Here is a 56,673-nt window from a genome sequence, read left to right as displayed (position 1 = left end):
AGGCCCTGGCCGGCGCCGATGAGCACCATCGGCAGTGCCACACCTGTCAGGTAGGGCGTGTGCAGACCGAGACGGCTCAGCCACACCATGCCGGCCGCGGTCAGGACGACTCCGCACAGGAGCACCAGCGGCAGTGCGACCCGGTCCAGAAGCCGGGGCACCTGCACGGCGAAGACGAAATTGACCAGCGTCATCGGCAGGAACGCGAGACCGGCCTGCAGCGGCGTCCAGTGATAGACGCTCTGCACGAACTGGGCGGTGAAGAAGAACCCGATCATCGCGCCCATGTAGAGCATCCGGGTGACATACGCGCCGGAGCGCTCCCGGCTGGCGAACAGCCGTAGAGGCACGATCGGCTGTGCGGCCCGCCGCTCCACCGGCACGAACAGCGCCAGCATCACCACGCCCGCTGCCAGCGGTACCAGGGTGGCCGGAGCGGTCCAGCCGAAGTCGGCGGCGTCGACGATGCCGAGCACGAGGGCGGTAGAACCGAGCGTCGCGAGCAGCGCCCCGGGCACATCGAAACGGCCGCCCCGGCGGTCGGTCTCGGGCAGGAACCGCAGGGCCATCACCATCATCAGGACGCCGACCGGCACGTTGAGAAAGAAGCCGGCCCGCCACGAGAGCAGGTCCGCGGCCAGCCCTCCGACGACCAGGCCGAGCGCGGCGCCGAGGCCGGCGACGGCGCTGTAGGCGGCCATCGCCCGGGTGCGGGCACGGCCCTCGGCGAAACTGCGCGTGAGCAGGGACAACGCGGAGGGCGCCAGGACGGCGGCGCCGACGCCCTGGAGCGCACGGGCACCGATCAGCCACCACTGGGTCTGCGCGGCGCCCACCAGGAGCGAAGTCAGGGAGAAGACGACCAGGGAGAACAGGAACACCCTGCGGTGGCCGAACATGTCACCTGCCCGGGCCCCCAGCAGGAGCAGCCCGCCGAAGACCAGGACGTAGGCGTTGGTGATCCAGGACAGGCCGGTCTCGGAGAATCCCATGTCGGAGCGGATCTGCGGCAGCCCGGTGAACACGATCGAATTGTCGAGGATGACCATGAAATAGCTGACGCAGATGATCGTGAGGATCAGCGCCGGGCGGGCCGGAGCCCCAGCCGGCCCGCGTGGGTTAGGACGCGTCAGCGGGGATGACGTGGTGCCCTCAGCGGCTCTCGGCGCATTGAGGATCCCGGAACGGTTCGGGCCGGTGGCGTCGCTCCCGCGGGTGGCTGCTGCGTGCACGGTGTTCCTTCGATTCGGCTGCGGGTTCGGGCCCGGTCCCGGGCCGCCAGTCTCTGGCCCTTCCCAGGTAACTGCACGTCGGGGCAGGTGTGGGAATCACTGCTCTTCCGCGTACTGGCACTACCTCGCAGGTCCGCTCGGACGGACCTACCGTGGAGAAGCCGCAGGACATGCGGGCTGATCAGAAGGAGGCCGTCGTGCCGCAGTACCCGATGCCGACGCCAGCTCGGGGGCCGAGGTACCCGGCTCATCCGGAACCGGCGTCCCGTCCCGGGCACGCCGTGCTCACCGGCGCGCGAGTGCGGCCCGCGACGAGCCCGCTCCGTACCGGTCCCCGCACAGTGCTGTCCGCCGCAGGCGCTGCCGACGACAACACCAGGATCTGAGCATGGCCGACAACATCAAGAAGGACGTGGCCGCCGAGGTGCGCGAGTTCCTCAGCACCCGCCGCGCACGGCTCTCCCCGCAGCAGGCCGGGCTCCAGGTCTACGGGGGGCAGCGGCGCGTCGCGGGGCTGCGCCGGGAGGAAGTCGCCATGCTGGCGGGCGTGAGCGTGGACTACTATGTCCGGCTGGAGCGCGGAAACCTTGGCGGAGCCTCGGACTCGGTGCTCGAAGCCCTCGCACATGCCCTGCAGCTTGACGAGGCCGAGCGAACTCACCTCTACGACCTCGCCCGCGCGGCCTCACCGTCCGGACGGCGGCCCGCGGCGACCTCGTCGCGGGTCCGGCCGACGATCATGCGTCTGCTCGACTCCATGACCGACGTGCCGGCCTACGTCCGCAACGCCCGCTTCGACATCCTGGCCGCCAACACACTGGGCCGGGCACTGTACGCGCCGGTCTACGACTCACCGCTGTTCGCGCAGCGCGGGCCGGTCAACAGTGCCCGCTTCATGTTCCTGGACCCCGTAAGCAAGGACTTCTGGACCGACTGGGACAAGGGAGCCAACGACGCCGTCGCCTTCCTGCGCACCGAGACCGGTCGCTCGCCGCACGACAAGGCGCTGACCGACCTGATCGGCGAGCTGACCACGCGCAGCGACGACTTCGCACGCCGCTGGGCCCGGCACGACGTGAAATTCCACCGCTCCGGTGTGAAGAACCTCCATCACCCCCTCGTCGGCGACCTCGCGCTCCCCTACGAGGCGATGGAACTGCCCTCCGACCCCGGCCTGCGCCTGAACTTCTACACCCCCGAACCGGACTCCCGGGAGCGGGAAGCCCTCGGCCTCCTGGCCAGCTGGGCCGACACCGGCACCGCCGTCCCCACGGCGAACGACTGAACCACCACACGAGCGAGGAGCCGTTCCCCCCGCGCCCCGACGCGGGCGTCAACATCGTCGACACCGCCGACGTCCGGGGAGGAGATCGTCGGCACATCCCGGCTCACACCGCACCCCCAGCAGTAACGAAAGGCAAGATCCTCATGCGTGCCACCTTCATGTACGGCCCCGGTGACGTCCGGGTCGAGAACGTCCCGGACCCGCAGATCGTCGATCCCACGGACGCGATCGTCCGGATCACCCTGGCCTGTGTCTGCGGCTCCGACCTGCACCCGTACCACTCGATGGAGAAGGCCGACGAGGGCGTGCCGATGGGGCACGAGTTCCTCGGCGTCGTCGAGGAGACCGGCTCCGAGGTCCGCGGCCTCAAGCGTGGTGACTTCGTCGTTTCCCCGTTCGCGTTCGCCGACAACACCTGTCCGATCTGCCGCGACGGCTTCCACACCGCCTGCCCGCACGGCGGCTGGTACGGCGCCGGCGGCGTCGGCGGGGCGCAGGCCGAGGCCATCCGCGTGCCCCAGGCTGACGGCACTTTGGTCAAGATCCCCACGGACGTCGACACCGCGCTGCTGCCCTCGCTGCTGGCGCTGAGCGACGTGTACCTCACCGGCTACCACGCCGCCCACATGGGCCGGGTCGAACCCGGCAAGACCGTGACCGTGATCGGCGACGGTTCCGTCGGCCTGTCCGCCGTGCTGGCCTCCCGCCGCATGGGTGCCGAAAAGATCATCCTCATGGGCAGGCACACCTCCCGCACCGACCTCGGCAAGGAGTGGGGTGCCACCGACGTCGTGGCCGAGCGCGGCGAGGAGGGCATCGCCAAGGTGATGGACCTGACGGGCGGTGCAGGCTCCCACGTCGTGTTGGAGGCGGTCGGGCTGATGCCCGCGTACGAGCAGGCATACGGCGTCGTGCGCCCCGGCGGGATCATCTCCCGCGTCGGCGTCCCGCAGTACGAGGAGGCCCCGGTCGGCTTCGGCTCACTCTTCGGGAAGAACGCCCAGCTGGCCGGCGGGCCCGCCCCGGTGCGCGCCTACCTGGAGCCCGCGATCGCCGACGTGCTCGCTGGCCGGATCAACCCGGGCCGGGTCTTCGACGCCGAGGTCTCCCTGGACCAGGTCGCCGACGCGTACCAGGCCATGGATGACCGGACCAACCTCAAGGTCGTGGTGCGCCCGTGACCGCCCGCAAGCCCAACGCCGCGGCCAGCGCCGCGCACGAGCGGCTCTTCCCCGGCCATGTGTCCACCCTCGCGGTCACTGATCCCGAGCTGATCGAGTACTTCGACAACTTCGCCTTCGACGAGGCCCTGCAGCACGCTCACGAGCTGCCGGAGCGAACCCGGCTGATGACGCAGCTCGCCGCGATGATCGCCGTCGGCGCCCTTGCCGAGTACCGCGTCATGCTCGGCGCCGCCCTCACCATCGGTGTCACCCCGGTGGAGGCCAAGGAGATCGTCTATCAGGCCGTGCCGTACGCCGGCATGGCCCGGGTCTTCGACTTCCTGCACGCCACCAACGACGTCCTCACCGGCCGCGGTGTCGAATTGCCCCTGGAGGGCCAGTCCACCACCGGCCCGGACACCCGGATGGAGCAGGGCCTGGCGGTGCAGAAACGGATCGTCGGGGAGAAGGCCGTGGACTCCATGTACGCGAATGCCCCGGCCGACGAGCAGCACATCCAGCGATTCCTGAGCGGCAACTGCTTCGGCGACCACTACACCCGCACCGGCATCGACGTACCCACGCGGGAACTGCTGACGTTCGCGATGCTCACCGCGCTCGGCGGCGCCGACGCCCAGGTGAAGGGACACGTCGCGGCCAACCTCAACGTCGGCAACACCCGCGCCACCCTCCTCGCCGTCCTGACCGGACTGCTGCCGTTCATCGGCTATCCCCGCACCCTCAACGCCCTGGCCGCCGTCGACGCCGTCTCCCCGGCCGGCGACGCCCCGAACGCGAAGGAAGACCGCGCATGACCACTCGTACCTGGCTCATCACCGGCGTCAGCAGCGGCTTCGGCCACGCCCTGACCACCCAGCTCCTGGAGCGCGGCGACACTGTCATCGGCACCGTCCGCTCCCTGGACAAGGTCGCCGACCTGAGCGAGCAGTACCCCGACACCTTCCGTCCGGAGATCCTCGACGTCACCGACACCCCGGCCGTCCGCAAGACGGTGGACGAGGCGTTCGCCGCCGGCCGCGTCGACGTGATCGTCTCCAACGCCGGCTACGGCCTGTTCGGTGCCGCCGAGGAGATCAGCGACGCCGAGGTCGACCACATCCTCGCCACCAACCTCACCGGCTCCATCACCCTGATCCGCGCGGCCCTGCCGCACCTGCGCGCGCAGGGCGGCGGACGCATCGTGCAGATGTCCACCTACGGCGGACAGGTCGCCTTCCCCGGCAACTCCATGTACCACGCCGCGAAGTGGGGCATCGAGGGGTTCGCCGAGTCGGTCGCCCAGGAAGTCGCCCCGTTCGGCATCGGCGTGACGATCGTCGAGCCCGGCGGCGCGCGTACCGAGTTCCGCTACGGCAGCGCCCGGGTCGCCGACCCGATCGATGCGTACGAGGGCAATCCCGCCCACGCCTTCAAGGCCATGCTCGACCCGGCCAACGGTCTCGCCCCCGGTAACCCGCAGCGCATGGCGGCCCGCATCATCGAGTCCGTCGACACCGAGCCGGCACCGCTGCGGATGATGCTCGGCTCCCAGGCACTGGACTCCACCCTTGGGGTGCTGCGCAAACGGATCGAGGACTTCGAGGCCCAGCGCGACCTGGCCGCGTCCACGGACTTCCCTGCCGGGGAATAGCCCTCCGCGCTCCGCTCAGGCGCTCGGTCGCGCCAATCACCCGCGTTCAACCTGTCAGGAGAGGAACGGCTATGAAGCACGTCAAGCTGGGTGAACTGGAGGTTTCCCGGATCGGTCTGGGGGCGATGGGCATGTCCCACGGCCTGACCGGTGCCAGAAGCGACGACGCCGAATCCATTCGCACCATCCACCGGGCCATCGACCTCGGCGTCACCCTCATCGACACCGCCGAGATCTACGGCCCCTACATCAACGAAGACCTCGTCGGACAAGCACTCAAGGGCCACCGCGACCAGGTCGTGCTGGCCACCAAGTTCGGCATGATCGACCACGGCGGCGCCGGTGCCTGGAACCTGAACTCCAGCCCCGCCAACATTCGTACCTCCGTGGAGGGGTCGCTGAAGCGGCTGGGCACCGACCACATCGACCTGTACTACCAGCACCGCGTCGACCCGAAGACGCCCATCGAGGAGACCGCGGGCGCCGTCGCCGAGCTGATCGCCGAGGGCAAGGTGCGGCACTTCGGGCTGTCCGAGGCCGGCCCGGACACCATCCGCCGCGCCCACGCCGTGCACCCCGTCACCGCCGTGCAGTCCGAGTAATCATTGTGGACCCGCGGCATCGAGAACCGCGTCCTGCCGGTCCTGCGCGAGCTGGGGATCGGCCTGGTTCCGTTCTCCCCGCTCGGCCATGGCTTCCTCACCGGCACCGTCCGCAACGAGAACGACTTCGAAGAGGGCGACTTCCGGCGCGGCAACCCGCGGTTCACCGGCGAGAACTTCCAGCGCAATCTGGCCCTCGCCGACGAAGTCCAGGTTATCGCCGCCGAGGTCGGCGCCACACCCGCGCAGGTCGCCATCGCCTGGCTCCTCGCCCAAGGCGACGACATCGCCCCCATCCCGGGAACCAAGCGCGTCACCCGCGTCGAGGAGAACACCGCCGCCGACAGCCTCCAGCTCAACCCCGAGGTGCTGGCCAAGCTCTCCAACCTCCCCCCGGCCGCTGGCGACACCCACACCGAATCCGGCCGCGCCATGCTGGAACGCTGACCGACCCAACTTCCCCCTCACCCCTGTCCACACGAAAGCAAGGAGCGTCCCGTGGAGTTCGTCAAGCCGCAGCCCACCGGCAAGGGCCCGGAGAGCTGGTTCAACGGAGATGTCTGGTTCGACGTCATCCACGCCGGACAGGAACCCTCCCGCCTGCGCGCCAACATGGTGCGCTTCGCTCCCAGCGCCCGCACCGCCTGGCACCACCACGCGGTGGGGCAGACCCTCCACGTCGTCGCCGGCACCGCCCTGATCGGTACCCGCGACGGCACCGTCTTCGAGGCCCACCCCGGTCAGACGGTGACCTGCCCGCCCGGCGAGGAACACTGGCACGGCGCCACCGAGGAGAACTTCATGCAGCACCTCGCCCTGTGGGACGGCACCACCCCCGACGACGACCGGCCCGAGACGACCTGGCTGGAGCACATCACCGACGAGGAGTACAACGGCCCCCGCACCCGCGCCCACTGACCCTCGCGAACGAAGGGAGACCAGCTCATAGCCGACACGATGACCGCCCTGTTCAGCGGTGTCGGACCCGAGTGGACCACCCGCGAGGTCCCTGTACCCGAACCTGGTCACGGGCAGATCGTGGTGCGTGCCCACGCGGTCGCCCTCAACAACGCCGACGCCTCCATGCTCGCCGCCGCCGATCCCACCTCCGGCGGCACCGGCAAGCAGTATCAGGCCGGCTACCAGTTCGCCGGCGAGGTCACCGCCGTCGGTGACGGCGTGACCACCCCCGTAATCGGGGACCGGGTGATGGGCACAGCCCCCGGCAGCTTCGCCCCAGTACGTCCTCGCCGACCACCGCCACGTCCTGCCCGTCCCTGACGAACTCGGTTACGACATCGCGTGCGCACTACCGACCGGCCTGCTCACCGAACACGGCGCCCTGATGACCGGCGGCTTCCGGTCCGCACAGTCGGTACTGATCACCGGAGTCACCTCCAGCATCGGCCTGATCGGCGTGCAGATCGCCAAGGCCTCGGCGCCGGACAGGTCATCGCCACCACCCGCTCGGCAGCCAAACACGACCTGCTGAAGCGGGCCGGGGCCGACACCGTTGTGGTCACCGGCGAGCGGGACCTCATCCGGGCGGTCATCGACGCCACCGGAGCCGACGGCGTGGACGTGGTGTTCGATTACGTCGGCCGCCCCGCCTTCGCCGCCTGTCTTCCCGCCACTCGCGTCGACGGCGGCGTGGTCAACATCGGCCGACTCGACACGGCCGAATCCACTGTTGACCTCGATGCCCTGTCCTACCGCTACCTGCGCGTAGCGGGAGCCCCCTTCGGCTTCGCCCTGCCCGCCGAACTCGGCGCCGTCATCGCCACCGCCGGCGAACAGCTACTGTCGGCCGTCACCGACGGCCGCGCCTCGTGGGACGGCCGCGCACCGGGCAGTGCCGTGACGCTACCGGCCACCGGGCCGCTGCACCCCCGCGACCTGCCGCAGCACCGCCCGCACCACCCACCACCTCACGCGGGCACGGCGTACCGGCGGCGGGCGGGTCAGTCGGCCAGGTCGGCGGCGGGCTGCTGGGCCGCGGCCCAGGAGGCGAGGATCCGCAGCCCGTCGTGGGTGGGAGAGCCGACCTCGGCCGTCCACACCACCAGTTGCTGATCCGGGTCCGTACTGGCGCTCAGGGTGTCCCAGTCCAGCGACAGTTCCCCGGCCACGGGATGGTGCAGGACCTTCGTACCCACGCTGAGCGTGGCCACGTGGTGGGCGGCCCACCACGTGCGGAAATCGGCGTCCTGCACGGACAGCTCCCCGACCAGCGCGGTCAAGCGCGGATCGTCCGGATACTTCGCCGCCTCCATCCGCAATTGCGCAACCGCCGTACGAGCGACGCTTTTCCAGTCCGCATACAGGCGGCGCATCATCGGGTCGGTGAAAAGAATCCGCACATAATTGCGGTGCTTCTCCGGTACCGTCCCGAAATCAGTGATCAGAGCCGCCGCCAGGGGATTCCACGCGATGACGTCCATACGGCGGCCCATCACGATCGCCGGCGTGGAGGTCAGGTCGTCCAGAACCCTGCGCAGCTGCGGCTGGACCTTCTGCACCGTGCGGCGGCGCGGCCGGGCGGTCTCCTTCCCGGCCAGGCCGAACAGGTAACGGCACTGGTCCTCATCGAGGTGCAGCACCTCGGCCAGCGTCTCCAGCACCGGCGCCGAGGCGGGCAGGCGGCCCTGCTCCAGGCGCGTGTAGTAGTCGGTGGAAAACGCCGCCAGCTGCGCGACCTCCTCCCTGCGCAGCCCGGCCACCCGGCGGGGGCCGGCGCTGTCGGGCAGGCCGACGGCACGCGGGGTCAGCTCGGCGCGGCGCGCCTTCAGGAAATCTCCCAGCTCGTTGCGGTTGCTGCTCATAAGCCCACTGTCTCACCCACAACCCCGCCGGTGGGAGGGAAGGTTTCTTCCCAGGATGGTCCCCTCCCCGGAAGAAATTCTCCTCTGGGCGGACCGCTCAGCTCCTGCAAACCTCTCTCCTGGGAGTACGCACCACGAACCGGCGCACCGAATTCCATCGCACCGACGAGCAGAGGAGACATGGCCGTGCAGGAATGTACCGCAGACAATTCCCCCACTTTGTGCGGTCCGCGCGCCGGAAACACAACGGCGGCGGTATCCGACGCCGGCAAGTCTCTCTTTGCCTTCGACGCGATCGGCACCCGGTGGGAGATCGAAACGCCCGCACCTCTGCCCGCAGAGGTGCGCGAGAGGATCCTTGACCGTGTCGACCGCTTCGATGCCGTGTACTCGCGGTTCCGCCCCGACTCGCTCGTCTCGCAGATCGCCGCAGCGCCCGGCGGCGGCCGGTTCGTCTTCCCCGACGACGCCATCGACCTCTTCGACCTCTACGACCAGCTCGCCCACCTCACGGGCGGGGCGATGGACCCGCTGGTCGGCCGCGACCTGGAACTCCTCGGCTACGACCCCGCCTACTCCCTCACCCCCGTACCCCACACCGACCGCGCGGCCCACGCCGACGCGCGCCCCGCGTGGCACCGGGACGTCGAGCGGCACGGGGCGATGCTGCGCACCCGCCGGCCGCTGGTGATCGACGTCGGGGCGGCGGGCAAGGGCTACCTCGTCGACCTCGTCAGCGCCCTGCTCCAGGACGCGGGAGTCACCCGCTTCGTGGTCGACGCCAGCGGCGACCTCCGCCACGGCGGCGAGCACCCGATCCGGATCGGCCTGGAACACCCCACCGAGCCCGGCCGGGTCATCGGCGTGGCGAACGTGGCGGATGCGGCACTGTGCGCCTCGGCGATCACCCGCCGCGCCTGGGGGCCCCGACTGCACCACGTCCTCGACGCCCGCACCGGTGCCCCCGTGCACGACACCGTGGCCACCTGGGTCGTCGCCGAGCGTACGGACGTCGCGGACGCGCTGGCCACAGCCCTGTTCCTCACCCCGGCACACCGGCTCGCGGACAGCTTCTCGTTCGCCTGCGTCCGCATGCTCGCCGACGGCCGCACCGACACCTTCGGCGGCTTCGACGGCACCCTCTTCGCCGCCGACCCCACCTGACCGGCCCCACCCGACACGTGCGGCATACGGCCGCACGCCCCCGGACACCCAAGCGACCCTGCGGAAAGGGACACCCAGCATGAGCGCGCTGAGCAGGAAACTCACCGTGGCCACGATGATGGGCGCCTGCGCCCTCACGGCCGCGACCGGCTGCTCGTCCACCGACACCGAGAGCTCCCCGCCCCCGGAGCGCAGCAGCACGGTCCCGGCACGGGAGCCGGGCAAGGACGCGCAGTACGCGGACGGCCGGTACGAGGCGACCGGCGAGTACGGGAGCCAGGGCTCCTCCATCGGCGTCACCCTCACCCTCAACGACGACGTGATCGCCCAGGTCGAGGTCGAACCCCACGCCACCGACCCCACCTCACTGGACCTGCAAGAACGCTTCGCCGACGCGATCCCCGACCGGGTCGTCGGACGCGACATCGACGAGGTGCACATCGACCGCCTCGCCGGATCCAGCCACACCCCCGAGGGATTCAATGACGCCCTCGGAAAAATCAAGGAAGACGCCGGGCGAGAACACCTGCCGTACCGCAACGAAATCCCAAGCCCGGCCGGCAGCATTCCGATAACCCCTCGGTAACACCCCTCACTCCCGGAACCTTTTTTGAGAGGACAGCGTGAAAAGCAGAGCATTGTGCGTGGCAGGGGTCATGTCGCTCACCCTGGCCGTCGCCGCGTGCGGCAACGACACCGCGCAGGACAACGCTTCCCCCTCGGGGACGAAGCCTTCCGCAACACCACAGGCGCCGAACCCTGCAAGCACCGAGAGGGTGAACGGGATGAAGGTCGCCCTCCGCGTCGGGGACACGACCACGCAAGCGACGCTGACCGACAACGCCACCGCGCGGGCCTTCGCCACCACGCTCCCGGTCACGGTGGAGATGAGCGACATGCTGGAGCGGGAACTGTACGGGGCGCTGCCCGAACCGCTCCCCGTGGCCGAGAAGAACCGGCAGACCGACTACCAGGCAGGTCAGCTCGTGTACTGGCCGCCCGGCCCCGGCCTGGCCGTCTACTACAAGCACGCCGGCCCACCGGTCCCGGCACCCGGCATGGTGGTGCTCGGCACGATCGACGGGGGCCTGGACGCCTTCACCGGACACGACGGCACCGCCAAGGTCACTATCGACCGCACCGGCTGACCCGCCAGGACACGCATGGCACGGCCGGCATGCCCGAAGGGGGGAAGGATCCTTCCCCGGAAGAATCTCTCCTCTTTTCGGGCGCGCGAGGCGGTGCCAAGGTGGATGACGTGGTGATGAGGAGCCCCCGGAAAACCGGAAATGAATTCCGGAAGTACGGGTACGCGAGCTGGGCATCGGCTTCGTCCCGTACTCCCCGCTCGGCCACGGCTTCCTCACCGGCACCGTCCGCTCCATCGCCCACCTGGACGAGGGTGACTTCCGCGTCGGCAACCCCCGCTTCGAGGGCGAGAACTTCCAGCGCAACCTGGCCATCGCCGACGAGGTCCAGGCCGTCGCCGTCGAGGCGGAGGCGACACCGGCCCAGGTGGCGCTGGCCTGGCTGCTGGCCAAGGGTGAAGACATCGCTCCGATCCCCGGCACCAAGCGGGTATCCCGCGTCGAGGAGAACACCGCCGCCGACACCCTCGTCCTGACCGCCGACCAGCTCACCCGGCTCGACAACCTCCCGCCCGCCGTCGGGGACCGCTTCCAGGAGGAGTACGGGCAGCTCATCGAGAAGTGACCGCAACCCTCTCACCTCCTGCCGGCCCCGGCAGAGATCAAGGAGACACGCCATGTCTCAGGAACCCTCCGCGGCGCAGCAGGCCATCGGTGACATCACCCTCAAGCTCGCCGACCTGACCGACCAAGTCCTCTTCGGCGACGTCTGGGAACGGCCGGACCTCTCGCCCCGGGACCGCAGCCTGGTCACCGTCACCGCCCTGATCGCCCTCTACCGCAGCGATCAGCTCGGCTTCCACCTCAAGCTCGCGATGGAAAACGGGCTGGCCAAGGAAGAGCTGAGCGAGGCCATCACCCACCTGGCCTTCTACGCCGGATGGCCCAACGCGATGGGCGCCGCCGGCCAGCTCAAAGCGATCCTCGCCGACGCCGGATAACCGCGGTGGTGCAGAACAGCCGTTCTTGAGCCAGGGCCCCTGCGGCACCGGCACCGGACACGGCACGGGCACCGCGAGTAGCAGGCACAGGGGGCACCGGAGCTGCGCACCACCATCACCCCCCCCCCCGCAAATGATCAAGGAGACATTCGACATGACCGACCAGGGATTCGAGCAGATCTTCCCGCTCGGTGACACCAACGACGCCTACGCCGAGAACTTCATCGGGCAGAGCTATGTGGCTCCGCTCACGGGCGGGAGCGTCCCGGTCAGCAACGTGCCCTTCGAGCCGGGCTGCCGCAACAACTGGCACATCCACCACGGCACTGGTGGCGGCGGCGACCAGATCCTGCTGTGCACGGCCGGCAGCGGCTGGTACCAGGCCGAAGGCCAGGACCCGATCAGTATGACCCCCGGCACCGTGATCCGCGTCCCGGCGGGAACGAAGCACTGGCACGGCGCGAAGGCCGACGCGTGGTTCTCCCACGTCGCCTTCATCACGCCGGGAGACGACGTCAGCAACGAGTGGCTGGAGCCGGTCACCGACGAGGTGTACGGCCGACTGCCCAAGAGCGGAGAGAACGCATGAACATCCTGAACGAGACCTACACCCTTTCCAACGGCGTCGAGATCCCCAAGCTCGGCCTGGGCACGTGGTTCATCGACGACGACAAGGCAGCCGACGCCGTACGCGCGGCGATCGAGATCGGCTACCGCAACATCGACACCGCGCAGGCGTACGGCAACGAGCGCGGCGTCGGCGAAGGCGTCCGTACCTCCGGTGTGGCGCGCGAGGACCTGTTCGTGTCGACGAAGCTGGCCGCAGAGATCAAGGACTACGACGCTGCGGCTGCGGCGATCGAGGAGTCTCTGGCGAAGCTGGACATCGGCTACATCGACCTGATGCTGATCCACGCCCCGCAGCCGTGGTACGACTTCCGCGGCGGCGACTACGCCGAGGGCAACCGCCAGGCATGGCGCGCACTGGAGGACGCCCACAAGGCGGGCAAGATCCGCGCCATCGGTGTGTCGAACTTCCTCCAGCCCGACCTGGAGAACGTCCTCGCCTCCGGCACGGTGGCGCCGCACGTGGACCAGGTGCTTCTGCACGCCGGGAACACCCCGGAGGAACTGCTCGCCTTCTGCGGGGAGCGGAACATCCTTGTGCAGGCGTACTCGCCGATCGCCCACGGCACGCTCCTCGACAGCCGCGAGATCAAGGCGATCGCCGAGAAGTACCAGGTGAGCGTCCCCCAGTTGTGCATCCGCTACACCCTGCAACTGGACACCCAGCCGCTCCCGAAGACCGCGAACCCCGCGCACATGCGCTCCAACGCCGCCCTCGACTTCGAGATCTCCGAAGCGGACATGACCGCGCTCCGCACCCTCGACGAGCGGGACTACGGCGAGCACGCCGCCTTCCCCGTCTACAGCGGCAAGTAAGACCGCACCCGGGCCGGCCGCCCCACTCCGGTCCGCGGCCGGCCGGCCCGCCGCCACGCCGCGTCACCGCCGCCAGGGCGGCGGCCTGGCCACACCAAGGGAGCACCGATATGACGGACATGATGAAGGCACTGCTGCTCGGCCGCGGACCGGAGTGGTTCTGGACGACGTGCCGGCCCCCGAGCCTGGCCCCGGCGAAGTCCTCATCCGCAACCGCGCCTCGGCGACCAACAACGCCGACCTGCCCATGCTCGCCGAAGCCGACCCCACCCACGGCGGCACCGGCAAGGAGTCCATCGCCGGGTTCGAGTACGCGGGCGAGATCGCCGCCGTCGGCTCGGATGCTGGTGACTGGAAGGTCGGGGATCCGGTCATGGGCACCTTCCCCGCCGCGTTCGCCCAGTACCTGGTGGCCGATCACCGGTTCGTACTGCCCCGCCCCAAGGCCCTGGCGCCGGAAGTGGCGTGCGCGCTGCCGACCGCACTGCTGACCGAGTTCGGCGCGCTCACCATCGCGGGCTTCCAGTCGGGACAGAGTGTCCTGAGCACGGGAGCGTCGACGGGTATCGGCATGATCGGCGTCCAGATCGCCAAGACCCTGGGCGCATCGAAGATCATCGCTACGACGCGCAGCACCGACAAGAAGGACCTGCTCACCCGCCTGGGCGCGGACACCGTGATCGTCACCGGCAAGGACGACCACCTGACCCGCGCGGTACTCGCCGCCACCGACGACGAAGGCGTGAACGTCGTCCTCGATCACGTCGCGGGTGACACCTTCGCCGCCTGCCTCCCGGCGACCGCCCATGACGGACACGTCGTGAACATCGGCCGCCTCGCCGGACCCGCCACAACCATCGACCTGGACGACCTGTCCTACCGGCACCTCACCGTCCACGGCGTCTCCTTCGGATTCTCCCGCGACTGGGAAACCGTCCCGATCCTTGAAGGGCTCCACGCCCAGGTCCTGCCGGCTGTCGGCCGCGGTGACATCACGCCCGTCATCGACACCACCCTCAACATCGAGCAATACCGAGAAGCCGCCGACCGGCTCCGCAACGGCAACACCGTCGGCAAGATCGTCTTCACCTTCGCATAAGACCTGTACCGATCCAACCGGCATCGCGCTGAGTAGGTTAGTTCGGCGCCGACGGACGGGATTTCTATGGTGCTGTAGCACAGGCAGGAACGGGGTGACGTGGCCTTGGACCACGTCGGCGCAGAAAACCTCGCCGCCCGCGTCACAGCCACCAACGTCGACGGCGGCCGTGCTCAACACCGACCGTCCCGACACGGCCGCCTCCACCACCATCCTCGACACGTCGTCTCATGGCGCCTGCACATCGCCAGAGAGCCCTTCGGCTGCACCCGGCCGTCCAAACTCGGCGCCGTCGTCACCACTGCCGGACAACCGCTCCTCGACAGACGAACGTCTACGACCTCTGATCAACGTCACCGTGGCCCATGGCATCCCCGCACAGGCAGCTGAACGACTCCAGACGACCCGTCCCGCTCCAACCCCGCACCGTCGGTGATCGCCTAGAACGCGTACTGCAGTTGTGAGACGCTGACAAGCGCGTCGGACGGAGGGGCGATGTCGGTTTGGGTCGTCTCACGCGCGCAACGGAATGGTTACTGGAAGCCGCCCGGAGAGGCGCTCCGGTGGACAGACGCCTTTGGACGAGCCAGTACGAGGCCGCACGGGGAAGACTGGCGCACATGGTCTGATCTGGGAAAACGTCATCAGGAAGCATGGTGCGGCACCACCCGGCACGATCGCTCTCGGTCTCGTAATGAGTAGGTCCCGGGTTCGAAATCCGAAGGCGGTTCAGAGAATCCCCAAGTCTCAAACAGCATTTGACCTGGGAATCTGCGCTTTCCAAGATAATGCATGGTGGCGGGACGCCCCTTACGAGGCACCATGATCGCCTCCGGTGGACACCGGTGGACAGATGGACGACGAGCGTGCAGAGCGGTGGACGAGTGGGCGACTTGAGAGCGTCCGACAACAGGACAACATCAGAGACCTATCCGCGGTTCAAGGACCGAAAAGTCCTCCGTGAGGGTGCTGGGGAGCCCTACAAGATGGAGGCTGAAGTGCGAGCGATGGATCCGTATGCGTCGGCAGAGGAATCAACCATGCAGGTGCTGCTCATGCCGGCAGAGTCGCTTCACTGGAACCACGGTGAGCACGAGACGGCCATCGGGCCGGCCGGTTCAGGCAAGAGAGCGTTCGGCGTCGGAGGGTGCGGTATAGGGAGAGACGGTCGAGCGTGCGGCCTCACTGGCCGATGGAGAACAGCATGTCGATCCGGCGGCGACTTGCGCCATAGCGCCGTGCATGCACTCCCCGGGGCCAGTGCCAGGCTCGTGTTCGTCGACGAGCTGAGCGCGGTTGAAGCGCCGAGTAACTCCGAGACGATGTTCTCGAGGGGCCGTTCGTCCTGCGCGCCGGTGTTCGCCTGTAGCCCTAGGCCCAGCGCTTGCCCTTTTGGCCAATGGCGCGTGCACGACTTCGTTTGGGTCGACGGTGGCGGTGTAACGCCTGGAGGAGCGGCGTGAGGCCGGTTCAGGGATAATCGTGAGACCTTCGGCGGCTGCTGATGAAGGAGCGCCGGGCAGGAACGTCGCTACGGCGGATCTTGTAGATCATCCCGTTGATCACCTGTCGGCCATCCACCCTCGGCTGGCCTGTCGCGGACGAGGGCACAAGCGAATCGAGTAGATCCCACTCCTGATCGGTGAGTTCATGTCTCTGCATCCGACCATGATCCACCGGTAGGTGACCTTTGCTGACAGGGCCGTTGGGACCCTGCACAATCGCAGAATGAACATCGTCGACGCATCCTGGCACAAGATCCTGACCACTTTCGGTGAACCTTCCCGGCCGGATGAATCACCGCTTCTGAAGCCGTTTGCCGAGCTGGTCCGGGTAGCGCATGCCGAACCGCTGCTTCGCCAGCTCTCCCCGTGGACCGGTATGTGGGAGCTGCATTTCAGCAGGTGCACGGAGATGGACTACACCTGGGACATCCCGTACATCGGCACGCTGAGGGACGGCCGGTACTACGTCGAAGGACCAAGCCGAAGCAGCCCGCGGATCGCTGAGACAGACAGCGCACGGGCCGCAGTGGCGATGGTCATCGATCGCATGCCGCCAGGCTGCGGCCCGGCCTTCACCGGCAACGCAGGCGAACTGGCCGCTTACGAGAAGACACGAGACAGCAGGTAGGGCCGGCCCGCCGCTTAGCGGAATCAGAGACCAGGACCCTTGCGGCTTTGAAGACGGGCCCTAGTTCCTCCTCACTTCGGCACAATTCCACGCCGTCAACAAGATCCGTGACGGAGATCTGCGGATGGAGTTCCATACCCGCCGAAAACTCAAAGCTTCATCAATCGCCTTAGAATCCCCAGCCTGAAACGGCTCCTCCCGTCATATCGCTCACTCTCCCTGTGGCTCCCGGAGAAGGGAAAGCAGGTGACGACCAAGGCGCGAGAGGGCGTAGGGCTTGTATCGATCGCCAGCCGTAATTCCGTTGGACGAACTTTCCACTAGCCCCAGTGACAAGAGTTTTTGAAGAATCGCCGAAGCTCCTTCCGTTAGACCTGGATCCTTCTTGGACGCCTGGCCGACGGACATGCCATATCTCTGTCCCGGAATTGGCCTTTCGGGAAATTCCGGTAGAGGGTCGGCGCTTGAAATGACATACATGAAACGAATATGTGGGGCGTCGATCGAGGATAGAGCGGAATGAATAAGCTCCATGACATCTAGCCTCGCCGGTGATGGGTCGTCTACCGCAGCAGCAAGAGCGAGGGCCAAAGCCCTTCGCTTCACCCCCAGTGAAATATCTTGAGCGGAAAGAATGACCCTTCCAGTCAGCTCCAGAAGACGTTCATCCTCAAGCAGGAGTCCAGTCAACTGCTCCTCATTCACTCCCAATGCGTCGGCCGCCGCAAGAAGAACCTCGGAGCTTCGATCCTGGCGGTTTCGTGCGACCTTATCTGAAAGCATCTTCAGCCCTGTCGATAGTGCGGGCACTGCCATAGCTCCAGCAAGCGCACCCGCCGGCCCTCCTAGGGCGGCCCCGGCACCCGTCGCAATACCAGCTATGGCCGCTTGCGCGGCGCCGTCTGACGCTTGACGCTTAGCTCTGTTGTTAGTCACGCCGAAACTGTACCGCCGAAGGCTGTCGCGCTCCATGATTGCTTCAATCTCGAAGCGATGACGCAGGTAAACATGCTGACGCAAGACGTTTCCCATGCCATCATGGGATTGAAGCCGAGGAGGCATGTTATGGAAGGTTCAGTTCCGGCCGGACTACGACACGACTACCAGGGGCGGTGTTGGTGGTGCGGAGATCTGGCAGATTCCAGAGAACACCGCTACAAGAAGTCTGATGTCGTTAGAAATTTCGAGAAGGACGCCTGGAGGGCAGGCGTGGTGCGCGTGAAAGGAAATTCCAAGCGGCAAGAGTATATCCAGGGCGCAAGTTCAGCGAAGCTGAAGTTTGCCAAAGTTCTGTGCGCTCGCTGCAACAATGAACAAAGTCAGGCGTTCGATAGGTCGTATGATCTGTTTGCTGAGTACCTGCACGCCGAGGAGGGGGCGATCGTCGTTGCTGGAGGGGTTCGGATGGGTGCGATCTTCGGCAGTAATTGGCGCGAAAAAACGTCAGACTTGCTGAAGTATTTTGTTAAGCATGTCTGCTGCCGTTTGGCCGAGGATGGTGTACGTATCCCGGATTCCGTCCTAGATTATCTAAACGGTGTGCGGTCAGACTTGCCGCACATTTCCATGAGGATGGCTATTAATCTTTCCGTGCGCGATCTAACTGTGCACCTGCGGGATTTCCACGGGGTCCACGGTGGTAGTCTTTGGTCCGGCCCTCACCAGGTCTGGCTAAATTCAACGAAAACATCCATCGAATCCACCAATAGTCATTTCGGAATCAATTGTTACTTTCTGAGCTATTCGTGTGACATGCGATCGGCTTGCGGAGGGTTGACGCTAGATGGAGATTGGCTCGACATGCCCAGCTATAGGCCCGAGCCCCAGTGTGGAGATCCGCGACGTCTGCCAGGACTGTAACCCGTGACATGGAAGCCGAATCCGAGCGCCCTCATGAGAACTCTTGACGTAGTGAAAGGGGTTCGTTGGGGTCGCTATCACTCGCTGTTGTCAATTCAGCTGAGGAGCGGGGCCGCCATCTACTCCGACTCTGAGAAGATCTTTGCGACTGGCAGGTGGCAATGTCCCGTCTCGCTGGCGTGGCGCTTCTTTCGGCTCATCAATTCGTCTAGGCGGATGCGCTGGTCGAGCACGGCCATGAAATCGCCGCCGTCCATCGTGATGAACGGCGTGCTGAAGCTGTAGACCGCCAGGGCGTCGCCAGTGAAGCCGTTGACACTGACGTAGAGACCCAGGGTGTTCTTGCCCTTGCGCTCAATGTTGGCCTTGAAGACATCCAGTTCCCGGCGGCCGATGCGGTCCGCCCACCACTTAGCCTCCAGGACGTAGTGGTCCGTATCGAAGGAGAAGGCGCCATCAATCTGCTCATATTCCATGACGTATGACGCCCGGGGCTCCAAGTCATAGAGGGCAAACAGCTCGTTGATGAAGCCCTCGAAGTCTCGGCCGCGCTGGTGCTTGTCGGTGGCGCTGTGCATTACGAAGAAGCGCTGCTTCAGGTCTTCGTGGGCCTCCGCGAATGCTCGGAATGCCTGAGCCTGCTTGGCGCTCTCGGCGATGGCCACAGCGTGGGCCTCATGCTCTTTGATGAGCTCTTGCTGCTTACCAGTCCAGCGCCGCAGCTCCGCCACGGCGGCCTCGGCCAGTACCACCTTCTCGGTGCCATCGATCTGTCGTTCAAGGTTGGGGAACCGGTCCATGCCCGCTATATCGAGCATGAGTGCCAATGTTGCATCGAGGTAGCGGGTCTCATTGGTCCTAAGAAGGTCTACCAACTGCCCGGACGTCTCGCGCTTGGTCCTGCCGAAGTCGAGGCGAGCCAGAAGCTCAGTATGGTCCTGCAACATGCCGCGCACATAGCGTTCAAAGTCGCCTTTGTTCCAAATGACCCTCCAGAGTGCGTAGGCCAAGGCGTTGTATGCACTCGGGTTGATCGTCTTCTTACGGGCACCATCCTGTTGCACCGGTCCCCTCCTCCGCACGCGCTGTCACCGACACATCACGGTACCGCCAGGCGGCCGATGATCAGCCCGTATGCCTGGTCTTGATCCAGGGCCCCGGGGAGAGTCCTGTTCGCCCGGCTTGATCACGCGTCGGTGTGTCCGGGGCAGGTCCGGTTCAGGATCAGAGTTCAGCTGGTGGCAGGCCCAGGTGGTCGTGCAGTGCCCGGCGGCCGGCGGGTGTCACGAGGAGGGCGCGGGTGGTGCCGATGCGCGTCATCCACCCGGTGGCGAGTGCGTGGGCGGACAGGGCGGCGCCCACAGCACCGGCCAGGTGGAGACGGCGCTCGGTCCAGTCCAGGCAGGCGCGCACCGGTGGCCGGCGTGAGCCGGCAGGCACCGTGATGCCGGTCTCGGCAAGCCAGAGGGTGCCCTTGCCGGTCAGGCCCGGCTCGGGTCCCCACTCCAGGAGTCCGTGCTCGACCATCGCGTCGGTGATGGCCAGTGCGGTGGTTCCGGCCAGGTGGTCGTAGCACAGCCGGGCGCGGGCCAGTGCCTGCTGCCGGCCGGAGGCCGACAGCGAGCGTGGCCGGGGGCTGTGCTTCGGGGCCAGCGCGGCAAGGCTCTCGATCAGTTCGACCACTCTGCGGTCGGCCACCCGTACGTAGCGGTGGCGTCCGTGCCGCTCCTCGACGAGGAGTCCGCCGTTTACGAGCAGGTTCAGGTGCGAGGTCGCCGTGGACGGTGCGACTCCGGCATAGCGCGCGAGCTCGTTCGCCGTCCATGCCCGGCCGTCGAGCAGCGCGAGGCAGAAGGCGGCCCGGGTGCCGTCGGCCAGCAGTCTGGCCACGCCCGCCAGGTCCACACCCACATCCTGGCCTGCACGCTGAATGTCCACAGTGCCCAGTGTCGCCGACGTCCCTTCGACGTCCGTCGAAGCGTCCCCGTCCTAGCGTCGGCCCGTGCGCCGGGCTCATCGGCCCCGCACCCGCATCCGCTCACGTACTGGAGCAACCATGACTGCGCCCGACACTGCCGTCACCGTTTCCCGCCAGCCCGACCCCCAGACGGACTTCGTGCTCACCGACGCCCCCAACCCGGAGGACGTTGCGGCAATCTCCGACGCGCTGGACCGCTTCAACATCGAACACACGGGAATCGCCGACCGCAGACCTCTGGCCGTCCTGGTCCGTGATCCCGAGACGCACCAGGTGGTCGGCGGACTGACCGGGCGTACCTCGCTCGGGCTGCTCTTCCTCGACCTCTTCTACCTGCCGACCCGGCTGCGTGGCAGCGGGCTGGGAACAGAGATCCTCCGGCAGGCCGAGGACGAGGCCCGTGCCCGTGGCTGCCGCACGGCCGTGCTCTACACGATCACCTTCCAAGCCCCCGGCTTCTACCAGAAACACGGGTGGAAGCGGCTGGGAGAGGTGCCCTGCGATCCGCCGGGCACCAGCCGCGTCTTCATGACCAAGGAGCTCACCGCACCGGCCGGTGAACCAGTTCGGTCCCGGTAAGGGCGCCGTGCTCGTTTCACCATCATCTGTTCCGTCCGCTCTGCACCTGCCACAGGTCGGGGCCGGGGCGTCACGGTCCGAGGCGGTGGTGCCGTCCGGGCTGCTCGACGCACTGTCCCAGGTGCCCGATCCGAGGAATCCGCGCGGGGTGCGGTTCCTGCTGGCAACGCTGCTCGCGGTCGGCGTGTGTGCCCTCACCAGCGCCGGACACAACTCCCTGACCGCCATTGCCGAGTGGGTACGCCGCTGCGACCAGAATGTCCTGGCCCGGCTGGGCTGCCCCTTCGACCCCTTTACCGGCCGGTTCAAGGCTCCGGGCGAGCGAACCCTGCGCGATGCATTCGCCCGCGTCGACCCCGCGCTCCTCACCGCCGCCGGTTTCACCAGGCTCCCGGCTCGCCCGATATCCGCAACAACCCCGGACGGGACCGTAGAGCGCGAACAGCGCCGCGCCCACCGGATCGCCCAGCACGAGACGGACCGGCCGCAACCGCGTCGTGCGGCTTTTGCCGTGGACGGCAAATGCCTACGCGGAGCCGTCCGTGCGGACGGCAGCCGCGTCTTCGTCCTGTCCGCAGTGCGCCACCACGATGCGTTGACCGCCGCTCTGCGCGAGATCGGTGCGAAGACGAACGAGATCCCCGAGTTCGCTCCGCTGCTGGACACCCTCGATGATCAGGACCTGGCCGGCTCCGTCGTCACCGTCGATACCCTGCATGCCCAGACGAGTCACGCTCGCTACCTTGTCGAGGACCGCCAGGCCCACTACCTGCTGTCGGTGAAGAACAACCAGCCCACCCTGGCCCGTCAGTTGACCAAACTGCCCTGGAAGCAGGTACCGGTCCTCGATCAGTCCCGCGACCGCGGGCACGGCCGGGAGGAGGTCCGCGAGGCGAAGGTGGTGAGCGTGGACGGACTGCGGTTCCCCCATGCCCACCAGGTTGTCCGCATCCACCGCAAACGCCGCCGAATCGGTACATCGAAGTGGCAGACCGAGACTGTCTACGCCGTCACCGATCTCGCGACCCATCAGGCGTCTCCCGCTGAGATCGCGGCCTGGGTGCGCGGCCACTGGATCATTGAGAACACCGTCCACTGGACGAAAGACGTGACCTTCGCCGAAGACGCCAGTCAGATCCGCCGTCATCGCACCCCCGCCGTCATGAGCGCCCTGCGCGATCTTGCCCGCGCCACCCTCCGCCGCTCAGGATGGGCCAACATCGCCAGCGGCCGGCGAGCTCACACGCACCCCGCAGCCACGCTCACCCTCCACGGGATTCCATGATCAAACCGGGCGAACGCGACTCTCCCCGGGGCCCTGGGTCTTGATCCAAGGTTCGTGAACCCATCAGCAAGTTGATGGCTCTGCGGGCCATCGGAACAGCTCGGGACCGCGCCGTCTCTACGCGGAGCCGCCGGAGCTCCTTCCGGACGAAGCGGTCCCTGTCTTGGTCTCGATGGTCGCTGAAGGGCGTCGGCGGATGCGCGTGGAGCAAGACTCGGACAACTCGTCATGCGTAGGTCCCGGGTCTGAGTCGCCAGGGACTTTTCAGGGACTTTCAGCTCTGTCGGAGGGACATCCGAGGGAGTTTTCGCAGTACAAGCACGGAAGGCTGCGACAGCGCTGAAAGGCTCAGGGCTTCGGGCCCGCGTATCCGCGCCGCCGCTCCGTAGCGCTCCGAAACGGCGGCGGGTCGGCAGTAGGGACGAGACTCTTCGGGCCGCACACGGTCCTGACCTCGGGGAACGTACGTCGGCGGGCCCGGCGACGTGAGCGCCGGGCCCGCCAGCAGGACACTCAGTAGGCGTAGAAGCCCGACCCCGTCTTGCGGCCGAGGCGGCCCGCGTCGACCATGCGGGGGAGCAGCGGGGGAGCGGCGTACAGCGGCTCCTTGTACTCGGCGTACAAGGTGGCTGCGTTCGTCGTGACCTTCCGGAGGGTCGCAAACCGGTCGTCGATGCATCCTGATCCCCATAGACCGGATCCACCCGGACGAGCCGTGCTACTCAATGAAACAGGGTCGAAATGGGATGACCGTGTAGTTCATCGCTCGCCCGAACGGCCTCGACTGTGCTTGTCCCAGGCCGGGCCGGGGTGTACCCGGGACCGGACCAAGCCCCGTAACCCTGGCAACTTCCAGGCTCTTCGCCCTCTTTGACCTGCGGCCATTGAGAGGTGCGTGGAAGGCGCGTTAGCGCAGAACTTCGGTTCAGCCAAACGACTCTCCGCGCGTCATTCTCTCCGGCAGATGCTGACCGTCGTCGAGAGGAATCCCAATGAGCCAGAATTTCATGAGTGCCAAGGAAACCGCGAAGTACCTGAACATGTCGGTACCGTGGGTGTATCGCGAAGCCGCTCGCGCGGGCCTCGTTCCGTACAGGTTCGGTAGCGGGCGGAATGCCAAGCTTCAGTTCAAGGTGGCAGACATTCAAGCCTGGGTGAAACAGCAGCGGCTGTCCGCCGGTTGAGGTCGCTTGATCCGACGTGTGCGAGGCCCCCTCCTTGACCAAGGAGGGGGCCTCGCACGTTCAGGCGGCGAGGTCGAGGTTCAGGACCTTGGCGGCGCGGCCGATCGAGCCGGGCATGAGGTGGCGGTAGATCTTGAAGGTGATGTCGAGGCTGCGGTGGCCCATCCATTCCGCGACGTCGGTGATGGGGATGTTGTGGGTGAGGCAGTTGGAGGCGAAGAAGTGGCGGAAGCCGTAGACAACCATGCCTTCGGGGATCTCGACGAGGCCAGCCTTCTTCATGCGCTGCCACTGGTTCCCAATCCAGTAGTTGAGCATCGGCTTGGTCAGGTCTCGCGGGCTGCGGAGCAGGTAGCCGTCAATGGTGCCGTACGTGTCCGCGTACCACTCGATGGAGTGCTTAACCCGTGCCGGGAGCGGGACGTCGCGGTAGTCGCCGACTTTGCGGTGCTTGAGGGGGGCGTAGGCCTTCGTGGTCTGGTTGACCTGCTCGGTGATCCGGTACACGTCGTCGGCCACGATGTTGTTGATGTTGACGGCCAGCGCTTCCCCGTTGCGCATACCGCAGCCGCTCATGAGGTCGGCGACGAGGCGGAACACGTCGTCGCCGGCGGTACGTATGCCGTGGAGCTGAGCGGGGGATGGGATGACGGCGCGCTTGGGGTCATACTGCGGGGGCTTGACGCCGTCGAGCGGGTTGTCGTCGTAGAGGCCGAGCCGGTGGGCGTCCAGCAGGATCGATTTGAGTTTGTCGAAGGCGTTGGACTGAGTGGCCAGGCCGACGCCGTTGCGCTCCATGGACTGGATGAAGACTTCGACGACCTTGTGGTCGAAGGTGCCCATCCGGCGGCTCTGGAAAGCAGGGTAGAGGTGGTGGACGAGTAGCGAGTCAAGGTGTCGCCGGGAGCTGGGGCTGAGGTCGCGCTGGCTGGCCTTCCACTCGGTGGCGTACTGCTCGAACCGCATCGGGCCATACTTCTGGATGCGCTCGGCTTTGTGCTGGTTCTGTGGGCTGTTCTTCCGGGCCTGGTAGACCTCGGCGAGGCGGGCCTTCGCCTTCTCCTGGGTGGAGAAGCCGGATTCCTCGGCCTGCCGTCCGGCCGCGTTGCGGTAGCGGATCTTGTAATCGTGCGGGCACTTCGGCCATCGGCTTTCAGGGTGCTCGCACTCCTTGAAGAAGCTTCCCATGCCGCGGACGAGGTTAATGGTGGCCATGTTGTCGACTCCCGGGCGTCTTGCTGACCTTTTGCTGACCCCGGATGGTCGATCAAGCCCCTGAGCTGGGGTGAAACGGAAACTCGATGCTATGTTCTGGAACTGGATCGGGCGCTCCCACGAGGAGATCGTTCAGGCCCGGGAGGACTGGATGAACGGCACCCGTTTCGGCGAGGTGAAGGGCTACGACGGCCTTCCGATTCCGGCCCCCGAACTGCCTGCGACGCAGCTGAAGGCGCGGGGAAGGGTGCGCTGAGCCGGGGCTGTCGCCCGAACTGACCTTAGGGCGGCTGGCTTCGGACGAGTTCCGTTTCTGGGCGACTCGCAGCTGCTCACTTGGCCCTTGGTGTGCGCTGCTGATCTTGGGTGCGGCTTCCATGTGGGGCAGGGGTGTGGTGACGTTTGGTGGAACGAATGCTGACTTTGCCGGCGGATAGTCAGCCGCGGACATGTGTTGCGTCGCGCGTGATGGGCAACGGTCGACTCCGCATCCACGCTGATCCGGCGAGGTCGGGAGACTGCTGAAGCCTTCGGGGTAGCGCCCGCGAGGTGCTGATCTTCTTGCTCGGCGTGTCAGATGGGCGTCCGGACGGGCTCCGCGTTCCGCCCTCCCGCCTGCCGGAGCGCCCGGCGACACGCCGGAATCCCTGCACTGGCCGGTCAGAGGCCCGTACGCGCCCTTCGGAGGTGTTCTGTATCCCCACCACCCCCACCACCGCTGGCCGCACAGCCGAGATCCGGCAGCACGTCCTGGAGATGCCGGCACCAGTCGTCCCTGACTTACTGATCGTTTCCATATGAGCTGGTGGGGCGCTGAGTCGAAGCATGAGAGTTGACACAAAGGCAGGTGTGTTGTCACTCGACGGCATTTGCGGGCGGCTGCGGGAGATTGGGCCGGAGTCCGCCTGCACAGGCCAACACTTCTGTCACTGAGGAGTTCAGGAAGAGCGTGAACACGGACGACCCGTCCACGGAGTGGATAAGACCGGTACGGACAAGCTCTTCCCCGGCCTGCCGGAGGATGTCAACGGAGGCGGCAAGGCCCCCGACCGTGTGGCCACGCCGAGCAGCTGTGCGATGACGTCTTGCGAACACCCCCGCATGCCGGCTGGCGGGGACCAGACCGTCGGAGACGTCGAAGGCGCCCCCGGCGACCAAAACGTCCCGGGCAGGTCCGCAGGCCGAGGTCTGTTCACGAAGCATGGCGATGAGGTCCTCGCGAGTAATGCTGCGCACCGGTTCCCGTGCGACCCAGGCGTCGCCCATATGTGACAAATGCAGCGCCCCTCCGGTGACAGGCAGACTGCTTGACCTGCCTTCTTCGCAGGCTATCTGGTGCCGAGGGTGACAACTACTGAGCCTCGGCACAGGCGCTTGGCATCGGCATGCGCCGTAGGTGAGCCGCCACGAATGGTCACCGACCGGCGGATGACCGCCCCAGCGCCGTCCGCGCGTCGAATGCCGCATATTGCGAGAACAATGTCAGCCAGGTCCGTAGCGGACTGTCCGTCACCCGTCGATCCAGGATCAGACCCGTACTGCCGCGGTCTTCGGCCGCACGGGCCGTGATCAGCTCTTCGGCACGGGGCCATAGCCGTAAATGATCCGTAGTGCTCAGCGATGTGCGACGGCGCATCCCACTCCGGAGTTCTCCAGGGGCGCCCAGAGTGCCGGGCAAACGCGTCAGTACTCAGGCACTCGAACCTGAGTTGTTCCGCCAGCTCTTGGGCGCGGTCGACTTCCCGACGTTCGACGTCCCGCGGATCAGAACCACTCGTACATCACGCACACCGACGACCCTGCTGATCCTTCTGTGCGTGCAGTCGGCGGAGACAGATAATGCAGCAGGCCAGTTGCAGGAGACTTGCACAGCAGGCGACGGTACTTGTCGAAGTCGTAGCCGCGATCGGCGAACATCCGCTTGGGCCGGTTCCGCGGGCGGCCCCGCAGTCCGCCTATGCGAGGGATCGGGTCGAGCAGGGTAATCAACTGTGTGACGTCGTGACGGTTTCCTCCGGTCAGGGAGACCGCGAGCGGTATCCCCTGGCTGCCCACGATCACGTGATGCTTGGAGCCGAGCCGTCCACGATCTACCGGTGAAGGCCCGACGTGATCTCCTCCTTTGAGAGCCTGGACGTGGGAGCCGTCGACTGCGCAGTCGTCCGTGTTCGGCGCGTTTGCAGCGCGCAGCTCAGCCGCCGCCTCCACCGACGCTACAGGCGGCGTGGATTTTGCCGGGCTTGCGCCGTCGCCGGCCTCGGGCGAGCGGATCGGTGGGATGCCCTTCACGAGCGAGATCAGGGCCTGGCTGTCGTGCAGGTTGGCCCCGGATATACCGACGGATATGGGCAGCCCCGACCGTTCCGTGATCAGGCCGATCTTCGAGCCGTAATTGCCCCGATCAACAGGGTTCGACCCGTCAGGTCCCCCTTTTGAGGGCCCGTAGGTTCGCCGAGTCGATCGCGCACCGCGACCAGTCCAGCTCGCCGCGGGCACCGAGTTCGTCGAGGAGCAGGAGGTGGAGCTTGGCCCACACCCGGGCCTTCGACCACTCCGAGAACCGCCGGTGGGTGGTCGCTCCCGACGGGCCGAACGACGCCGAAGGCAGCTGCTGCCAGGTACAACCCGACGTGGCAACGAACACGATCGCGGCCAGCACCTCCCATTCGCCGTCCCGACGCCGACCACCGACCTGCGCTCGCGACGGCGCCTCCGGCACCACCCGCTGGAACGACTCCCACAATTCATCCGTCACCAGCCGCTCAGCGATCCCCACGCCGGGAGGCCACCGACTGCAACGGAACGGGTAGTCAGTGGCCCATTCGGCGCTGCTCGTCGAACCGAAGCAGTACCCGTACCAGACGCCATACACCGGCCACCGCTCCGAGCAGTGCACCCCCAACCAATACGCCTCTCCCCGCCGATCCAGAGAGGTCAAGAACCAGGACGAGAGCCCAGGCGGCGGTAAAGATCACCCCAGCCAGCACGGCGGCAGTCACCAGGGCGAAGACGATCTCCACCGTCATTGCGTCCTTATCCCACCGCGACTCACGTCCCATGTTCATGCTGCAAGTCTCACATCACGGTCAAGCCACCGGGCCTGCGCCTGGCCTCCGATTCACAGGCGGCTTGACCACCAACTGAGATGACTTCTAAGCGGGGAGAGACGCGCGACGTCCTCGTCCTTATGGCCGTGGCCCTCGGCGCGGAGCCGGGCGGCGGAGGCGTCCAGGTGGCAGGTGTTCCACAGTACGACGGCATTGAGGACCAGCCCCGGAATCACCAACGTGTTTGTGAGGCACGCATGACATGCATGCCTCGGGCTGTGGTGCCCGATGGAGTGGCGCCGATGTCAGTGGCTTAGGAACCCGGCGTGAGAGCGGGGACATACATTTGTTGTACTGGTGCTCTCGCTGTTCCTTCGTCACGGCTGGGTTGATGATGAAGTTCCGTACTCCGATGATCTCGCGTTCGATGGGAAGGTCGGGCCGCCAAGCGGTGAGGATCTGGGCACTGCAGACGAACAGGCCGTCGGGGAGCCGGTCGAGTGGGAACCACGACCAATCGCCGACGCTCTCGTTCGGCTGCATGGTCGGCTGCCCCTGCCAAGTGTGGACGACCCGCGCCGACGGTCACCCGCAGGACACCAGCGACGTGATCGACGAGCGTACCCAGAAGCACTGCATCCTCGGCACGAGTGACCAGACCGGCCTGCTCGGCGAGTTCGCGGACCACTGCATCCTTGATGCAATCCCCGGCCTCCACTCTCCCGCCAGGCAGTTCGAGGGTGCTGAGGCGGCGCCGGTCCAGCAGGATGCCCTGCTCGCTCAGCAGGATCGTTCGACGCCGACGCCGACGCCGACGCCGACGCCGACGCCGACGCCGACGCCGACGCCGACGCCGACGCCGACGCCGACAGCCGTGTGTGCGGCTGGGACTTGGGGGCTCCGGGGCCGACTGGTTACGCGCGACGGTCGGTCGGGCGGGCACCGGGCGCGGGTGAGCAGCTGGACGACGGTGGCGCCTCGGCGGGGTGCGATAGCAGGTCGATATTCTCGACGCGGAAGTGGCATTCGGTGAGGAGGTCCTCCCACAGCTGTTCCCTGTCAAGTCAGCGCATTGAGATCCTCGGCTTGCTGAATTCGGCCGCACGCCCGTCGCCACCCGTAAAGTCTTTAGCGCGTGGTGCCGTCCGGATGATGAAGTGGCACGGTGATGAACCATGATGAGGCGGCAATTGTCCGGCCGTTGACACTGGCTTGGGTGAGCCGGCACCTGGAGGCCGGCGAGCGGGTCGTCAAGGCCGTGGCGCTGCACGGCGGCATCACTGCCGAGGTGCGGCGGCTGACCGTCGGGACGCCGGACGGTGGCACCCGTGACCTGGTGCTGCGGACCTACGTCGACCCGTTCTACGTGGAGCATGCCGAGGGCGCGCTGAATGCGGAGGCCGGCGCCCTGACCCTGCTCACGGGGACCGGCGTGCCGGCTCCTTCACTGGTCGCGGTTGATCCGACCGCCGCGCAGTGCGAGTTTCCGTCGCTCCTGATGACACATCTGGCGGGCCGTACGGTCCTCGACGATCAGGGAGTGGAGACGCGTGTTCGCCTGTTGGCCCGCCAACTCGTGGAGATCCACGCGTTACGACCCGTCGAGCGGCCCCGAAAGTACGTGACGTTGACGACCGCCGACACTGTCGTCGTTCCGAAGGGCGCCGACGCGGCCGTATGGGCCGCGGCGATCGACATGATCCGCAAGCCCGCGCCGCCCAGTGAAGGGCGCTTCCTGCACCGGGACTTCCAGCCCGGCAACGTGCTGTTCGACGTACCGCCTTCCCACCCGGAAGGTGCCCGGATCACCGGCGTCGTTGACTGGGCACCTTGCTGGGGTCCGGCGGATCTCGATGTGGCGCACTGCTCCGTCAACCTCGCGCTGCTGCACGGCCCGGCGTGGGGTATGCGGTTCTCCGAGGCGTACGAGGAGGCCGGCGGGGTACTGGCCGCGACCGCGAGCGAGCGGCTGTACTGGCGGGTCCGGGACGCGCTGGCCGCCTCGGAAGAAGTGCGGTCGGTGTCCCAGCCATGGCGGGAGGCTGGGAGGGCGGATCTGACGACGCGAGCCGTGGAGGAGCGGCTGGATGCCTATGTCACCGCCTTGATGGACGCGCCGGGCTGACACCGGGCCCGGCAGCAGATACCCGGAGTCGAGCGATACGTACGACCTGCCGCACCGGGGTGCGCGATGCGGCAGGCGAACCGCTGGAGTTCACCGCCCACGACTTCCGCAGGATGTTCGCGACTGAGGCCATCACCGGAGCACCCCCCGTCCACATCGCTGCCCGCTTTCTGGGACACGAGGACCTGGCCGCCGCGCAGGCAGGCATGCCTCGGCGTGTTCCAGGACGACAGGACGACCTCATCCGTTCCTGTCGGTCCTTCCTCGCGCAGGGACGAGTCTGGTACATCCGGCGAACCGGCCAGTAAGTGCGGTTGGTGGGGCGGTGGTTCACGCGTGCTCGTTATTCTCCGGGGCATGACATCCCAAGGGCGTAGCGCTGGAGCCGTCTTGTGCATCGTCGTCGCCATGATCAGCGTGATCACGGCGGTGATCTTGTCGGCGGTCGCGTTGGACGCGGCCTCCAAGGTGGCGGATGGGCCATCGGGCGAACACGGCGGCACGTCGATCAAATTCGAGGAAACCCGCTGCGAAGCAGACCGCGACGCCGCACCCACTCAGGCGTACATGAAGTGCCTGTTCGAGTACCAGTCGGCCAATCAGCAGGGTGCGGCGCTCTGGGAAAGGGAGGCTGCGGCACGGCAGGCCGACATCCAGGCGAAGGGCAACTTGGCGATCATCTTCGGTCTGCTCGGTGTGACCTTCGCGGTCTGCGCCGTGGTGTCCAACAGGGGCCGGCGGCCCGAGCCGCGAACCACCGGGACATGAGGCGGTCCTGCGGTTGCCCCAGGTGTCTGGCCCGGTGTTTTCCGGGACGTTTTACGTTGGCATGATCCCGGCAAAGATCGCCTCGGGCGGCGGACCAGGAGCCCTGCGCTCGTATCGGCTTGCCCTCGCCGCTCGGTTTCAGGGTTTTCTGGCGACTGCCCCGTACATGGCGATGTCGCGGCCGTCGATGCCGTCCTGTTCAGGGCCGGGGCGCCAGGAGTGCACCTGGGTGACCCCCGGCTCCTGCAGCTCCAGGCCGTCGAAGAGCGAGGTGGCGGTGGCGCGATCGCGCAGGACGAAGGGCATGCCTTGCTGGCGGTACTCCTGGGCGACCCGGTTGACCTCCTCGGGCGCGAAGTCCGCGGTGCCGATGGTCATCGCCAGGTAGCTCCCGGACGGCAGTGGATCCAGCAGCCTGGCGATCAGACGCCGGTCGTCGGGCGGCAGGATGAAGTGCATGATGCCGATCACCATGAGGCCGACGGGCCGGCTCAGGTCGATCAGCTCCCGGAACTCGGGGCTGTCCAGGATGGCGTCGGGGTCGTGCATGTTCGCGTCCACGTAGGCGGTGGCGCCCTCGGGTGAGCTCTGCAGGAGGGCGCGGGCGTGAGCGAGGACGATGGGGTCGTTGTCGACGTAGACCACGTGCGATTCCGGCGCCACCTCCTGCACGATCTCGTGCAGGTTCGGTGACGTCGGAAGACCGGTTCCGACGTCGAGGAACTGGCGGATGCCCCGTTCCTGTGCCAGGAAGTGCGCGGTGCGGTGCATGAACCGGCGGTTCTCCATCATGTGCACGGGCAGGGCGGGCCAGTGCCGGGCCATGGCGTCGCCCGCTTCCGCATCCACGGGGTAGTGGTCCTTGCCTCCCAGGATGTAGTCGTACACCCGGGCGGAGTGGGCCCGTGAGGTTGCCAGTCCGCTCTGACGGTCGTTCGGCGTGTTCATGCGGAGCCTTTCGTCCGGGGACGGGCGTTCTCGACGGTATAGAGGCGCTGCTCCGGGTGCAAACGATGAGGTTCTCGATGCGGACGGTCATGAGTCCGGCCGCGCTTGGAGGGCGATGATGGCGATGTCGTCCCGGCGGTGGTGGAGAGGCGGCAGGAGGCCGCGGATCACGGAGGGCATCGGCAGGTTCCGGCGGGCCAGGGCGTCGGCGCGGGTGCGCAGCCGTTGGAGGTTGTCGCCGATGTCGGTGTCCGGCGTCTCCACGAGCCCGTCGGTGTAGAGCACCAGGATGTCGCCCGCGTGCAGGTCCGCGCGGAGGGTGGTGCGGGTGAGGTCGTCGGTGACGCACAGGGGTGGGTCCGGGGCCGTGAGGCCGTGCAGATACCGCGACGGCGCGTCCGCCGGGATCAGCAGCGGCGGCGGGTGCCCGGCGTTGGACAGGGCGATGTGCCAGCCGCCGTACGTCCGCCGGCGCAGGACCGCGTGCACGGCCGTGACCATCGACGGGCTGTCGAGGGCCTGCACGATGCGGTCGAGTCGGCTCAGGGTGACCGCGGGGCTGGCGGCCGGGCCGCTGTCGTACGCGAGCCCCCGCAGGATGCTGTTGACCCGTCCCATCGCCATGGCCGCGTCGAGGTCGTGCCCCGCGATGTCGCCGATGGACAGGGCGAGCGCGTCGGCGGAGAGCCGGACGGCGTCGTACCAGTCCCCGCCGACCTCCGCCGCCGAGTCCGCCGGATGGTAGAGGGCGGTGATCGTGAGACCGTCGATGGACGGCGGGGCCGTCAGGAAGCTCTGCTGCAGCGCCAGCGCCTTGCCACGGATGCTCTGCAGCTCCATCGTCCGGCGCAGCGGTCCGCTCATCTGCTGGAAGACGTCCCGCAGCAGGGAGAGGTCGGCCTCGTCCGGGGGAGGGTTGCCCCGGCAGGTCGCGATGGTCGCCAGCGCGACGGTCCGGCCGTCCACCACCACGGGCAGCAGGGCCACGCCCGTCGCCCCGGCTTCCCGCAGCCACCGCACGGAGACGTCCGAGAGCCCCTCTCCGGGAGGCCCGTCGGGCGGGAAGACCAGCAGCCGGGCCTCCTGGCTCTCGATGGCACGCTGGGCGACCGGACCGAGCACGAAGTCGGCGTCCAGCGGGGGCATGGAAGGCAGCCCGGGGGCAAGCCCCACACGCTCCGGAGACGTGGCGGCCGGGGCGTCGGCGGGCCGCACACCGGCCTCGACGCCGTCCACCAGGCGAAAGATGGCCACGGCATCAGCGAGCTCGGGCACAACGGCCGCCGCCGTCGTCAGAAAAGCCTCCGAAAGATCGCGGGCCGCGGGCACCGCCGCCATACGCGCCAGCAACTTCTCCCGCATACGGGCGCGCCAGTGCTCCTCCGCGTCGGTGGCCGTGCCGACGAACTCCACCTCACCGTCCTCGTCGACCACGGGCGCAGCGATGATCTTGACGTGGCGGAAGCGGTCGACGGCACCGTCGAGCCGCACCCTGACGATCGTGTCGAGCGAAGACCGCTGCTGCGTGGCCCTGCGCCACGCGCGCTGGAACCAGTCCCGGTCCTTGGGATGCACGGCGTCCATCCATGAGGTATCGGTACCGGGAGTCCACAGCTTCTCGGCGATCCCGCCCCCGGACAACAGGGTGACGACACCGCCGGGCGACATCACCCACACCGACTGCGGGACGGCTCCCATGAGCGCCTGGTACCGCCTGAGGAGGCGCTCCTCGTTCACGGCCGTCCCCTCCGCCGCCGGGCAGACGAGCCCGACGGCCGGGGCAGCGGCACAGCGCCCCCTGCCGCCGGCCCTGATCGGTTCCGCCCGTCCCACTCTCCACGCGGCGCCAGTGGATCATCACCACTCATGATCCGATGATCCCTCGCATCCGGGACAAAAGCACACCCAGGCGCTCCGCGCGACCACTGAGCCCCAGCGGCCGGCGGCGCTGCGGAGTACTCCGGCGAGCGCTGAGCGAGCCCTCGCGGGGCAGGCCCGGCCCCTTCCCGCCCTGATCGGTCTGGGGCGTCGCCATGGTGACGTGCAGCCCGGAGTCGTGCACCTTCACGCGCTTGATGAGCTGGTCGTCGAGTTACGCCTCTCGGTGCAGGTCGCCGTACGCCGGCGCAGCCGGGAAGGCGTCCCGCTTCCCGGTGCTCATGGACGTGTCGGGCGTGTCCAGCCATGGGAGGCGACTCCGAGCCGCCGGTCCGAGCTCCAGCAGCGGCTCACTTGGCCCACGCAGGTCGGAGCGCTGCCCGATCCGCGATCGAGAATCTGCGACACGTCGCGCGCCAAATGCCCTCGGTACTGCCCGGGTTGCTCCGCGTCGTGCCGCAACGGACTGGTGACCGTACCCCGCTTCGTCCCGTTGTGACCGTACCTCGATGCCGGGAACTTCGGTGTCCTCCTGCCAGGGTCTTGGCCTCGCGGGCTCGCGTCCCTACCTTGAGAGCGGAATATGAGCCCGGCTCACATTAAGGAGCACGCGATGGTCATCGTTCAACCTTTGCGGCGCAGACTCGGTTCGGTCACGGTCGTGTCGCTGCTGTTCGCCGTGCTGGCCCTGGTGCTCGGGCCGGTGCCCAGCTCCGCGGCGCAGTCGAACTGGTGGGAGCCGTCGGCGCGGCCCGCACCTGATTCGCGGATCGGTGTCACGGGCGAGCCCTTCAAGGGCACCGACGCCCAGGGCCGCGTCCGGGGCTTCGTCGACGCCCACGACCACATCATGTCCAACGAGGGCTTCGGCGGCCGGCTGATCTGCGGCAAGCCGTACTCGGAGCAGGGCGTGGCCGACGCGCTCAAGGACTGCCCCGAGCACTACCCCGACGGCTCCCTCGCCGTCTTCGACATGATCACCAAGGGCGGCGACGGCAGGCACGACCCCGTCGGATGGCCCACGTTCAAGGACTGGCCCGCCCACGACTCGCTGACGCACCAGCAGAACTACTACGCCTGGATCGAGCGGGCCTGGCGCGGCGGCCAGCGGGTGTTGGTCAACGATCTGGTCACCAACGGCGTCATCTGCTCGGTGTACTTCTTCAAGGACCGCGGCTGCGACGAGATGGACGCCATCCGTCTCGAGGCGAAGAAGACGTACGAGATGCAGGACTACATCGACACGATGTACGGCGGCCCGGGCAAGGGCTTCTTCCGCATCGTCACCAGCAGCGCGCAGGCCCGGCAGGTCGTCGAGCAGGGCAAGTTGGCCGTCGTCCTGGGCGTGGAGACCTCCGAGCCGTTCGGCTGCAAGCAGATCCTGGACGTCGCGCAGTGCAGCAAGGAGGACATCGACAAGGGTCTGGACGAGCTGAAGGAACTGGGCGTCAGCAGCATGTTCCTGTGCCACAAGTTCGACAACGCCCTGTGCGGCGTGCGCTACGACTCCGGTGCGCTCGGCACGGCCATCAACGTGGGCCAGTTCCTGTCGACGGGCACGTTCTGGAAGACGGAGACCTGCCGAGGACCGCAGCACGACAACCCCATCGGCAACGCGGCCGCGCCGCAGGCGGAGAAGCAGCTCCCGCAGGGCGTGGACGTCCCCTCGTACGACTCGGACGCGCAGTGCAACACCCGCGGGCTGACCGACCTGGGCGCGTACGCGGTGCGCGGCATGATGAAGCGCAGCATGATGCTGGAGCTCGACCACATGAGCGTCAAGGCCGCAGGCCAGGCCTTCGACATCCTGGAGTCCGAGTCGTACCCGGGCGTCATCTCCTCGCACAGCTGGATGGACCTGGGCTGGACCGAACGCCTCTACAAGCTCGGCGGGTTCGCCGCGCAGTACATGGGCGCCTCCGAGGGGTTCATCAAGGAGGCCGAGCGCACGCGGGCGCTGCGCGAGAAGTACAAGGTGGGCTACGGCTACGGCACCGACATGAACGGCGTCGGCGGCTGGCCGGCCCCGCGCGGCGCGGAGGCCCCGAACCCGGTGACGTACCCCTTCCGCAGTACGGACGGCGGCTCGGTCGTCGACAAGCTGACCACCGGATCGCGCACGTGGGACTTCAACACCGCAGGTGGCGCGCACTACGGCATGGTCCCGGACTGGATTGAGGACATCCGCGGGGTCGGCGGCCAGAAGGTCGTCGACGAACTGTTCACGGGTGCCGAGTCCTACCTGCGTACCTGGGCCGGTTCCGAGACGTACAAGCCCGGGGAGAACCTCGCCAAGGGGGCATCTGCCACGGCGTCCTCCTCCGAGTGGTGGAACCCCTTCGAGAACTTCAGGCCCGAAAGGGCGGTGGACGGCGACACGGGCACCCGCTGGGCCAGCGAGTGGAAGGACGACCAGTGGCTGCGGATCGATCTCGGATCGGCGAAGCCGGTCGGACGCGTCACCGTCGACTGGGAGGGGGCGTATGCGAAGTCGTACCACGTCGAACTGTCGGACGACGGCTCCAACTGGAGGACGGTGTGGTCCACCGACGTCGGTGACGGCGGTCTGGACACGGCCCGCTTCGCCACGTCCCAGGCGCGCTACGTACGCGTGAAAGGGCTGACGCGCGGTACCCAGTGGGGCTACTCGCTGCGCGAGGTCGGCGTCCACGCCGCCGGCTGAGGCGGTACCGCACGGGCCGGCCGGATCAGCGCTCCCACGTGATCCGGCCGGTCGCGGTGACTGCTGCCTGATTCCGCCCGGTGCGGACTCGCCTTCGAGGACCGGCCGGTCCCCGTCACCTTCAAGGATGCGTGTGATCACCTACGACTCCGCCGCCCGCCTCTGGCTGCTGTGCACACCCGGCACCTCCTACGCCTTCCGCCTCGACGCCGACGACGTCCCCCGGCACGTGCACTGGGGCCGGCCGCTGAGCCTGGAGCAGGCCGTCGCCGTCGCGGCCGACCTGCCCGCCGAGGACCCCGGCGGCGACGACCCGGGGGGAGAGGAGTACGCGGTCGAGGGCGGCCTGCGCTTCGGGGCGCCGTCGCTGACCGTCCGGTTCGCCGACGGGGTCCGCGGCTTCGCATGGCGGTTCGTCGCGCACGCGGTCGAGGACGGCCGGCTCACCCTGTCCTTCACCGACCGGGTCCGCCGCCTCTCCCTCGACCTGAACTACCGGATCCGGGACGGCCACGACCAGATCGAGCGTTGGGCCGTCCTCACCGCGGGCGAGCAGGTGGACGTCCTGCGCCTTGACTCCGCCGCCTGGACACTGCCCGCCCGCGACGACTACCGGGTCAGCCACGTGGTGGGGGAGTGGGGCCGGGAGTTCCAGCTCCGGCGCGACCATGTGCCCGTCGGGGAGAGCGTGTTCACCAGCCGCCTGGGCATCACGGGCCAGCACGCGGGGCCCTGGCTGATGCTCGACGCACGAGACGCCGCCGAGGAACACGGCGAGGTGTGGAGCGCGGCTCTCGCCTGGAGCGGCAGCCGCCGCATCACCGTGCGTCGCGATCCGTACGGCCGTGCCTCCTGGACCGGCGGATTCGGCCACGAGGGTCTGGTCTGGAGACTGGCTGCGGGTGAGCACCTGGAGACCCCTGTCTTCACCGGCCTCTACGCCCCCGACGGCTTCGGCGGCACCAGTCGCCGCTGGCACGCCTTCGTCGAAGAGGAGGTGCTGCCCGCCCGCCCGGCCGAACGCCCGCTGATCTACAACTCCTGGGAGGCGACCGAGTTCGACATCAGCGAGAAGCAGCAGAGACAACTGGCCGGCCTCGCCGCGGGCCTCGGCGTCGAGGTGTTCGTCGTGGACGACGCCTGGTTCGGCGCTCGTACCGGCGATGCGGCCGGGCTCGGCGACTGGTGGCCCAACCCCGACCGGTTCCCCGGGGGCCTCGGCCCGCTCGCCGACCACGTACGCGCCCTGGGCATGGGCTTCGGCCTGTGGGTCGAGCCCGAGGCGGTCAACCCCGACAGCGACCTCTTCCGCGGCCGCCCCGACTGGATCCTGAGCCAGGACGGCCGCACCCGCACGCAGCGCCGCAACCAGCACGTACTGAACTTCGCCCGGCGCGACGTCCGTGAGTGGGCGGTCGAATGGCTGGTCAGGACCGTCACCGAGCTGGACGTGGCCTTCCTGAAATGGGACATGAACCGGCCCTTCAGCGAGGCGGGACAGCCCGGCGCCACCGACCCCGATCGTGTGTGGATCGAGCACACACGTGGGGTCTACGAGGTGATGGACCGGCTGCGCGCCGCCCGTCCCGGCCTGTATCTGGAGTCCTGCGCGGGCGGTGGCGGCCGGGCCGACCTCGGTGTCCTTGCCCGCGCCGACCAGATCTGGGCGTCGGACAACACGGACGCTGCCGACCGGGTCGCGATCCAGCACGGCCACGGACAGCTGCTGCCCGCCCGGACCATGGGCGCCTGGGTCACCGACAGCCCGAACAGCCACACCGCCCGCGCGACCTCGATCCGCTACCGCTTCCACGTCTCGATGGCCGGAGCCCTCGGCATCGGCGGCGATCTGCGGAACTGGAGCGAGGAGGACCTGGCGTGGGCCCGCATGCTGGTGGGGCAGTACAAGCGGATCCGGCCCGTGGTGCACGGCGGCGTCCAGTACCGCCTCGATCACGACGCCGTGCAGTACGTCACCCGGGACGAGGTCGTCGTCCTCCAGTTCCAGCCGTCCGCGCTGACCCGCACCGCTGCCCGGACCCGGCTGAAGGGCCTCGACCCCGACGCCCGCTACCAGGACGAGGACAGCGGCGCCGTCCACGAGGGCGCCGTCCTGCTGAGCCACGGCCTTCCGCCGCTGCTGCCCTTCGACCGGACGAGCGAGCTCGTCCACCTCAGGAGACTGCCCCGATGAGCCTGGCCCCCGAGCAGCGCGAGCCAGTCGAGGCGCCGGAGCGCTCCGATGCCCTCGCCGAGCCCGTCCGCCGGGTCGGCCCCGGCTGGGTCGCCCTGTATGTCCTGGCCAACGTCGGGGTGTTCATCCCGATGCACGTGCCGACCACGTTCCTGATGCCCGAGCAGATCGCACAGATCGACCCGGCGGGCAAAGTCGGCAGCTACGCCTGGGTCAGCATGATGGGCGCGATCTCGGGCATCGTCATCGCCCCCTTGGCCGGCGCGCTCAGCGACCGCACCACCAGCCGGTTCGGCCGCCGCCGCCCGTGGCTGCTCGCGGGCTCGCTGGTCTGCGTGGCGACGCTGGTCTTCACCGGCCTCCAGACGACGGTCGCCGGGCTCGCGCTCGGCTCCCTCGTCCTGTCCGCCTCATTCATGATCATCGGTGCCGGGCTCTCCCCGGTGGTGCCCGACCAGGTCCCGGTCACGCAACGTGGCGCGGTCCTTGGCTGGGCGATGGTCCCGCAGGCCGGTGCCCTGATCGCGGGCGGCCTGCTGATCGGCCTGGTCACGGGCTTTCCCGCCCAGTACCTGCTGATGGCCGGACTGCCGCTGCTCATCCTGCTGTTCGCGTTCACGATGAAGGACCCGCCGCTTCCCCACGCACACCGCGAGCCGTTCTCGCCGCGGGCCTTCCTGGACGGCTACCGGATCAGCCCGCGCGCCCACCCCGACTTCGTCTGGGCGATGAGCTCCCGCTTCATCATGGGTCTCGGCTACGGCATGGGCACCCTCTACCTGCCGTACTTCCTGGACGACGTCCTGCACTACGAGCGCCTGTTCCCCGGTCAGTCCACCGAGGACGGCCTGCTCATCGTGATCGGCATCAACAGCCTGGCCACGATCTCCACGGTCGTCCTCAGCGGCTGGCTCTCCGACCGGCTCGGCAAGCGACGCATGCTGGTCTTCCTCGGCGGCCTGACGATGGCCGTCGCCGCGGTCCCGCTCGCCCTGTCGCCCACGTGGACCATGACGCTGGTCGCGGCGGTCATCCTGGGCCTCGGCTACGGCGTGTACCTGGCCGTCGACACCGCCCTGGTCACCGAGGTGCTCCCGGCGTCGGCGGACCGAGGCAAGGACATGGCCCTCGCCAACCTGATGACGTCCCTGCCGTACGTGCTCGTCCCCCCGATCGCCTCGCTCGTGCTCGGAGGCCCGGGCGGCTACAGCTCGCTGTTCCTGTGCTCTGCGGCCATGTCGGCGCTCGGCGCGGTACTGGTCTGGAAAGTCAAGTCCGTTCGTTAGCGCTTCTGCTGACGGAGGGGCAGCATCCGGAGTCGGTCGTTCAAGTAGCTGTTGAGGACGCGTTTGCACTCGGCGATCAGCTGGGGGTCGCCCTGCGGGTGGGTGCGGAAGGCCAGTTGCAGCACACCGTCCGCGCACTCCAGGGCCACCCGCAGGGCGAGCTCCAGTTCGGCGTCGTCCTCGACGCCGGTCAGGGAGGCGGTCAGTGCGCGCAGCTGTCCGGCGACCGCGGTGTTGTTGTCCCGGCCCGGCTCCAGGGTGTGGTCCTGGCCCGCCGCGCCGAAGTCGACCACACCGAACCCGGTGATCGTGCGCCGCATGGCCACGAACTCGTCGACGGTCACCTCCACCATGCCCGCGACCCCGTCGGGCGCCTCGCGCTCAAGGCGCTCGGTGACCCGCCCCAGGAAGGACTCCAGGTTGCGGGCGGCGAGCGCTCCGACCAGCCCCTCCCGGTCGGAGAAGAACTGGTAGAGCGTGCCGATCGGTACTTCGGCCCGGCGCGCCACCTCCTTGGTGGTCAGCCCGGAGTAGCCGACCTCGTCGAGGAGTTCGGCGCAGGCGTCAAGGAGCCGTTCGAAGCGTTCGAGGCTGCGTTTTTGGACCGGAAGCCGGCGCGGCGTCCCTGTAGTGCGGTCTTGGTTCACGCTTCCATCATCCCATCGAACCGACTAACATGAGCTCTACTCATGTTTGAGGGGGTTGTGCGTGACACTGAACCATCTGCCCGCGGACTTCGTCTGGGGCGCGTCGACGGCGTCGTACCAGGTCGAGGGCGCCACCCGGGAGGACGGCCGCGGACCATCGGTCTGGGACACCTTCACGGCCCGCCCGGGCACGATCCGCGACGGGCACACCGGCGAGGTTGCCTGCGATCACTACCACCGGTACGAGCAGGACCTCGACCTGATGGCCGAGGCGGGCCTCACCGGCTACCGCTTCTCCATCGCCTGGCCGCGCATCCAGCCCACCGGCAGGGGCGAGGCCAACATCAAGGGCCTGGACTTCTACGACCGCCTGGTCGACGGCCTGCTGTCTCGCGGCATCGAACCCGTCCCGACCCTCTTCCACTGGGACCTCCCGCAAGCCCTTGAGGACGAGGGAGGCTGGCTGAACCGCGACACGGCGCACCGCTTCGCCGAGTACGCCGCGATCGCGGCCGACCGGCTCGGCGACCGCGTCCGTACGTGGATCACGCTCAACGAACCGTTCATCCATATGGTCTGGGGCTACGGCCTGGGCACCCACGCGCCGGGCCGCACCCTGTTCCTGGACTGCCTGCCGGTCGCCCACCACCAGCTGCTCGGCCACGGCCTGGCGCTGCGGGAGCTGCGCGGCCGCGGCCTGCAGGTGATGATCTCCAACAACTGCACCCCGGTCTGGCCCGCCTCCAGCACCCCTGCCGACCACGCCGCCGCGCAGGCCTACGACAACCTGCACAACCGCCTCTTCAACGACCCGATCCTCAAAGGCACGTACCCCGACCTGACGGCCTTCGGCGCGGACGCCACCCTTGACGCCTGGATCCAGGACGGCGACCTGGACCTCATCTCGACCCCCCTGGACGCCCTGGGCATCAACTACTACAACCCCACCCGCATCCAGGCTCCGGCGACTCCTGACGGCCTCCCCTTCGAGGAGGCCCCCATCGAGGGCTACCGCCGCACGGCCTTCGACTGGCCGGTGGTCCCGGACGGCCTGCGAGAACTCCTCGTCACCCTCAAGGACCGCTACCCGACCGCCCTTCCGCCCCTCTACATCACCGAGAACGGCTGCTCGGCCGAAGACGTCCTCACCCCGGACGGAAAGGTCCTCGACCTGGACCGCATCGACTACCTGGACACCCACCTCCAGGCCGTCGACGCGGCGGTCGCCCAGGGGGTGGACGTACGCGGCTACTTCACCTGGACCCTCCTCGACAACTTCGAATGGGCCGAGGGCTACCACCAGCGCTTCGGCCTGGTCCACGTGGACCACGAGACGCAGGTCCGCACCCCGAAGGCATCCTTCGCCTGGTATCGCGACCTCATCCGCGCGCAGCGGGGTTGAGTGAGGGGCTCCCCCCAGCAGGGCTCTGGAAACCCAGGCTCAGTGGACGCAAGCAGAAGATCGCCACAACGGGGAACAGAGCCGGCCACGCTGGACGGCGCCGAAGGACATCTGTAGGGCGGCGCAGCATCCAGCGGGTGTGACCTCGCGGAGTGATTCAGCGGCCGGCCGGGGCGGACGGCGCCGCGTCGGCAGTCAGTGCGGCCATGTCCACGACCCGGTCGGCGGCCTCCGCCACGGTCCGGTCGTGCGTAGCCACGACCATGACGCAGTTGTCCTGGTGGGCGCGTTCGGCGAGGAGCGCGGCCAGGTCGCCGGCCTGGGAACGGTCGACGGCCGCCGTCGGTTCGTCGATCAGCAGCAGTTTCGGTGAGAGGAAGAGGGCGCGGGCGAGGGCCACCCGCTGGCGTTCGCCGCCGGAGAGCTGTTCGGGGCGGTGGCGCAGGCGGTGGCCGAGCCCCACCCGGTTCAGGGCCTCCTCGGCGCGGGAACGGTGTGCGCGGGGGCGTGCGCCGCTGATGTGGACCGCGGTGAGCAGTTGGTCGATGGCGGTGAGGCCGGAGAGCAGGTTGCCGCTCTGGAACATGTAGCCGATCCGTTCCCGTCGGGCCTTGGCGCGCCGGTCGTCGGAGAGCCCGGCGAGGTTCTCGCCGTCGAGCAGGACCTGACCGGAGGTGGGCCGCAGCAGTGCCCCCGCGACGGCGAGCAGCGTGGACTTGCCGGAGCCGGACGGGCCGACGAGAGCCGTCATGCGGCCGGGTTCGAAGGTGACGTCGAGGCCGTCGAGGATGGTGGTACGGGCGTCGGTTCGGCCGAGCGTGACGGTGACGGCGTTCAGTTCGAGGCTCATCGGTTGGCTCCCAGCATGGTCAGCGGGTCGGCGCGGGTCACTCGGCGCAGGGTCAGGGCGGTGCCCGCGAGGCCCACGGCCGCGACGGTGCACATGGTGACGGTGAGGGTGGCGGCGGGGAGGCTGAACGGCACCTGTTCGCCGACCAGCAGCCCGACCGCTCCGGCGAGCACGGCGCCTGCCGCGGTGCCGAGGACGACGACCAGGGCCGCCTGGAGGACGGTGTGGGCGAGCAGGCGCCTGCGGGAGGCGCCCATGGCGCGCAGCAGGGCGAGTTCGGGCTGGCGTTGCACGGTCCACACGGCGAAGAAGGCGCCGACCACGAGCGGGGCGATCAGGTAGAGGAAGGCCTGGATCGAGTTCATGGTGACGCGCTCCCCGGTGTAGCCGGGGGCCGCCTCGTACGCCTTCTCCTTGGTGAGCGTGGTGGTGGAGTACCGCGCGTCGAGGGCGGCGCTGGAGGCCCCGTCCGGCGGAGTGCGCAGGGCGAGGGCGCTGAACTGGTCAGGGATCGCGGCTGTCGCGGACGCCGGTGCCCCCGGGGTGCTGAAGCGGATGCGCTGCCAGGTCTTCAACGGGATGTAGGCGACGGGCACATGGCCGTAGCTGGAGCGTTCGGTCCTTCCGACGACGCGCAGCTCGATGTCCAGCCGGTCGATGACGAGGGTGTCGCCGACGCGCACGCCCTCGTCGGCGAGCTTGGCGGACATCACCATGCTGTCCGCCGCCACGTCGGCGAGTCCGTCGCCCGAGGTGACCGAGGGGGCGAGGAAGGAGCCGGGTTCGACGCCGAAGGCGGCGAGGTCGACCTCGGCGCCACGATGCGTCGTGCCGCGGGTGATGGAGACCCCGAGCGGGGTCGTCTCGGTGTCCGCGTCCTCGCTCCACGCGGCGGCGGTACTCCCGTCGAGGAGGCTGCGGGCGAACTGGTCGGACCGGGCGTCCGAGGAGAAGACCAGCTGAGAGGCGGGCAGGCGGCGCAGCGCGGAGATGGTGTCGTCACCCAGGCCGGTGGTGAAGCCGGAGACGATGCCGACGAGCGCGGCGACGAGCACCACGACGGATCCCATGAGCAGGAAACGTCCTCGGGCGGCGCGCAGCTCCAGGAGAGCGAGGAACACGGCGGTTCCCTTCGATGGATAGATGTTAGGGACGGTGCGTCGCTAACATAGTTGATGGGGACGCTGCGTCCCTAAGTGGGGGTGAGGTACCCGCGGGGGCTTCTAGACTGGTCCTGTGCCCAGGATCAGTGCCGCCACGGTTGCCGAGCACCATGCCCAGCAGCGACTGGCCCTGGTGCGGGCGGCACGTGAGCTGCTGGAGAGCGGCGACGCCGGTGCGGTGACCTTCACCGCGATCGCGAAGGCCACGGGCCTCGCCCGCAACAGCGTGTACAAGTACTTCCCGGGCCGCCCCGAGCTGCTCGCCGCGGTCGTCGAGGACGCGATGCCCCGCTGGACCGACGCCATCCGGGCCGGCATGTCGGCGGCGGCGACGCCCGAGGAGAAGATCGCCGCCTACGTGTCGTCGCAACTGGACCTGGTGCGCGGCGGGGAGCATCGGATCGCCCAGGCGCTGGCCGGAGTACAGGACGCGAAGGTGGTGCGGGAGAGTGCGATGCGGGCCCACCAGGAGCTGCTCACCCCACTGATCGGCGCGCTGACAGATCTGGGCGAGGAGGATCCGCGGCGTACGTCGCTGCTCCTTCAGGGAATCGTCAACGCCGCCACGACGGCGATCGAGAACGGCGACGATCCTGACGCGGTGACGGACCTCGCGGTACGCATGGCCGTCACCGCGATCACCGGGGCGCTCCCGAGACAGTGAGAGCCCCGGCCGGTGCCCGGCCGGGCACCGCGTCCTACCGGCAGTCGGCATGGGCGGTACGATCCCGCTTCATGGTCGTGGACATGGGGCGGGACGGAAGACAGGACACAGTCGAGTTGGTCTACCGGCCGACGCGCGCCGACATCCTCGCGGGCGTCCGGGTGCGTGAGCGGCGACGGCGTCTCCACGTGGTCCGGTGGGGCTTCACGGGCCTCTTCGGCGTCGGCGCCGTACTGATGGTGGCCGCACCGGAAAGCTCCGCGCAGTCGGCCGTGACCGCCGTCTTCTGCGCCGCCCTGATCTGGTCGATCCCCCACCTCCAGGCCCACCACGCGCTCCGCACGGTCTCCTGGCAGGGCGAGTACCGCACATCCGTGACCGAGTCGGGGATCACGGCCGAGACCACGCACGCGACGCTCGTGCAGCGCTGGTCAATCTTCCGCGGCTACCGCGAGACCCGCGACCACGTGGTGCTGCTCAGCCGCGACCCGAACATCCTGCTCGTGGAGGTGCTCCCCAAGCGCGGGCTGCGCTCTCCGCAGGACGCGGAGCGGCTGCGGGCCCTCGTGAGCCGCCATCTACCCCGCATCTGAACCCTCTTGTCCGCGGTCGCGGCCTTGGGGCCCTCAATCTCACTCCTCCGTATCCGCAACCCGGTGAACGGTTCCACCCACAAGGCCTCAGCCCGCAACACCCCGCCGATACAGGAGAAATGCCTGCGCCTCGGTGTTCTGCAACACGCCTCGGTTCGGCTCGCTTCCGCCCGCCCCCGGAAGTCGCCGGCCCTCACTCGTCCGGGTAATGCGTCGGAGCGGGTTGGCGACCGGCTCCGACCGGCCCGGGTGACCAAGGCTGGGGCGGGGTCGGCCCGGCTATAGTCCGTCCGTGAATGACGATCGCGGGCAATTCCTCGCAGGCCGATACCGGTTGACACACATCCTGGGTCAGGGAGGCATGGGTGTCGTCTGGCGTGCCCACGACGAGCAGCTGGGACGGGACGTAGCTGTAAAGGAGTTGAGGCTTCCCGACCATGTGGGGGCCACCGAGCGGCAGAACTGGATCGCCCGCCTCGACCGTGAGGCCAGGGCCGCCGCCCGGCTGAAGCACCCGGGCATCATCACAGTCCACGACCGCATAACCGGGCCGGACGGACGGCCGTGGATCGTCATGGAGCTGGTCGACGGCGGGTCCCTCGCCGACCTTGTCGAGGCACAGGGCGCGCTCCCGCCCCAGCAGGTCGCCGACATCGGCCGGCAGGTCGCAGCCGCGCTCGCTGCCGCACACCGCCTAGGCATCACCCACCGGGACATCAAGCCCGCGAACATCCTCCTCGAGGAAGACCGGGTCATCCTGACCGACTTCGGCATCGCGGCACTTGAGGGAGACGCCACCCTCACGGCCACCGGCATGATCATGGGAACCCCGGCCTTCATGGCGCCCGAGCAGATCCGGGGGCTGCCCGCGACGGCTGAGTCCGATCTGTGGTCGCTGGGTGCGACGCTCTACGCCGCTGTGGAGGGGCACGCGCCGTTCTCGGGTACGGCTCCGAGTGCGGTCCTGGTCGCCGTCGCCACGGAGGAGCCCACGCCGGCCGTGCGGGCCGGGGCGCTCGGCCCTGTCCTCGACGGACTGCTGAACAAGGATCCGGGCGCACGCTGGACCATGGAGCAGCTGCAGGCGAAGCTGTCCCGGCCGGCCTCCGCGCTCCCGACTCCGACTGTGGCGTCTCCCGTTCCGGCGGCAGCCCCCGCCCGGTCGTGGACCCCTGCCGCCCAGCACCTGGCCGCCCAGCCGACCGTCGGACCAGGACCATCCGGACCGACATCCGCCGGACCTGGACCCGGCGGACCACCCCCCGCGAAGCCCGAGCCGGGCATTTCGCTTCGGCAGGGACTGCTGGGCGTGGCAGTGCTGGCGATCGCTGCGGCATCGATTGCCGGGTACGTCCTCTACAACTGGAAGGACGTCGGCCAGGACTACACGGCGAACCAGACCACGGCCAAGGGGCTGACAGCCCCCTCGGGCTTCACGTTGGCCTCCAGGAACCGCACCGAGGACGACCTGGAGCGGGTGACGTACGCGAAGGGCGTCGCCTGTGACGACGACCAGTGCGTCGACGAGTTCTCCACAGTCCGGGAGTGGATGGGAACCCTGCCGGGCCTGGCGGGACTCAAGCCCGTCGAGGGTTCGCTGGATCAGTGCCTGGAGTCCAAGCAGGGTTGTGCCATTCCGGTCATCCTGAACTCCGATTACAGCAAGCCGACCCTGCAGCAGGCCTTGCTCCGCACGGCGGACGGCCGGCTGGTCTTCCAGATCGACGTCGGCAGCCGCTCATAGGGCGGGCCTCTCTCATCAGTTGGGTAAGTCTGCGTGCCTGCTGGTGCCCGACGGCGCGGCCGCGCCGGCCTGACCGGGCCTGCCGGGCTGGTCAGCCGGTGGTCAGCAGCGGCCCGAAGGTCGCCTGGCCGACCTCTTCGGCGCGGGCCCGGTCCACGATCCGACCGTTCACGCCCGGGTGCTGCTCGATCCACGTGCGGGCGGAGGCGGAGCCGGTGAAGAAGTTCAGGGTGTCGCAGCACACCTCGGCCGCAGGACCGGAGCATCCGCCCCGGCGCCCGACGAACACCACCGCTGTCGCGGGCTCCCACACCGTCTGCCCGTTCTCGCTGGTCACCGTGACACTCTCGCCGGTGACCGGGTCGACGGAGGTGATCACCGCATCGCGGCCGAGCATGGCGGGAATGCCGAGCGCATCGATCGCGCACATCGACCACACCTGCACGCCGCCCGCGATCGTCACCCGATGCGGGGTTGGCACCGCGGAGAACGGGTACGCCGCCCGGATCCGCCCCTCCGGGTCCAGGGTCAGGAAATCCTCCTGCGCCAGCTCGGCCAGCACCTCTGCCGCTGTCCGGCCTGCAGCGGCTGCGGCCGGCTCCAGATCCGCCGTCCCGGGGGCGCTGCCGGTGGCGGCGAAGTGCCGCAGCACCGCCTGCTGCACCGCCCGCAGCCCGTCCTCGACCGGCGCAAGGCGCCCTCGGCCGTCCCGGCCGACCAGATCCAGCACGTCCACCGCACAGCAGTCGTCATCCGCCGCTGCGGCCGGGCCCACCGCGGTCAAGGCCTTGCGTAGTTCGTCCACACTCGGCGCCCCGTCGACTTCGCCATCGGCATGCCGGTAGATCCGGCACGACACACTTGGCGTCGCCCCCACGGTCCCGAACGGGTCGACTCCATCGAGCAGGACGGTGGGCGATCCGGTCATCCCCGCCCGCTCGGCCTCGGCCTGCTCGGTCACCTCGACGAGTTCCACCTCGGCGGCCCGTCCGTTCAGCGCGGTCGTGATCCGCTCCTGCGCGACGGGCCCGTTGGGACAGTCAGGAACTGTCAGCACCGTGATCCGCATGGCGTTGTCCTCCCAGCTCATAGCCTCTGCACCCGACGCTAGACCTTCCAGTGCGCTGGAAGGTCAAGAGCTAGCCTGGAACCATGCGCATCGGGGACCTCGCCACGCGAGGCGGACTGACCACCAAGACCATCCGCTACTACGAACAGGCCGGCCTGATGCCGGAACCGCCACGGACCTCGAGCGGCTACCGCGATTACCCGCCCGCCGCCGAGGCCCGCCTCGCGTTCATCCGCGATGCCCAGCACGCCGGCCTCACGCTCGCCGAGATCCGCGGCATCCTCGCCCTCCGTGACGGTGGCGAGGCACCCTGCGGCCACGTCACCGACCTCATCCACCAGCACCTCGAAGAGATCAACCGGCGCATGGCCGAACTCCGCAAGACCCGCACCGTCCTCCGTGACCTCGCCCGGCAAGCCGCCGAGACCGACCCGCAGTCCTGCAGCGACGCCGACAACATCTGCCGCATCATCAGCACCCAACAGGGCGGCGAACCCTGAACCCCGGCGGGTCCAGGACGGAGGTGCGCTCCCGGGCGCGAGGCCGGTGTCCTGAAGGGCGCAGCGTGACGCCCCGGCTGCACACTGCGGACGGGCTACGTCATCAACTCGATGTGCGGATGCTCGGGCTCCGCCGGGCAGACGAACAGGTGCTGCCGGTAGCCGCTGCCTATCTGGACACCGGTCGCGTTGTAGCCCCGGTGGCCGGGGTACGGTCCAGCACCTGGGTGGGGGTGCGGAGACCAGCTGTTCCCGGCGTCGTCCCCCTCCTCGAACGTGGCGACGGTCATCAGGACCTCCATGCCGGTGCCGCACTCGGAACAGGGCTGCGAGCTGGGGTCGGTGGAATTCCACGCGGGCCAGCCGCCGACCTTCCAGCCGGGTGCGTTGGACAGCACACAGTCGTAGTACGTGTCCGGGTCCATGTCCTCCTCTGCTACCTGCGGCACACTCCACTGCTTGAGCTGTTCCCGCAGCTCCTCGCTCAGCTCCAGATGGTCGGGGTACTCGGTGATCTGCTCCGGTTCGAGCACGCACGGTTCCGGCAGATAGCCGTCGAACTGCACTGCGGGCGGCTCGGGGGGCGTGTCGAGCATGTCGGTGACGGCGGCTGCCGAACGCCAGAAGAGCAGGGTCCTGGGCATGATCGGATGATCGAAGGGGCACCACAGAACCTGCAGCAGGTCCTTGCCCTCCGGCGGGCTCAGGTCGGGCACATCCCGTACGTACAGCTGCGCGACGGGCAGCATCGCCATGGGGCCGTCGTACGCCTGGACCGTCCGCCTCACCGGATACGTCCGAGGGGGTTGGATCCGCCCAAGAGTCTCCCGCTCCTCCGGAGTCAGGTCCCGGCCGTGCGAGGCGGCGAAGATCCGTCGTTCCAGCCGCAGATCCGCAGGGGACTTGGGCGGGTTGAAGCCATCCACCACATGCGGTTCCTCGCAGTGCGGCCACGGCTCCTCGGCGGGCCACAGCAGCGGCCCGCCGATCGAGCTGTCGTGCCACGTCGGCGCCCCGGGGCGGGGGTGCAGGCGGGTCGCCGTGCGGGCCAGCGGAGCCAGTCGGGGAAAGACCGCGACAACGTCGATCGGCCGTGGCGGAGTGACAGGAGTGACCTTCATGGCCGCAATCTTGCCAATCGCCTCTGACAACGGCCCTCGTGGCCGCCCCACGAAGAGTTCCGGCGCAGGCACCACCCGGGAGAGCGCTACCGCCGGTCCGTTGCCGGCAGACGGCCCGTGAGCAGGTCCACTGTCGCCGCGTGGCTGTCCGTCCACGTGCGCGGTTCGTCGCCACGTACCACTTGGAGGGGCTCGACTGCGGGGAGCGCCGGCTCAGGGGACCGGCCGCGTGCCGCGGCTGTTACGGCTTGGGTGTCGATGTGATGGTGCGGGTGTCGTCGCAGGTGGCGGTCGGCAGGACTGCCTTCGCGGCTACGGCGGCTGACCACCGCTGGTCGATCCGGCTCTCCGGCGCGCGTTCCGCGCCCCAGACCCAGCGGTCGCCGTCCTCGGTCCGGTCCAGCACGGCGACGGCGTAGCGCTGCCCGGTGGCCAGAGGCTGGTAGAGAGGTTCGGCGGTGGTGTAGGTGCCCTGGGCGGTACGGGAGACCGCCTGGCGGAGGTCGATGTCGCCCTGGGCGCTGCCCTTGAGGGTCCTCTCCACGGTGAGGGTGGCGACTTGCACCCCGGTGCTGGGGTCACCGGTGTCGGGGATGTACCGGGTGGGGCCGGTGACGGTGCCGATGACGACGGAGGGGGCGTAGGCGGCGATGTACTCGGGCGTGGTGGCCGGTGGGGTGCACACCGAGGAGACGATGACCTCGCCGTCGGACATGAGGGCGTACGTACCGGTGCCCGCCACGAGGACGAGGCCGGCGGCCGCGATGAGGGTCCAGGCCCGCTTGCGCACGACTATCTCCAGAGCTTCGAGTAGTTGGCCTTGTCGACGGCCTGGGGGGAGGTGATGGGCGGTGAGGAGATGTCGGTCCACATCAGCGACAGGACCCCGCCGGACTTGTGGCACAGGCCCAGCGCGTGACCGAGCTCGTGAGCGGCGGCCGAGTTCATGAAGGCGCGGCTGCGACCGCTCATCTTGTCCCGGTTGAACCTCACGTAGTCGGTTGCCGCCGTACCGGAGTCGCGTACGTACTGGGCCACCGCCGCCCGCTCGCCGGTGCCGCCCCTGTAGTCGCGGAATTCCAGATCGTTGACCGTGGTGGAGGAGTCGGGGCGCAGCTTGATCTTCGAGCCGGAGTACTGCCACGCCTTGAGGGCGTGTTCGCGGGGCACGTCGTAGCGGGTCTTGTCCGTCCACCGGATCTCGCTGTCGTCGACGGCGGATTCACTGCGGCGTTCGCGTTCCCCGCTGATGCAGGGCGCCGGGGCAACGGCGGCCGTGGTGCGTCCGGGTGGGTCTGCGAGGACGGAGGGCGATGAAGAGACGAGGGCCATGGTGGTCGCGAAGGCCACGACGGTCGGAATGCCCTGTAAGTGAGGTGTCACACCGTGTGATCCTAGGGGTGGTGTGAGGTGGCGTGGCGCAGTGTGGGCGTGGAAATGGGAGGTCTGGCGGGAAGTGGGTGGCCCCGGCCGGGGAGTTGTCCTTCCAACGGGTGAAACGGTCGGGAACGCGGACGCGGCATGAACCTGCCGGTGCACTGACTCACGCCATACCCGTGCCGCTGTCGTCCGCGCACGTTGACCACCAGGCCATCGACCTGGCACACAAGTACCCCGCCGGCCGGGGCGGGTGTGACGGTCGACGACGTCGCAAGGGCCATGGTGCGCCCTCCGACACGCCGTGGCCTGGGCAGGTGATCCGACAGCGCTGCCGTGGGGGCGGGGTAGCTGACGGTTCTCGTGAGACCTCGCCGCATTCTGAGGGGTATCCGCGCTGTCTGCCAGTGGCAGAACACCAGCCGTACCGGGCTCGACGATCACTACAGTCCGGTCTCATGACGACGACGATGACGACGCGTACGGTCGAGTATCCGGCCGACGGTTTGACGATGGTCGGGCATCTCGCGCTCCCGGCCGGTGTCGACCGCCGGCCCGCAGTGCTGCTCGGACCGGAGGGCACAGGGCTCAGCGACGTCGAGCGCCGCCGGGCCGATGCTCTCGCCGAGCTGGGATACGTTGCGCTGGCCTTCGACCTTCACGGCGGGCGCTATATGAGCGACTCCGAGGAGATGCTGGCCCGTTGCCTGCCGCTGCTCGCTGATCCCGACCGGATGCGGGGCATCGGCCATGCGGCTCTCGACGTGTTGCGTGCCGAACCGAGGACCGACCCCGACCGGATCGCCGCCATCGGCTACGGCACCGGGGGCGCCGTAGGGCTGGAACTCGGGCGCGACGGCGTCAACCTGCGCGCTATCGGCACAGTCAACGCACTGACCACGGGTCGACCGGGCGAGGCGGCGCACATTCGCTGCCCGGTGTGGGCCGGGGTCGGGTCGGAAGACCCGATCATGCCGCCCGCGCAACGGAACGCGTTCACCGCCGAGATGCAGGCCGCGGGCGTCGACTGGCGCCTCACGGTCTACGGCGGCGCCTTGCACGCCTTCCACCACCCGCCGGTCGACCACCCCACGGTCCCCGGCGTCGGCCACCACCCGCAACACGCGCAGCGAGCCTGGCGCGACGTCGTCGCCCTGCTCACCGAGTGTCTGCCCGTGACGGAGGACCTGGGGGCATGACCCAGGTGAGAACGTCGGAGCTGGGGGGGCACGGCGAGTCCTCCCCTTCAGTGCGGCGGGCCATCCCGGCCGCCGCCGGGGGGGCAGGGGATCAGCGGTCGCCGCCGTGGAAGACGCAGCCGACCGTGGCGCCGCTGCCCATGCTGACCACCCCGACGCCGGGATCGGCGCTGCCCCGTACGAAGCCTCCCGCGTATCCGTCGTCCTCGGCACCGCGTGCGCCCAGGTAGAGGCCCCAGTTGAGGAAGAGTTCCCGTACGCCTCCGGTGCCGTCGGGAAACGGCTCGGCGGCGGGACGTACACGGCGCTGGAGCACGAACGGGCCGTTCATCGCCGAGGTGACCCTGCTTTCCCACTCCGCGGGGTCCACCTGCCAGCCGGCGATGATGCCGTTGCCGCCGTGCAGCAGCGTCGGCTTCAGGATCAGCTCGTGCTGGTGACCCAGGGCGTGGGGGAGCAGGTCGACCCGGGTGCCGCCGGGGTCCGTGGTGTGCGGGCGCACGTACCGCGTCCACGGGAGGAGCCGGTCGAGGCACGCCAGTTCGGCGGCGTCGTACCGGTCGCGGTGCAGCTCGTCGGAGAGCATCGCCAGGGTGCCCTTGTTGCCGTACAGCTCGGCGTCCAGTCGGCTGAACAGGCCCAGCCTGCCCTCCTCGACGGCGGTCAGCAGCGGCTCCAGCTGGGCCGCCGCGGTCGGGTCGGTGAGGTCTTCGGGCAGGAAGTACCGGAAGACGACGTCGACGGTACGGCCCGAGGCCGTCGGGCGGCCGTTCGGGTACGTGATCTCGCCCAGGTCGCAGGCGATCCCCTCGACCCCGTAGTCGGCCAGCTTCTCGGCGAACACCCGCAGCCGGGGCCCCACGACGGCGAAGTTCTCCACCGTGTCCACCACGGCGACGACGGGCGCCCGGTCGGCGGGGATGTTCGCGGCGCACTCGGCGTACATGGTCCGCACCATGTGGCCCAGGGTGTCCTCGTAGCGGAGTCCGTGGCTCCGTACGAACTCCTCAAGCGGTGGATACGCCAGCATCGCCCGGTTGATGTCGGCGTTCTCGAAGCCGCCGAGCGCGCTGGTGATATTGAATTCGAGGAGCTTGAACCCCGTACCGTCGTGATAGAGGTCGGCCCGCCCCAGCGGGAGGAGTGAGCCGGTCCGGGCGCTCCGCGTGATCAGCGCCGATTGCAGGGGGTCCAGGCCGACCGCCGCGGCCAGCGCGGTGATGCTTCCGTCGAACCCGCGTTCCGGCAGCGAGCGCAGCAGCCCGTAGACGGTGTGGAGGTCTCCCACGAGGGTGCGGAGCTCGCTCTCGCGGAGGAAGGCGGGGCCGTTCAGGAACCGGTCCTGGTACGCCAGCTTCAGTGTGGCGGACTCCAGGGCGGCCGCCGCGGGGTGGCCCTTCGGCGCGTTCTGCGCGAGCTGCTCCCCGTACGCGTGGCCCAACCGCGACCTGGGCGGCGTGGGAGGACTCGTGGTCGTCATGGGGCGTTCCTTCCGGAGTGGACGGTGATCGATTCGGTGCCGGAGTCCTGCGGCAAGCCGGACGGCTGCCCGCTCAGTCCGCTTCCGTCGGCAGCGGAGCCGGGTCGGCGCGGGTGATCCACCGGCGGCGGGCGCCCACGAGGAGCCCCATCGCGACCACGGCCATGACGACCGCACCGGCGCCGAACACGGCGCGGGTGCCGACCTCGGCGGCGACGAAGCCGCCGGCCGCCGCACCGACGGGCAGACCGCCCCAGGCCACGAGCCGGTACACGCTGTTCGCCCGCCCGAGCAGGTGCTGCGGCACCAGGGTCTGCCGCAGGACGACCACGACGACGTTCCACGTCACCGTCCCGCACGCGAAGATCGCGAGGGCCACGCCGGCCGCGTACATCGAGGGCACGGCGGCAAGCACCGCCTCGCTCGTGGTGATCAGGACGGCCGTGGCGACCAGCGCTCCCTCGCGGCCCAGACGTTCCGTCAGCGCGGGGGCGAAGCGTGAGGCCAGGACGGCGCCCACGGCCTGGCAGGCGAGCAGGGCTCCGAACCCGAACGGCCCCAGGCCGAGCACCTTCCCGCTGTGCACCACGAGGACCGCGAGCATCGCGCTCCCGGCGAGGTTGATCAGACAGGACACCAGGGCGAGGCTGCGCAGCAGGTGGTGCGAGAACAGCCATTTCGCGCCGGCCAGCATCTCCGACATCACGCCGGTGCTGTCCGGTCTGCGCTCGACCGGCCGGGTGCGGCTGATCCTGCTGATCAGGACGGCGGAGCACAGGAAGGTGGCCGCGTCCACGCCGAAGGGCAGGGCCGTCGCCACACCGAACATCAGCGCGCCGACGAGCGGTCCGATGAAGCCGGTTCCCGCCTCCTGCGCGGCCATGATGCGGGCGTTGGCGGTGGAGAGCCCGGCCCGCGGAGTGATGAAGGGAACGAGTACCTGGGCGGCGTTGCGGCAGAGCACCTCGCCGGTGCCGAGCAGGAACATGCAGACGTAGAGCAGCGGCAACCCGCCCCAGCCGCCGAGGATCCCGGCGGTGAGGACCGCCAGCAGGACGGCACGGCCGATGTCGACGCGGACCATCATCGCTCGGATGTCGATGCGGTCGACCAGCAGCCCAGCGGGGATGCCGAACAGGAGGAACGGCGCGGTGAAGGCGACCGAGGCCGCGCCGATCAGGCGGGGGTCGTCGGTCAGGCGGGTGGCCAGCAGGGGCGCGGCGGCGATCGTGGCCCCGTCGCCGAGCGAGGACACCGCGGCGGACCACCACAGCCGGGAGAAGTCACGTCCCAGCACGGGCCGTTGCGCGTCGGCCTTGTCGGTCGTCGACGCGGTCATGAAAGCGCGTGGCAGCGCAACCGGCAGTACATTGCCTCCCCCTTCGATGTGGCTGCCCCGCCGTCGACGCCCCACCAACCCGTCGTCGCTCGCCGAGGCCCGTACAGCCAGGTGCACGGGGTTCCCGAGAGTAGTCGGCGTCCACGGCGGAGTCGAGAGAAAGATCGGGTTCTGCGGGCAGGAGGCGCATAATCGCCGGTCAAGTGCCCGGGAGGTACGTGAAGGTCGCCTCCCGGGAAGATCAATCCATGGGCGAATGAGGGGGGTTGTGTCCTGCGGTCTTCTGATATGTTCGCCGCCGCTGGACGGGTGAATCGGCGGTCAGCGACGTGCATGCATGGGAGGACATGCCGTCAACGGGGCTTCAACACACTGCATCAAGCCTCCGGTTCGAGCTCAGGGCCGATTGTTTCGGCGCGACGACATACGGCTGTTGATCTTCGTCCTCCAAGCGTGTGACCGCGCTTCGCCTCTACTGGCGCTTCGCCTCCCGGCAGCCGACCGGCATGGATGGCTGAACGATGGCCGGCCGAGCTCTGCGGGAGAGGCGATGTGACCGACCGCGTCGGCGCACGGTCCGGAACGGACGGAAATCCCGGTGAGGCACCTGGCTGCCCGCGGCCAGGACTGCCACACAGCAGCCGCGCGCAGATGGAAGGGTGGGAACAACGTTCATGAGAACCTACGAACCCGATGCGGCGAGACGGACGACCGGCGCCCGCTGCCGCCTCTCACGTCATCCGCTGGTCCGCCGCCTCCGCTGTCCCGGAGGCATACGTTGAGTCTCACGGCGGGCCTGACGAACGCCCGCCCGGACCTCGTCGAAACGGTGACGGTCGCCGTCATCGGCACCGGGGCGATCGGGCGGGACCTGGTCAGCAAGATCGACCGGTCACCCACGCTGGACTGCCGGCTGGTGGCCGGACGCAATCCGGAGTCGGCGGGCCTGCGGCACGCCGAGAGCCTCGGCTGCGCCACCACCGCCGCCGGCATCGAGGCCTTACTGGCGGCGCCGAACCCCTTCGACGTCGTCTTCGACGCCACCAGCGCCGCGTCCCACCGGGAGCACTGGCCGCTGCTGGAGCCCCTTGGGACGCTGGTGATCGATCTGACTCCCAGCAAGGTCGGGCAGATGGTCGCGCCCACCGTGACCGGCGTCGCGGCCGAGTCCGCGCGCAACGTCAATCTGATCAGCTGCGGCGGTCAGGCGTCCGTTCCGGTCGTGCACGCGCTCGCGGCCCGCTTCCCGGTGACGTATCTCGAGGTCGTCTCGACCGTGGCGAGTGACGTGGCCGGCCGCGCGACCAGGCTGAACCTCGACGAGTACGTGGCGGCCACCGGGCACGCCGTGACGACGTTCTCCGGAGTGAGCGACGTCAAGGTGATCCTCAACATCAGTCCGGCGGTGCCGCCGGCCACCTTCCGGACCGTCATCCACGCCCGGGTGCCCGACGCTGATCCGGTGGCGGTGCGCGCGGTGGTCGACCGGGCGGCCGAGCAGGTGCGGTCCTTCGCACCCGGGTACGAGGTCGTCGCCTGCACCGCGGTCGACGACCTGGTGACGATCGTCCTCAAGGTCACGGCGCACAGTGACGTCCTGCCTCCGTACGCGGGGAACCTCGACATCATCAACGCCGCCGCCGTCATGGTCGCCGAGCAGTACGCGGCCAGGCCGGACCGGGTGTCCCGGATGGGGGTGACGTCGTGAAGCAACTGGTGATCCACGACCCGACGTTGCGCGACGGCCAGCACGCGGTGCGGCACCAGCTCGGACTGACCGCACTGCGCCGTTACGCGGAAGCGGCGGACGCC

51 protein-coding genes and 7 pseudogenes (2 of these 58 running past the window's edge) are annotated in these 56,673 nt (G+C 68.6%); 35 read left to right on the top strand and 23 right to left on the bottom strand.

Annotated elements, in window-relative coordinates:
- On the bottom strand, nucleotides 1-1,025 hold the 5' portion of the coding sequence (locus IE272_RS23445; RefSeq protein ID WP_308433870.1) for an MFS transporter. Its footprint begins 343 nt before the window's first position; only the first 1,025 of its 1,368 coding nucleotides appear in the window; the start codon lies at nucleotides 1,023-1,025; the stop codon falls past the left edge of the window.
- 595 nt (nucleotides 1,026-1,620) lie between these two features.
- On the opposite strand from IE272_RS23445, the gene IE272_RS23440 reads away from it, so the two are divergent.
- The 8 genes and pseudogenes from IE272_RS23440 (at nucleotide 1,621) to IE272_RS23410 (ending at nucleotide 8,006) form a co-directional block, all read left to right on the top strand.
- The gene (locus tag IE272_RS23440; protein ID WP_050361408.1) at nucleotides 1,621-2,517 is read left to right on the top strand and encodes a helix-turn-helix transcriptional regulator; all 897 of its coding nucleotides are present in this window, start codon (nucleotides 1,621-1,623) and stop codon (nucleotides 2,515-2,517) included.
- A 143-nt stretch (nucleotides 2,518-2,660) separates the two neighbouring features.
- Nucleotides 2,661-3,698, top strand: coding sequence for an alcohol dehydrogenase catalytic domain-containing protein (locus tag IE272_RS23435; RefSeq protein ID WP_190007821.1), 1,038 nt, complete (start codon nucleotides 2,661-2,663; stop codon nucleotides 3,696-3,698).
- Entirely contained in the window at nucleotides 3,695-4,495 is an 801-nt protein-coding gene (locus tag IE272_RS23430; RefSeq protein ID WP_050361407.1) for a carboxymuconolactone decarboxylase family protein, read from the top strand. The genes IE272_RS23435 and IE272_RS23430 overlap by 4 nt, the downstream gene beginning before the upstream one ends.
- On the top strand, nucleotides 4,492-5,331 hold the full coding sequence (locus IE272_RS23425) for an SDR family oxidoreductase (protein WP_050361406.1): 840 nt from the start codon (nucleotides 4,492-4,494) through the stop codon (nucleotides 5,329-5,331). Before IE272_RS23430 ends, IE272_RS23425 begins: the two co-directional genes overlap by 4 nt.
- A gap of 71 nt (nucleotides 5,332-5,402) precedes the next feature.
- Nucleotides 5,403-6,380 (top strand): annotated as a pseudogene (locus IE272_RS23420) (aldo/keto reductase).
- A gap of 51 nt (nucleotides 6,381-6,431) precedes the next feature.
- Nucleotides 6,432-6,851: a (R)-mandelonitrile lyase gene (locus tag IE272_RS23415; RefSeq protein ID WP_050361404.1), complete on the top strand. Its 420-nt coding sequence runs from the start codon at nucleotides 6,432-6,434 to the stop codon at nucleotides 6,849-6,851.
- Nucleotides 6,852-6,890: 39 nt separating this feature from the next.
- Nucleotides 6,891-7,214, top strand: coding sequence for an alcohol dehydrogenase catalytic domain-containing protein (locus tag IE272_RS38810; RefSeq protein WP_229897484.1), 324 nt, complete (start codon nucleotides 6,891-6,893; stop codon nucleotides 7,212-7,214).
- A 21-nt stretch (nucleotides 7,215-7,235) separates the two neighbouring features.
- Complete coding sequence (locus IE272_RS23410) at nucleotides 7,236-8,006, top strand: zinc-binding dehydrogenase (protein ID WP_229897477.1); 771 nt, start codon at nucleotides 7,236-7,238, stop codon at nucleotides 8,004-8,006.
- Here the strand turns inward: IE272_RS23410 and IE272_RS23405 are convergent.
- Nucleotides 7,895-8,755, bottom strand: coding sequence for a helix-turn-helix domain-containing protein (locus tag IE272_RS23405; protein ID WP_190007818.1), 861 nt, complete (start codon nucleotides 8,753-8,755; stop codon nucleotides 7,895-7,897). The two genes, IE272_RS23410 and IE272_RS23405, sit on opposite strands and share 112 nt — an antisense overlap.
- Nucleotides 8,756-9,097: 342 nt before the next feature.
- Here IE272_RS23405 and IE272_RS23400 point away from each other — a divergent pair, with 342 nt between their 5' ends.
- The 9 genes and pseudogenes from IE272_RS23400 to IE272_RS23360 all read left to right on the top strand — a co-directional run bounded on the left by IE272_RS23400 (nucleotide 9,098) and on the right by IE272_RS23360 (nucleotide 16,683).
- Entirely contained in the window at nucleotides 9,098-9,919 is an 822-nt protein-coding gene (locus IE272_RS23400; RefSeq protein ID WP_229897472.1) for an FAD:protein FMN transferase, read from the top strand.
- Nucleotides 9,920-9,998: 79 nt separating this feature from the next.
- Nucleotides 9,999-10,505: a hypothetical protein gene (locus IE272_RS38805; RefSeq protein ID WP_229897464.1), complete on the top strand. Its 507-nt coding sequence runs from the start codon at nucleotides 9,999-10,001 to the stop codon at nucleotides 10,503-10,505.
- A 199-nt stretch (nucleotides 10,506-10,704) separates the two neighbouring features.
- Nucleotides 10,705-11,067, top strand: a complete 363-nt coding sequence (locus tag IE272_RS23390; RefSeq protein WP_229897462.1) for a cyclophilin-like fold protein — start codon at nucleotides 10,705-10,707, stop codon at nucleotides 11,065-11,067.
- Between the two features lie 160 nt (nucleotides 11,068-11,227).
- Nucleotides 11,228-11,632, top strand: a pseudogene (locus IE272_RS23385) (aldo/keto reductase); the annotation flags it as partial.
- Between the two features lie 52 nt (nucleotides 11,633-11,684).
- Entirely contained in the window at nucleotides 11,685-12,008 is a 324-nt protein-coding gene (locus IE272_RS23380; RefSeq protein WP_050361402.1) for a carboxymuconolactone decarboxylase family protein, read from the top strand.
- Between the two features lie 154 nt (nucleotides 12,009-12,162).
- On the top strand, nucleotides 12,163-12,597 hold the full coding sequence (locus tag IE272_RS23375) for a cupin domain-containing protein (RefSeq protein WP_190007815.1): 435 nt from the start codon (nucleotides 12,163-12,165) through the stop codon (nucleotides 12,595-12,597).
- On the top strand, nucleotides 12,594-13,451 hold the full coding sequence (locus IE272_RS23370; protein WP_190007813.1) for an aldo/keto reductase: 858 nt from the start codon (nucleotides 12,594-12,596) through the stop codon (nucleotides 13,449-13,451). Before IE272_RS23375 ends, IE272_RS23370 begins: the two co-directional genes overlap by 4 nt.
- A 154-nt stretch (nucleotides 13,452-13,605) precedes the next feature.
- Nucleotides 13,606-14,550: a quinone oxidoreductase family protein gene (locus tag IE272_RS23365; protein ID WP_229897460.1), complete on the top strand. Its 945-nt coding sequence runs from the start codon at nucleotides 13,606-13,608 to the stop codon at nucleotides 14,548-14,550.
- A 1,728-nt stretch (nucleotides 14,551-16,278) separates the two neighbouring features.
- The gene (locus IE272_RS23360; RefSeq protein ID WP_229897458.1) at nucleotides 16,279-16,683 is read left to right on the top strand and encodes a DUF6193 family natural product biosynthesis protein; all 405 of its coding nucleotides are present in this window, start codon (nucleotides 16,279-16,281) and stop codon (nucleotides 16,681-16,683) included.
- Between the two features lie 210 nt (nucleotides 16,684-16,893).
- Here the strand turns inward: IE272_RS23360 and IE272_RS23355 are convergent, their stop codons facing one another.
- Entirely contained in the window at nucleotides 16,894-17,715 is an 822-nt protein-coding gene (locus IE272_RS23355; protein WP_190007810.1) for a hypothetical protein, read from the bottom strand.
- Here IE272_RS23355 and IE272_RS23350 point away from each other — a divergent pair.
- Nucleotides 17,692-18,543: a hypothetical protein gene (locus tag IE272_RS23350; protein ID WP_190007808.1), complete on the top strand. Its 852-nt coding sequence runs from the start codon at nucleotides 17,692-17,694 to the stop codon at nucleotides 18,541-18,543. The genes IE272_RS23355 and IE272_RS23350 overlap by 24 nt on opposite strands.
- Nucleotides 18,544-18,662: 119 nt before the next feature.
- On the opposite strand, the gene IE272_RS23345 is transcribed toward IE272_RS23350, so the two are convergent.
- Entirely contained in the window at nucleotides 18,663-19,607 is a 945-nt protein-coding gene (locus IE272_RS23345; protein ID WP_190007806.1) for a restriction endonuclease, read from the bottom strand.
- A gap of 160 nt (nucleotides 19,608-19,767) precedes the next feature.
- The gene (locus IE272_RS23340; RefSeq protein WP_050363188.1) at nucleotides 19,768-20,475 is read right to left on the bottom strand and encodes an ArsR/SmtB family transcription factor; all 708 of its coding nucleotides are present in this window, start codon (nucleotides 20,473-20,475) and stop codon (nucleotides 19,768-19,770) included.
- A gap of 124 nt (nucleotides 20,476-20,599) precedes the next feature.
- Here IE272_RS23340 and IE272_RS23335 point away from each other — a divergent pair, with 124 nt between their 5' ends.
- Entirely contained in the window at nucleotides 20,600-21,100 is a 501-nt protein-coding gene (locus IE272_RS23335) for a GNAT family N-acetyltransferase (protein WP_050362721.1), read from the top strand.
- 7 nt (nucleotides 21,101-21,107) lie between these two features.
- Complete coding sequence (locus IE272_RS23330) at nucleotides 21,108-22,385, top strand: ISAs1 family transposase (RefSeq protein ID WP_373304186.1); 1,278 nt, start codon at nucleotides 21,108-21,110, stop codon at nucleotides 22,383-22,385.
- A 513-nt stretch (nucleotides 22,386-22,898) separates the two neighbouring features.
- Here IE272_RS23330 and IE272_RS23325 read toward each other — a convergent pair.
- A pseudogene (locus IE272_RS23325) lies at nucleotides 22,899-23,012 on the bottom strand (3-hydroxyacyl-CoA dehydrogenase family protein); the annotation flags it as partial.
- A gap of 365 nt (nucleotides 23,013-23,377) precedes the next feature.
- Between IE272_RS23325 and IE272_RS23320 the strand changes: the two are divergent.
- A complete protein-coding gene (locus IE272_RS23320) occupies nucleotides 23,378-23,569 on the top strand; it encodes a helix-turn-helix domain-containing protein (RefSeq protein WP_050362723.1) in 192 nt (63 codons plus the stop codon).
- 60 nt (nucleotides 23,570-23,629) lie between these two features.
- Here the strand turns inward: IE272_RS23320 and IE272_RS23315 are convergent, their stop codons facing one another.
- Nucleotides 23,630-24,784, bottom strand: coding sequence for a tyrosine-type recombinase/integrase (locus IE272_RS23315; protein WP_229897454.1), 1,155 nt, complete (start codon nucleotides 24,782-24,784; stop codon nucleotides 23,630-23,632).
- Between the two features lie 91 nt (nucleotides 24,785-24,875).
- Between IE272_RS23315 and IE272_RS23310 the strand changes: the two are divergent.
- Nucleotides 24,876-25,040: pseudogene (locus IE272_RS23310) on the top strand (pirin family protein); the annotation flags it as partial.
- A gap of 1,613 nt (nucleotides 25,041-26,653) precedes the next feature.
- Here IE272_RS23310 and IE272_RS23305 read toward each other — a convergent pair.
- From IE272_RS23305 to IE272_RS23290, 5 genes and pseudogenes are all read right to left on the bottom strand, one after another.
- A pseudogene (locus tag IE272_RS23305) lies at nucleotides 26,654-26,980 on the bottom strand (transposase); the annotation flags it as partial.
- Between the two features lie 28 nt (nucleotides 26,981-27,008).
- A pseudogene (locus IE272_RS23300) lies at nucleotides 27,009-27,560 on the bottom strand (IS5 family transposase); the annotation flags it as partial.
- Between the two features lie 34 nt (nucleotides 27,561-27,594).
- Nucleotides 27,595-27,849, bottom strand: coding sequence for a DUF6332 family protein (locus IE272_RS23295; protein WP_179890661.1), 255 nt, complete (start codon nucleotides 27,847-27,849; stop codon nucleotides 27,595-27,597).
- 86 nt (nucleotides 27,850-27,935) lie between these two features.
- A pseudogene (locus tag IE272_RS39330) lies at nucleotides 27,936-28,058 on the bottom strand (Tn3 family transposase); the annotation flags it as partial.
- Nucleotides 28,059-28,144: 86 nt separating this feature from the next.
- A complete protein-coding gene (locus IE272_RS23290) occupies nucleotides 28,145-29,008 on the bottom strand; it encodes an NUDIX hydrolase (RefSeq protein WP_229897434.1) in 864 nt (287 codons plus the stop codon).
- On the opposite strand from IE272_RS23290, the gene IE272_RS23285 reads away from it, so the two are divergent.
- Nucleotides 29,000-29,956, top strand: a complete 957-nt coding sequence (locus IE272_RS23285; protein WP_190007803.1) for a phosphotransferase family protein — start codon at nucleotides 29,000-29,002, stop codon at nucleotides 29,954-29,956. The two genes, IE272_RS23290 and IE272_RS23285, sit on opposite strands and share 9 nt — an antisense overlap.
- 408 nt (nucleotides 29,957-30,364) lie before the next feature.
- Entirely contained in the window at nucleotides 30,365-30,724 is a 360-nt protein-coding gene (locus tag IE272_RS23280; protein WP_157875693.1) for a hypothetical protein, read from the top strand.
- Between the two features lie 138 nt (nucleotides 30,725-30,862).
- Here the strand turns inward: IE272_RS23280 and IE272_RS23275 are convergent, their stop codons facing one another.
- Nucleotides 30,863-31,672, bottom strand: a complete 810-nt coding sequence (locus IE272_RS23275) for an SAM-dependent methyltransferase (RefSeq protein WP_056704838.1) — start codon at nucleotides 31,670-31,672, stop codon at nucleotides 30,863-30,865.
- 87 nt (nucleotides 31,673-31,759) lie between these two features.
- Nucleotides 31,760-33,409, bottom strand: a complete 1,650-nt coding sequence (locus IE272_RS23270) for a SpoIIE family protein phosphatase (protein ID WP_057668658.1) — start codon at nucleotides 33,407-33,409, stop codon at nucleotides 31,760-31,762.
- A gap of 754 nt (nucleotides 33,410-34,163) precedes the next feature.
- On the opposite strand from IE272_RS23270, the gene IE272_RS23265 reads away from it, so the two are divergent.
- The 3 genes from IE272_RS23265 to IE272_RS23255 all read left to right on the top strand — a co-directional run bounded on the left by IE272_RS23265 (nucleotide 34,164) and on the right by IE272_RS23255 (nucleotide 39,713).
- Complete coding sequence (locus IE272_RS23265) at nucleotides 34,164-36,233, top strand: galactose-binding domain-containing protein (RefSeq protein WP_050362733.1); 2,070 nt, start codon at nucleotides 34,164-34,166, stop codon at nucleotides 36,231-36,233.
- Between the two features lie 127 nt (nucleotides 36,234-36,360).
- Nucleotides 36,361-38,427 carry an alpha-galactosidase gene (locus tag IE272_RS23260; RefSeq protein WP_190007801.1) on the top strand — a complete coding sequence of 689 codons (2,067 nt, stop codon included), beginning with the start codon at nucleotides 36,361-36,363 and terminating at the stop codon, nucleotides 38,425-38,427.
- On the top strand, nucleotides 38,424-39,713 hold the full coding sequence (locus IE272_RS23255) for an MFS transporter (protein ID WP_057667452.1): 1,290 nt from the start codon (nucleotides 38,424-38,426) through the stop codon (nucleotides 39,711-39,713). The genes IE272_RS23260 and IE272_RS23255 overlap by 4 nt, the downstream gene beginning before the upstream one ends.
- Here the strand turns inward: IE272_RS23255 and IE272_RS23250 are convergent.
- Entirely contained in the window at nucleotides 39,710-40,360 is a 651-nt protein-coding gene (locus IE272_RS23250; RefSeq protein WP_056704829.1) for a TetR/AcrR family transcriptional regulator, read from the bottom strand. The genes IE272_RS23255 and IE272_RS23250 overlap by 4 nt on opposite strands.
- Nucleotides 40,361-40,421: 61 nt before the next feature.
- On the opposite strand from IE272_RS23250, the gene IE272_RS23245 reads away from it, so the two are divergent.
- Nucleotides 40,422-41,762, top strand: a complete 1,341-nt coding sequence (locus tag IE272_RS23245) for a GH1 family beta-glucosidase (protein WP_190007800.1) — start codon at nucleotides 40,422-40,424, stop codon at nucleotides 41,760-41,762.
- Between the two features lie 157 nt (nucleotides 41,763-41,919).
- Here IE272_RS23245 and IE272_RS23240 read toward each other — a convergent pair whose 3' ends face one another.
- Nucleotides 41,920-42,612, bottom strand: coding sequence for an ABC transporter ATP-binding protein (locus IE272_RS23240; protein WP_098891220.1), 693 nt, complete (start codon nucleotides 42,610-42,612; stop codon nucleotides 41,920-41,922).
- Nucleotides 42,609-43,733 carry an ABC transporter permease gene (locus tag IE272_RS23235; protein WP_190007798.1) on the bottom strand — a complete coding sequence of 375 codons (1,125 nt, stop codon included), beginning with the start codon at nucleotides 43,731-43,733 and terminating at the stop codon, nucleotides 42,609-42,611. The genes IE272_RS23240 and IE272_RS23235 overlap by 4 nt, the downstream gene beginning before the upstream one ends.
- 115 nt (nucleotides 43,734-43,848) lie before the next feature.
- Here IE272_RS23235 and IE272_RS23230 point away from each other — a divergent pair, with 115 nt between their 5' ends.
- From IE272_RS23230 to IE272_RS23220, 3 genes are all read left to right on the top strand, one after another.
- Nucleotides 43,849-44,439, top strand: coding sequence for a TetR/AcrR family transcriptional regulator (locus IE272_RS23230; protein ID WP_190007796.1), 591 nt, complete (start codon nucleotides 43,849-43,851; stop codon nucleotides 44,437-44,439).
- A 71-nt stretch (nucleotides 44,440-44,510) separates the two neighbouring features.
- Nucleotides 44,511-45,032: a YcxB family protein gene (locus IE272_RS23225; protein WP_057667460.1), complete on the top strand. Its 522-nt coding sequence runs from the start codon at nucleotides 44,511-44,513 to the stop codon at nucleotides 45,030-45,032.
- Nucleotides 45,033-45,324: 292 nt separating this feature from the next.
- The gene (locus IE272_RS23220) at nucleotides 45,325-46,776 is read left to right on the top strand and encodes a serine/threonine-protein kinase (RefSeq protein ID WP_267888776.1); all 1,452 of its coding nucleotides are present in this window, start codon (nucleotides 45,325-45,327) and stop codon (nucleotides 46,774-46,776) included.
- 91 nt (nucleotides 46,777-46,867) lie between these two features.
- On the opposite strand, the gene IE272_RS23215 is transcribed toward IE272_RS23220, so the two are convergent.
- Entirely contained in the window at nucleotides 46,868-47,737 is an 870-nt protein-coding gene (locus IE272_RS23215; protein WP_229897432.1) for an alkylmercury lyase family protein, read from the bottom strand.
- A 191-nt stretch (nucleotides 47,738-47,928) separates the two neighbouring features.
- Between IE272_RS23215 and IE272_RS23210 the strand changes: the two genes are divergently transcribed.
- Nucleotides 47,929-48,345 carry a heavy metal-responsive transcriptional regulator gene (locus IE272_RS23210; protein ID WP_056704818.1) on the top strand — a complete coding sequence of 139 codons (417 nt, stop codon included), beginning with the start codon at nucleotides 47,929-47,931 and terminating at the stop codon, nucleotides 48,343-48,345.
- A gap of 95 nt (nucleotides 48,346-48,440) precedes the next feature.
- On the opposite strand, the gene IE272_RS23205 is transcribed toward IE272_RS23210, so the two are convergent.
- The 3 genes from IE272_RS23205 to IE272_RS23195 form a co-directional block, all read right to left on the bottom strand.
- Entirely contained in the window at nucleotides 48,441-49,466 is a 1,026-nt protein-coding gene (locus tag IE272_RS23205) for a hypothetical protein (RefSeq protein WP_190007794.1), read from the bottom strand.
- Between the two features lie 241 nt (nucleotides 49,467-49,707).
- On the bottom strand, nucleotides 49,708-50,256 hold the full coding sequence (locus IE272_RS23200; RefSeq protein WP_057667468.1) for a hypothetical protein: 549 nt from the start codon (nucleotides 50,254-50,256) through the stop codon (nucleotides 49,708-49,710).
- Nucleotides 50,257-50,258: 2 nt separating this feature from the next.
- The gene (locus tag IE272_RS23195) at nucleotides 50,259-50,849 is read right to left on the bottom strand and encodes a zinc metalloprotease (protein ID WP_190007792.1); all 591 of its coding nucleotides are present in this window, start codon (nucleotides 50,847-50,849) and stop codon (nucleotides 50,259-50,261) included.
- 452 nt (nucleotides 50,850-51,301) lie between these two features.
- Here IE272_RS23195 and IE272_RS23190 point away from each other — a divergent pair, with 452 nt between their 5' ends.
- Complete coding sequence (locus IE272_RS23190; RefSeq protein ID WP_229897430.1) at nucleotides 51,302-52,042, top strand: dienelactone hydrolase family protein; 741 nt, start codon at nucleotides 51,302-51,304, stop codon at nucleotides 52,040-52,042.
- Nucleotides 52,043-52,133: 91 nt separating this feature from the next.
- Here IE272_RS23190 and IE272_RS23185 read toward each other — a convergent pair whose 3' ends face one another.
- A complete protein-coding gene (locus IE272_RS23185; RefSeq protein ID WP_056704808.1) occupies nucleotides 52,134-53,522 on the bottom strand; it encodes a hypothetical protein in 1,389 nt (462 codons plus the stop codon).
- Nucleotides 53,523-53,595: 73 nt separating this feature from the next.
- Nucleotides 53,596-54,861, bottom strand: a complete 1,266-nt coding sequence (locus IE272_RS23180; protein ID WP_050362748.1) for an MFS transporter — start codon at nucleotides 54,859-54,861, stop codon at nucleotides 53,596-53,598.
- A 778-nt stretch (nucleotides 54,862-55,639) separates the two neighbouring features.
- On the opposite strand from IE272_RS23180, the gene IE272_RS23175 reads away from it, so the two are divergent.
- Nucleotides 55,640-56,569 carry an acetaldehyde dehydrogenase (acetylating) gene (locus IE272_RS23175; protein ID WP_050362749.1) on the top strand — a complete coding sequence of 310 codons (930 nt, stop codon included), beginning with the start codon at nucleotides 55,640-55,642 and terminating at the stop codon, nucleotides 56,567-56,569.
- A protein-coding gene (gene dmpG / locus IE272_RS23170; RefSeq protein WP_057667477.1) for a 4-hydroxy-2-oxovalerate aldolase crosses the window boundary here: on the top strand, nucleotides 56,566-56,673 show its beginning. The gene runs 906 nt beyond the window's last position; only the first 108 of its 1,014 coding nucleotides appear in the window; the start codon lies at nucleotides 56,566-56,568; its stop codon lies off the right edge, out of view. The genes IE272_RS23175 and dmpG overlap by 4 nt, the downstream gene beginning before the upstream one ends.

The sequence above is a fragment of the Streptomyces anulatus genome (assembly GCF_014650675.1).
Taxonomy (GTDB): Bacteria; Actinomycetota; Actinomycetes; order Streptomycetales; family Streptomycetaceae; genus Streptomyces; species Streptomyces anulatus.
The sequence above is the reverse complement of the archived record's forward strand: the minus strand, read 5'-3'. Positions and strand labels throughout refer to the sequence as shown.

What these genes read in the sequence shown, in the direction of transcription:
- IE272_RS23440 (WP_050361408.1), top strand. Translation starts at nt 1,621, where the DNA reads ATGGCCGACAACATCAAGAAGGACGTGGCCGCCGAGGTGCGCGAGTTC.
- IE272_RS23435 (WP_190007821.1), top strand. Translation starts at nt 2,661, where the DNA reads ATGCGTGCCACCTTCATGTACGGCCCCGGTGACGTCCGGGTCGAGAAC.
- IE272_RS23425 (WP_050361406.1), top strand. Translation starts at nt 4,492, where the DNA reads ATGACCACTCGTACCTGGCTCATCACCGGCGTCAGCAGCGGCTTCGGC.
- IE272_RS38810 (WP_229897484.1), top strand. Translation starts at nt 6,891, where the DNA reads ATGACCGCCCTGTTCAGCGGTGTCGGACCCGAGTGGACCACCCGCGAG.
- IE272_RS23405 (WP_190007818.1), bottom strand. Translation starts at nt 8,755, where the DNA reads ATGAGCAGCAACCGCAACGAGCTGGGAGATTTCCTGAAGGCGCGCCGC.
- IE272_RS38805 (WP_229897464.1), top strand. Translation starts at nt 9,999, where the DNA reads ATGAGCGCGCTGAGCAGGAAACTCACCGTGGCCACGATGATGGGCGCC.
- IE272_RS23390 (WP_229897462.1), top strand. Translation starts at nt 10,705, where the DNA reads ATGAAGGTCGCCCTCCGCGTCGGGGACACGACCACGCAAGCGACGCTG.
- IE272_RS23380 (WP_050361402.1), top strand. Translation starts at nt 11,685, where the DNA reads ATGTCTCAGGAACCCTCCGCGGCGCAGCAGGCCATCGGTGACATCACC.
- IE272_RS23375 (WP_190007815.1), top strand. Translation starts at nt 12,163, where the DNA reads ATGACCGACCAGGGATTCGAGCAGATCTTCCCGCTCGGTGACACCAAC.
- IE272_RS23370 (WP_190007813.1), top strand. Translation starts at nt 12,594, where the DNA reads ATGAACATCCTGAACGAGACCTACACCCTTTCCAACGGCGTCGAGATC.
- IE272_RS23360 (WP_229897458.1), top strand. Translation starts at nt 16,279, where the DNA reads ATGAACATCGTCGACGCATCCTGGCACAAGATCCTGACCACTTTCGGT.
- IE272_RS23350 (WP_190007808.1), top strand. Translation starts at nt 17,692, where the DNA reads ATGCTGACGCAAGACGTTTCCCATGCCATCATGGGATTGAAGCCGAGG.
- IE272_RS23355 (WP_190007810.1), bottom strand. Translation starts at nt 17,715, where the DNA reads ATGGGAAACGTCTTGCGTCAGCATGTTTACCTGCGTCATCGCTTCGAG.
- IE272_RS23335 (WP_050362721.1), top strand. Translation starts at nt 20,600, where the DNA reads ATGACTGCGCCCGACACTGCCGTCACCGTTTCCCGCCAGCCCGACCCC.
- IE272_RS23320 (WP_050362723.1), top strand. Translation starts at nt 23,378, where the DNA reads ATGAGCCAGAATTTCATGAGTGCCAAGGAAACCGCGAAGTACCTGAAC.
- IE272_RS23315 (WP_229897454.1), bottom strand. Translation starts at nt 24,784, where the DNA reads ATGGCCACCATTAACCTCGTCCGCGGCATGGGAAGCTTCTTCAAGGAG.
- IE272_RS23295 (WP_179890661.1), bottom strand. Translation starts at nt 27,849, where the DNA reads ATGAACATGGGACGTGAGTCGCGGTGGGATAAGGACGCAATGACGGTG.
- IE272_RS23285 (WP_190007803.1), top strand. Translation starts at nt 29,000, where the DNA reads ATGAACCATGATGAGGCGGCAATTGTCCGGCCGTTGACACTGGCTTGG.
- IE272_RS23290 (WP_229897434.1), bottom strand. Translation starts at nt 29,008, where the DNA reads ATGGTTCATCACCGTGCCACTTCATCATCCGGACGGCACCACGCGCTA.
- IE272_RS23280 (WP_157875693.1), top strand. Translation starts at nt 30,365, where the DNA reads ATGATCAGCGTGATCACGGCGGTGATCTTGTCGGCGGTCGCGTTGGAC.
- IE272_RS23275 (WP_056704838.1), bottom strand. Translation starts at nt 31,672, where the DNA reads ATGAACACGCCGAACGACCGTCAGAGCGGACTGGCAACCTCACGGGCC.
- IE272_RS23265 (WP_050362733.1), top strand. Translation starts at nt 34,164, where the DNA reads ATGGTCATCGTTCAACCTTTGCGGCGCAGACTCGGTTCGGTCACGGTC.
- IE272_RS23260 (WP_190007801.1), top strand. Translation starts at nt 36,361, where the DNA reads ATGCGTGTGATCACCTACGACTCCGCCGCCCGCCTCTGGCTGCTGTGC.
- IE272_RS23255 (WP_057667452.1), top strand. Translation starts at nt 38,424, where the DNA reads ATGAGCCTGGCCCCCGAGCAGCGCGAGCCAGTCGAGGCGCCGGAGCGC.
- IE272_RS23240 (WP_098891220.1), bottom strand. Translation starts at nt 42,612, where the DNA reads ATGAGCCTCGAACTGAACGCCGTCACCGTCACGCTCGGCCGAACCGAC.
- IE272_RS23225 (WP_057667460.1), top strand. Translation starts at nt 44,511, where the DNA reads ATGGTCGTGGACATGGGGCGGGACGGAAGACAGGACACAGTCGAGTTG.
- IE272_RS23210 (WP_056704818.1), top strand. Translation starts at nt 47,929, where the DNA reads ATGCGCATCGGGGACCTCGCCACGCGAGGCGGACTGACCACCAAGACC.
- IE272_RS23205 (WP_190007794.1), bottom strand. Translation starts at nt 49,466, where the DNA reads ATGAAGGTCACTCCTGTCACTCCGCCACGGCCGATCGACGTTGTCGCG.
- IE272_RS23190 (WP_229897430.1), top strand. Translation starts at nt 51,302, where the DNA reads ATGACGACGACGATGACGACGCGTACGGTCGAGTATCCGGCCGACGGT.
- IE272_RS23185 (WP_056704808.1), bottom strand. Translation starts at nt 53,522, where the DNA reads ATGACGACCACGAGTCCTCCCACGCCGCCCAGGTCGCGGTTGGGCCAC.
- IE272_RS23180 (WP_050362748.1), bottom strand. Translation starts at nt 54,861, where the DNA reads ATGACCGCGTCGACGACCGACAAGGCCGACGCGCAACGGCCCGTGCTG.